The organism is Streptomyces sp. S.PNR 29 (assembly GCF_030386795.1).
In the GTDB taxonomy this organism is placed as follows: Bacteria; Actinomycetota; Actinomycetes; order Streptomycetales; family Streptomycetaceae; genus Streptomyces.
In genome coordinates this window covers 56116-113274 of sequence record NZ_JANUQM010000018.1, presented here as the reverse complement: position 1 = coordinate 113274, position 57159 = coordinate 56116, and the positions used below count along the sequence as shown (strand labels likewise).

48 protein-coding genes, 3 pseudogenes and 1 riboswitch (2 of these 52 cut by a window edge) are annotated in these 57159 nt (G+C 71.6%); of the genes and pseudogenes, 24 read left to right on the top strand and 27 right to left on the bottom strand.

What is annotated here, in order from left to right; all coding sequences use genetic code 11:
* Positions 1 to 409: pseudogene (locus NW895_RS36690) on the bottom strand (hypothetical protein); its annotated part reaches 87 nt to the left of the window's first position; the annotation flags it as partial.
* 130 nt (positions 410 to 539) lie between these two features.
* On the opposite strand from NW895_RS36690, the gene NW895_RS36685 reads away from it, so the two are divergent.
* A complete protein-coding gene (locus NW895_RS36685; RefSeq protein ID WP_289941217.1) occupies positions 540 to 914 on the top strand; it encodes a DUF6479 family protein in 375 nt (124 codons plus the stop codon).
* A 28-nt stretch (positions 915 to 942) separates the two neighbouring features.
* A complete protein-coding gene (locus NW895_RS36680; protein WP_289941216.1) occupies positions 943 to 1452 on the top strand; it encodes a hypothetical protein in 510 nt (169 codons plus the stop codon).
* Here the strand turns inward: NW895_RS36680 and NW895_RS36675 are convergent.
* The 4 genes from NW895_RS36675 to NW895_RS36660 are packed head-to-tail and all read right to left on the bottom strand — an operon-like array spanning position 1446 to position 5020.
* Positions 1446 to 2246: an Ig-like domain-containing protein gene (locus NW895_RS36675; RefSeq protein WP_289941215.1), complete on the bottom strand. Its 801-nt coding sequence runs from the start codon at positions 2244 to 2246 to the stop codon at positions 1446 to 1448. The two genes, NW895_RS36680 and NW895_RS36675, sit on opposite strands and share 7 nt — an antisense overlap.
* Positions 2247 to 2276: 30 nt before the next feature.
* Complete coding sequence (gene grpE, locus NW895_RS36670) at positions 2277 to 2816, bottom strand: nucleotide exchange factor GrpE (RefSeq protein ID WP_289941214.1); 540 nt, start codon at positions 2814 to 2816, stop codon at positions 2277 to 2279.
* 2 nt (positions 2817 to 2818) lie between these two features.
* Positions 2819 to 4684 (bottom strand): molecular chaperone DnaK, encoded by a 1866-nt coding sequence (gene dnaK / locus NW895_RS36665; RefSeq protein ID WP_289941213.1) that lies wholly within the window; start codon positions 4682 to 4684, stop codon positions 2819 to 2821.
* A 27-nt stretch (positions 4685 to 4711) separates the two neighbouring features.
* Entirely contained in the window at positions 4712 to 5020 is a 309-nt protein-coding gene (locus NW895_RS36660) for a J domain-containing protein (RefSeq protein ID WP_289941212.1), read from the bottom strand.
* A gap of 189 nt (positions 5021 to 5209) precedes the next feature.
* Here NW895_RS36660 and NW895_RS36655 point away from each other — a divergent pair, with 189 nt between their 5' ends.
* Positions 5210 to 5590, top strand: coding sequence for a hypothetical protein (locus tag NW895_RS36655; RefSeq protein WP_289941211.1), 381 nt, complete (start codon positions 5210 to 5212; stop codon positions 5588 to 5590).
* Positions 5591 to 5686: 96 nt separating this feature from the next.
* Here NW895_RS36655 and NW895_RS36650 read toward each other — a convergent pair whose 3' ends face one another.
* On the bottom strand, positions 5687 to 7375 hold the full coding sequence (locus NW895_RS36650; RefSeq protein WP_289941210.1) for a glycoside hydrolase family 13 protein: 1689 nt from the start codon (positions 7373 to 7375) through the stop codon (positions 5687 to 5689).
* 364 nt (positions 7376 to 7739) lie between these two features.
* Between NW895_RS36650 and NW895_RS36645 the strand changes: the two genes are divergently transcribed.
* Positions 7740 to 8681, top strand: coding sequence for an LAETG motif-containing sortase-dependent surface protein (locus NW895_RS36645; RefSeq protein ID WP_289941209.1), 942 nt, complete (start codon positions 7740 to 7742; stop codon positions 8679 to 8681).
* A 424-nt stretch (positions 8682 to 9105) separates the two neighbouring features.
* On the opposite strand, the gene NW895_RS36640 is transcribed toward NW895_RS36645, so the two are convergent.
* On the bottom strand, positions 9106 to 9984 hold the full coding sequence (locus NW895_RS36640; RefSeq protein ID WP_289941208.1) for an AraC family transcriptional regulator: 879 nt from the start codon (positions 9982 to 9984) through the stop codon (positions 9106 to 9108).
* Positions 9985 to 10092: 108 nt separating this feature from the next.
* Here NW895_RS36640 and NW895_RS36635 point away from each other — a divergent pair, with 108 nt between their 5' ends.
* Positions 10093 to 10758 carry a formylglycine-generating enzyme family protein gene (locus tag NW895_RS36635; protein ID WP_289941207.1) on the top strand — a complete coding sequence of 222 codons (666 nt, stop codon included), beginning with the start codon at positions 10093 to 10095 and terminating at the stop codon, positions 10756 to 10758.
* Positions 10759 to 10828: 70 nt separating this feature from the next.
* A riboswitch (cobalamin riboswitch) is annotated at positions 10829 to 11020 on the top strand.
* A 27-nt stretch (positions 11021 to 11047) separates the two neighbouring features.
* The gene (locus tag NW895_RS36630) at positions 11048 to 12148 is read left to right on the top strand and encodes a HoxN/HupN/NixA family nickel/cobalt transporter (protein ID WP_289941206.1); all 1101 of its coding nucleotides are present in this window, start codon (positions 11048 to 11050) and stop codon (positions 12146 to 12148) included.
* Here NW895_RS36630 and NW895_RS36625 read toward each other — a convergent pair.
* Complete coding sequence (locus NW895_RS36625; protein ID WP_289941205.1) at positions 12145 to 13104, bottom strand: nucleoside hydrolase; 960 nt, start codon at positions 13102 to 13104, stop codon at positions 12145 to 12147. The two genes, NW895_RS36630 and NW895_RS36625, sit on opposite strands and share 4 nt — an antisense overlap.
* A gap of 57 nt (positions 13105 to 13161) precedes the next feature.
* The gene (gene thrS / locus NW895_RS36620; RefSeq protein WP_289941204.1) at positions 13162 to 14376 is read right to left on the bottom strand and encodes a threonine--tRNA ligase; all 1215 of its coding nucleotides are present in this window, start codon (positions 14374 to 14376) and stop codon (positions 13162 to 13164) included.
* 307 nt (positions 14377 to 14683) lie between these two features.
* Between thrS and NW895_RS36615 the strand changes: the two genes are divergently transcribed.
* Positions 14684 to 15457, top strand: a complete 774-nt coding sequence (locus NW895_RS36615; RefSeq protein WP_289941203.1) for a hypothetical protein — start codon at positions 14684 to 14686, stop codon at positions 15455 to 15457.
* A gap of 56 nt (positions 15458 to 15513) precedes the next feature.
* Here NW895_RS36615 and NW895_RS36610 read toward each other — a convergent pair whose 3' ends face one another.
* From NW895_RS36610 to NW895_RS36595, 4 genes are all read right to left on the bottom strand, one after another.
* Positions 15514 to 16263, bottom strand: coding sequence for a GAF and ANTAR domain-containing protein (locus NW895_RS36610; RefSeq protein ID WP_289941317.1), 750 nt, complete (start codon positions 16261 to 16263; stop codon positions 15514 to 15516).
* 364 nt (positions 16264 to 16627) lie between these two features.
* A complete protein-coding gene (locus NW895_RS36605; protein WP_289941202.1) occupies positions 16628 to 17368 on the bottom strand; it encodes a TIGR03943 family protein in 741 nt (246 codons plus the stop codon).
* Complete coding sequence (locus NW895_RS36600) at positions 17365 to 18354, bottom strand: permease (protein ID WP_289941200.1); 990 nt, start codon at positions 18352 to 18354, stop codon at positions 17365 to 17367. The genes NW895_RS36605 and NW895_RS36600 overlap by 4 nt, the downstream gene beginning before the upstream one ends.
* 107 nt (positions 18355 to 18461) lie before the next feature.
* Entirely contained in the window at positions 18462 to 19802 is a 1341-nt protein-coding gene (locus NW895_RS36595) for a transcriptional regulator (protein WP_289941199.1), read from the bottom strand.
* Between the two features lie 108 nt (positions 19803 to 19910).
* Here NW895_RS36595 and NW895_RS36590 point away from each other — a divergent pair, with 108 nt between their 5' ends.
* Positions 19911 to 20099 (top strand): hypothetical protein, encoded by a 189-nt coding sequence (locus NW895_RS36590; protein ID WP_289941198.1) that lies wholly within the window; start codon positions 19911 to 19913, stop codon positions 20097 to 20099.
* A gap of 9 nt (positions 20100 to 20108) precedes the next feature.
* Here the strand turns inward: NW895_RS36590 and NW895_RS36585 are convergent, their stop codons facing one another.
* The 4 genes from NW895_RS36585 to NW895_RS36570 all read right to left on the bottom strand — a co-directional run bounded on the left by NW895_RS36585 (position 20109) and on the right by NW895_RS36570 (position 26171).
* The gene (locus NW895_RS36585) at positions 20109 to 21512 is read right to left on the bottom strand and encodes an extracellular solute-binding protein (protein ID WP_289941197.1); all 1404 of its coding nucleotides are present in this window, start codon (positions 21510 to 21512) and stop codon (positions 20109 to 20111) included.
* Positions 21512 to 24553 carry a substrate-binding domain-containing protein gene (locus NW895_RS36580; protein WP_289941196.1) on the bottom strand — a complete coding sequence of 1014 codons (3042 nt, stop codon included), beginning with the start codon at positions 24551 to 24553 and terminating at the stop codon, positions 21512 to 21514. The genes NW895_RS36585 and NW895_RS36580 overlap by 1 nt, the downstream gene beginning before the upstream one ends.
* 3 nt (positions 24554 to 24556) lie before the next feature.
* Complete coding sequence (locus NW895_RS36575; RefSeq protein WP_289941195.1) at positions 24557 to 25009, bottom strand: hypothetical protein; 453 nt, start codon at positions 25007 to 25009, stop codon at positions 24557 to 24559.
* 106 nt (positions 25010 to 25115) lie between these two features.
* On the bottom strand, positions 25116 to 26171 hold the full coding sequence (locus tag NW895_RS36570) for a hypothetical protein (protein ID WP_289941194.1): 1056 nt from the start codon (positions 26169 to 26171) through the stop codon (positions 25116 to 25118).
* 173 nt (positions 26172 to 26344) lie between these two features.
* Here NW895_RS36570 and NW895_RS36565 point away from each other — a divergent pair, with 173 nt between their 5' ends.
* From NW895_RS36565 to NW895_RS36555, 3 genes and pseudogenes are all read left to right on the top strand, one after another.
* Positions 26345 to 26794, top strand: coding sequence for a hypothetical protein (locus NW895_RS36565; RefSeq protein WP_289941193.1), 450 nt, complete (start codon positions 26345 to 26347; stop codon positions 26792 to 26794).
* Between the two features lie 38 nt (positions 26795 to 26832).
* Positions 26833 to 27240: pseudogene (locus NW895_RS36560) on the top strand (hypothetical protein); the annotation flags it as partial.
* A 44-nt stretch (positions 27241 to 27284) separates the two neighbouring features.
* Positions 27285 to 28283 (top strand): endonuclease/exonuclease/phosphatase family protein, encoded by a 999-nt coding sequence (locus tag NW895_RS36555; protein ID WP_289941192.1) that lies wholly within the window; start codon positions 27285 to 27287, stop codon positions 28281 to 28283.
* 66 nt (positions 28284 to 28349) lie between these two features.
* Here the strand turns inward: NW895_RS36555 and NW895_RS36550 are convergent, their stop codons facing one another.
* Positions 28350 to 30410: a PhoX family protein gene (locus NW895_RS36550; RefSeq protein ID WP_289941191.1), complete on the bottom strand. Its 2061-nt coding sequence runs from the start codon at positions 30408 to 30410 to the stop codon at positions 28350 to 28352.
* A gap of 277 nt (positions 30411 to 30687) precedes the next feature.
* Between NW895_RS36550 and NW895_RS36545 the strand changes: the two genes are divergently transcribed.
* The 5 genes from NW895_RS36545 (at position 30688) to NW895_RS36525 (ending at position 38356) form a co-directional block, all read left to right on the top strand.
* On the top strand, positions 30688 to 32328 hold the full coding sequence (locus NW895_RS36545; RefSeq protein ID WP_289941190.1) for a VWA domain-containing protein: 1641 nt from the start codon (positions 30688 to 30690) through the stop codon (positions 32326 to 32328).
* Positions 32329 to 32482: 154 nt separating this feature from the next.
* Entirely contained in the window at positions 32483 to 34198 is a 1716-nt protein-coding gene (gene metG / locus NW895_RS36540; protein WP_289941189.1) for a methionine--tRNA ligase, read from the top strand.
* 103 nt (positions 34199 to 34301) lie between these two features.
* Entirely contained in the window at positions 34302 to 36809 is a 2508-nt protein-coding gene (locus tag NW895_RS36535; RefSeq protein ID WP_289941188.1) for a VCBS repeat-containing protein, read from the top strand.
* Between the two features lie 23 nt (positions 36810 to 36832).
* On the top strand, positions 36833 to 37198 hold the full coding sequence (locus NW895_RS36530) for a PH domain-containing protein (protein WP_289941187.1): 366 nt from the start codon (positions 36833 to 36835) through the stop codon (positions 37196 to 37198).
* A gap of 135 nt (positions 37199 to 37333) precedes the next feature.
* Complete coding sequence (locus tag NW895_RS36525) at positions 37334 to 38356, top strand: hypothetical protein (RefSeq protein ID WP_289941186.1); 1023 nt, start codon at positions 37334 to 37336, stop codon at positions 38354 to 38356.
* Between the two features lie 20 nt (positions 38357 to 38376).
* Here the strand turns inward: NW895_RS36525 and NW895_RS36520 are convergent.
* A pseudogene (locus tag NW895_RS36520) lies at positions 38377 to 38757 on the bottom strand (pectate lyase); the annotation flags it as partial.
* 219 nt (positions 38758 to 38976) lie between these two features.
* Between NW895_RS36520 and NW895_RS36515 the strand changes: the two are divergent.
* Entirely contained in the window at positions 38977 to 39654 is a 678-nt protein-coding gene (locus NW895_RS36515) for a hypothetical protein (protein WP_289941185.1), read from the top strand.
* A 95-nt stretch (positions 39655 to 39749) separates the two neighbouring features.
* Here the strand turns inward: NW895_RS36515 and NW895_RS36510 are convergent, their stop codons facing one another.
* From NW895_RS36510 to aspS, 4 genes are all read right to left on the bottom strand, one after another.
* Complete coding sequence (locus tag NW895_RS36510; RefSeq protein WP_354670154.1) at positions 39750 to 40340, bottom strand: MFS transporter; 591 nt, start codon at positions 40338 to 40340, stop codon at positions 39750 to 39752.
* A complete protein-coding gene (locus NW895_RS36505; RefSeq protein ID WP_289941183.1) occupies positions 40319 to 40990 on the bottom strand; it encodes an MFS transporter in 672 nt (223 codons plus the stop codon). Before NW895_RS36505 ends, NW895_RS36510 begins: the two co-directional genes overlap by 22 nt.
* Positions 40991 to 41100: 110 nt before the next feature.
* Positions 41101 to 42063 (bottom strand): intradiol ring-cleavage dioxygenase, encoded by a 963-nt coding sequence (locus NW895_RS36500; protein ID WP_289941182.1) that lies wholly within the window; start codon positions 42061 to 42063, stop codon positions 41101 to 41103.
* 131 nt (positions 42064 to 42194) lie between these two features.
* On the bottom strand, positions 42195 to 43958 hold the full coding sequence (aspS, locus tag NW895_RS36495; protein ID WP_289941181.1) for an aspartate--tRNA ligase: 1764 nt from the start codon (positions 43956 to 43958) through the stop codon (positions 42195 to 42197).
* A 179-nt stretch (positions 43959 to 44137) separates the two neighbouring features.
* Here aspS and NW895_RS36490 point away from each other — a divergent pair, with 179 nt between their 5' ends.
* A complete protein-coding gene (locus NW895_RS36490) occupies positions 44138 to 46291 on the top strand; it encodes a SpoIIE family protein phosphatase (RefSeq protein ID WP_289941180.1) in 2154 nt (717 codons plus the stop codon).
* Here NW895_RS36490 and NW895_RS36485 read toward each other — a convergent pair.
* Positions 46258 to 47256 (bottom strand): AI-2E family transporter, encoded by a 999-nt coding sequence (locus tag NW895_RS36485; RefSeq protein WP_289941315.1) that lies wholly within the window; start codon positions 47254 to 47256, stop codon positions 46258 to 46260. The two genes, NW895_RS36490 and NW895_RS36485, sit on opposite strands and share 34 nt — an antisense overlap.
* A 265-nt stretch (positions 47257 to 47521) precedes the next feature.
* On the opposite strand from NW895_RS36485, the gene NW895_RS36480 reads away from it, so the two are divergent.
* Positions 47522 to 48409 (top strand): hypothetical protein, encoded by an 888-nt coding sequence (locus tag NW895_RS36480; RefSeq protein WP_289941179.1) that lies wholly within the window; start codon positions 47522 to 47524, stop codon positions 48407 to 48409.
* A 46-nt stretch (positions 48410 to 48455) separates the two neighbouring features.
* Here the strand turns inward: NW895_RS36480 and NW895_RS36475 are convergent, their stop codons facing one another.
* Both NW895_RS36475 and NW895_RS36470 read right to left on the bottom strand, forming a co-directional pair.
* Complete coding sequence (locus NW895_RS36475; RefSeq protein WP_289941178.1) at positions 48456 to 49433, bottom strand: pirin family protein; 978 nt, start codon at positions 49431 to 49433, stop codon at positions 48456 to 48458.
* 181 nt (positions 49434 to 49614) lie between these two features.
* Complete coding sequence (locus NW895_RS36470; protein WP_289941177.1) at positions 49615 to 51126, bottom strand: MFS transporter; 1512 nt, start codon at positions 51124 to 51126, stop codon at positions 49615 to 49617.
* 159 nt (positions 51127 to 51285) lie between these two features.
* Between NW895_RS36470 and NW895_RS36465 the strand changes: the two genes are divergently transcribed.
* Positions 51286 to 52029 carry a TetR/AcrR family transcriptional regulator C-terminal domain-containing protein gene (locus tag NW895_RS36465; RefSeq protein ID WP_289941176.1) on the top strand — a complete coding sequence of 248 codons (744 nt, stop codon included), beginning with the start codon at positions 51286 to 51288 and terminating at the stop codon, positions 52027 to 52029.
* A gap of 18 nt (positions 52030 to 52047) precedes the next feature.
* Here NW895_RS36465 and NW895_RS36460 read toward each other — a convergent pair whose 3' ends face one another.
* Positions 52048 to 52512 carry an SseB family protein gene (locus NW895_RS36460; RefSeq protein WP_289941175.1) on the bottom strand — a complete coding sequence of 155 codons (465 nt, stop codon included), beginning with the start codon at positions 52510 to 52512 and terminating at the stop codon, positions 52048 to 52050.
* A 121-nt stretch (positions 52513 to 52633) separates the two neighbouring features.
* Between NW895_RS36460 and NW895_RS36455 the strand changes: the two genes are divergently transcribed.
* The 4 genes from NW895_RS36455 to NW895_RS36440 all read left to right on the top strand — a co-directional run.
* The gene (locus NW895_RS36455) at positions 52634 to 53461 is read left to right on the top strand and encodes an intradiol ring-cleavage dioxygenase (RefSeq protein WP_289941174.1); all 828 of its coding nucleotides are present in this window, start codon (positions 52634 to 52636) and stop codon (positions 53459 to 53461) included.
* 150 nt (positions 53462 to 53611) lie between these two features.
* On the top strand, positions 53612 to 55438 hold the full coding sequence (locus tag NW895_RS36450) for an acyl-CoA dehydrogenase (protein WP_289941173.1): 1827 nt from the start codon (positions 53612 to 53614) through the stop codon (positions 55436 to 55438).
* Positions 55439 to 55515: 77 nt separating this feature from the next.
* Complete coding sequence (locus NW895_RS36445; RefSeq protein ID WP_289941172.1) at positions 55516 to 56838, top strand: M18 family aminopeptidase; 1323 nt, start codon at positions 55516 to 55518, stop codon at positions 56836 to 56838.
* Between the two features lie 102 nt (positions 56839 to 56940).
* Positions 56941 to 57159, top strand: partial view of a DUF6458 family protein gene (locus NW895_RS36440; protein WP_289941171.1) — the 5' portion only. Its footprint extends 36 nt past the window's final position; the window shows 219 of its 255 coding nt (coding positions 1-219); the start codon lies at positions 56941 to 56943; its stop codon lies off the right edge, out of view.

The following is a 57159-nucleotide window of genomic DNA, read 5'->3' as shown; positions in this document are numbered from 1 at the left end:
CTGGTCGTAGTGGCGGGCCGCGCCGCCGGGGCACCTGGAGTAGTTGCCGTCCTGGTGGAAGAAGCGGCCGCAGTCGGGGGCGCACTGCGGCGAGCCGCCGCCGTCGAGGATGCCGGTGTGGATGTCGACGGAGTTGTCGGTCCACTGCAGGGTCGAGCGGTTCTTCACGGCCCAGCCGACGATATTGACGGGGACGCAGGGCGGCGGTGACCGGGGTGTCGGACTCCCAGCGCACGCAGTAGTTGATGCTTCCCTTGTTGGCCATGACCTGGTCCCAGCCGTAGTTGCGGAAGCCGTAGGGGTCGGGATAGGTCGACTCGACGTGCCGCCGGACCTCGTTCAGTGGCTGGACCAGGTTCGCCGGCGGGTTCCAGTTGTCGGCGGCCTCAGCCGGCTGTGCCGTGGCGGACCCGGGCCCCCCACCGACCGAGGAGGGAGCCGGCGCGCACCGTCACACAGGGAGCGGAAGGCCGCCCTGGATGCCTTTATTTCCTCCCCTTCCGGGCGCTTCTTCGCATTCTGTCGGCGATAATCGGAACATGAGTACGGCGACGTATGAACTTCTGGCCGCGTCGGGGCAGCACGCGCTCAACATGACGGCGGCCTTCATCGGCGGGCTGGTCGTGGCCGGCGCGCTGATCTGGGCCGTACGCGTGGGCATGCGGGTCATGGAGCAGGACACCGGCCACCCCGGTCCCGAGGAGCAGCCGAAGCTTCCCGACACCGGCCCGGTCCACGAGATCCGGGAGATGCGGGAGCCGGACGAAGTGCCGGTCTCGGCGGACGGGCGGGAGCGGCTCATGCCGTACCAGCTCCACAACACGAACACCCGCACCGGAAAGGACCAGCACCGACGACGCTGGCTGCCCGGCTCCAGCGGCGGCTTCGGCAGCGGAGGCCTGGGGCACGTCTGAGTGTCCTGACCCACCTACTGGAGGCGAGATGGCCGTTCACCGGGCGCGCCGGACGACAGGTGCGGCGCTGACAGCGGTCGCGGCGGTGCTGGCGACCGCGCTGGCCGGCTGTTCCGACGACGACAACCCGGTGGGGGACGTGGCCCGGTCGGCGGCCTCGGAGGCCTCGGAGGCCGCCACCTCGCTGGCCTCCCAGGCCGCGGAGGCGCTGGCGTCGGCGACGGCGGAGGCGGGGCGTCAGCTGAACGAGATCAAGAACGGCGTCGACGCCAAGGACGACGTGCGGCTCGGCACCCCGGCGACCGCTTCCGACGGGCGGACCACGGTCGAGGTCACCGCGCGCAACACCGCCGACTCGGCGAAGTCCTTCGCCGTCCAGGTCGACTTCACCGACGCCGGCGACCAGCTGATCGACGTCGTCGTCGTCACCCTGAAGGACGTACCGGCCGGGGAGTCCGGCCGGGCCACCGCCCGCAGCACGCACGATCTGCCGGGTGACGAGGTGAACACGGTGGTCGCCCGGGCGGTGCGCTACTGACGCCGTCGGTCCGGGGCCCCGACCGTGCGGGGCCGCACCGTGATGCGGATCTGCTCGCTCGTCGCGCTCACCCCGTTCAGCCCGGCCGTCGCCTGGAGACGGTTGGCGCCGGCCGGGAAGGCCGGTCGGGGGGTGCACGTCCAGGTGCCGTCGGCGGCGGCGGTCGTGGTGCACACCGTGCGGTCGTCCTTGTCACGGACGGTGATCCGGGCGCCCGGGTAGGCCGTGCCGGAGATCTCCGGACGGGCGTGCAGCGGCACTCCGGACTCGGGCCGGGTCAGGGTGGGTCCGGGCATGCCCACGGTCACGCTGCACGTGCCCCTCGCCTGCCGTCGGCCCTCCGCGTCGCTGAGGCGCAGCGCACAGCCGGGCAGCCGCGTGCCGGGTACGGCGTCCGCGGGCACCGCCAGGACGAAGGGGAAGCCACGGCCCTGCCACGGCCGCCCGGCCGAGGGGCCGGTGAAGGTGTACGTACCGCTGCCGCCGTCGGCCGCGACGGCGCCCCGGTACTCGCGTGCGCCGAGCGGTGTGCCCGTCACCGTGCTCCCGCCGGGCGCCGTCAGCGTCAGCACGGACCCGGCACCGAGGCGCGGTCCCGTGTAGCCCGCCACCGCGAGGATCCCCTCCCCTCCGGGGACGATGGTGACGGCAGGTGCCCGCAGGGCGCGGGAATCCCGTGCGTCCCGGGAGTCCGCCACCGCCGCAGGTCCGGGCGACGCGAGCGTGAAGCCCGCGACGGCCGTCCAGCCCATGGCCGCCCGCACCGCTGTCGCTGTCTTCCTGGACCTGCTCATCGTCGGCGGGGCTCCCTGTGCGGACGTCGGTCACACCTGGGAGCGATTCTTCCGGTCCGCCCGCACGGGGAGCATGTGCTGGTGGGCCGTACGGGGCCCGGCGTTCCGCGTGCGCGGCGGTGGAGGCGGGCCGGTGACCTCCACCGTGGCCGGGCGCAGCAGCTGGTCGCCGAGGCGGTAGCCGGGGCGGAGGATCGCCGTGCAGACGAGCCGGTCGGAGTCCTCGCTGACGTGGTGGGTGAGGGCCTCGTGGCGGTTCGGGTCGAAGGGCTCGCCCACCTCCCCGAAGGCCACCAGCCCCAGTGCGCCCGCCTGGCTCTCCAGCGTGTCGGTGATGTCCTTCAGCCCCGGTGTGAGCGGCTCGTGGGCGCGGGCGCGGTCGACGGCGTCGACCACCGGCAGAAGGGCGGTGAGCACGTTGGCCACCGCGATCTGCCGCACGGCGAGCCGGTCGCGCCGCACCCGCTTGCGGTAGTTGTCGTACTCGGCCTTCACCCGCTGCAGGTCGGCAGTGCGCTCCTGCAGCAGGCGACGCAGTTCCTCGGTGCTCTGCTGCGGACGGCGGTCCATGGTCAGCCCGCCTTGTCGGCCTTGTCGTCGTCGACGATCTCGGCGTCCACCACGTCCTCGTCCGCCCCGGACCCGGCCGACTCGGCCGACTCGCCCGGCGTACGCGGGGGTTCCTCGGTCCTCGCCTGCTCGTACATCGCCGTACCGATCTTCTGCGCGGCCTGGGCGACACGTTCCGTGGCCTGCCGGATCGCCGTCGTGTCCTGACCCTTGAGCTGTTCCTTCAGGTCGGCGAGCGCCCCTTCGACCTCGCTCTTCACCTCGCCCGGCACCTTGTCCGGGTTGTCCCTGAGGAGCTTCTCGGTCTGGTACACGAGCTGTTCGGCCTGGTTCCTGGTCTCGGCGGCCTCGCGCCTCCTGCGGTCCTCCTCGGCATGCTGCTCGGCCTCGCGGACCATGCGGTCGATGTCGTTCTTGGGGAGGGCGGAGCCGCCGGTCACCGTCATCCGCTGTTCCCGGCCGGTGCCGAGGTCCTTGGCGGAGACGTGCATGATGCCGTTGGCGTCGATGTCGAAGGAGACCTCGATCTGCGGAATGCCGCGCGGCGCCGGCGGCAGACCGGTCAGCTCGAACATGCCGAGCTTCTTGTTGTAGGCGGCGATCTCCCGTTCGCCCTGGTAGACCTGGATCTGCACCGACGGCTGGTTGTCCTCGGCCGTGGTGAAGATCTCCGAGCGCTTGGTCGGGATCGTGGTGTTGCGCTCGATCAGCTTGGTCATGATGCCGCCCTTGGTCTCGATGCCGAGGGACAGCGGGGTGACGTCGAGCAGCAGGACGTCCTTGACCTCGCCCTTGAGGACACCGGCCTGCAGGGAGGCGCCGACGGCGACGACCTCGTCCGGGTTGACGCCCTTGTGCGGGTCCTTGCCGGTCAGCTCCTTCACCAGCTCGGTCACGGCCGGCATGCGCGTCGAGCCGCCGACGAGGACGACGTGGTCGATGTCGGACAGCTTGATCCCGGCGTCCTTGATCGCCTGGTGGAACGGCCCCTTGCAGCGCTCCAGCAGCTCGCTCGTCAGCTGCTGGAACTGGGCGCGGGTGAGCTTCTCCTCCAGGTGCAGCGGGCCCTCGGCGGAGGCCGTGATGTACGGCAGGTTGATGGTCGTCTCCGACGAGCTGGACAGCTCGATCTTGGCCTTCTCGGCGGCCTCCCGCAGCCGCTGCACGGCCATCTTGTCCTTGCTCAGGTCCACGCCGTAGTTGTTCTTGAACTGCGTGATGAGGTGGTCGGCGATCTTCTGGTCCCAGTCGTCGCCGCCGAGGTGCGTGTCGCCGTTGGTGGCCTTCACCTCGATGACGCCCTCGCCCATCTCCAGCAGCGAGACGTCGAAGGTGCCGCCGCCGAGGTCGAAGACCAGCACCGTCTGGTCGTTCTCCTTGTCGAGCCCGTACGCCAGCGCCGCCGCCGTCGGCTCGTTGATGATCCTGAGGACGTTGAGGCCGGCGATCTCGCCCGCCTCCTTGGTCGCCTGCCGCTGGGCGTCGTCGAAGTAGGCGGGCACGGTGATCACGGCGTCGGTGACGTCCTCGCCGAGATAGGCCTCCGCGTCCCGCTTCAGCTTCTGCAGCACCCGCGCGGAGATCTCCTGGGCGGTGTACCGCTTGCCGTCGATCTCGCCCTTGTCGGGGAAGCGCCAGGCGTGCTCGCCCATGTGCCGCTTGACGGAGCGCGCGGTGCGCTCGACGTTCGTCACGGCCTGCCTTTTCGCGACCTCGCCGACCAGCACCTCGCCGTTCTTCGCGAAGGCCACGACCGACGGGGTGGTCCGGGCGCCCTCCGTGTTGGTGATGACGGTGGGCTCGCCACCCTCAAGGACCGAGACCACCGAGTTCGTCGTCCCGAGATCGATACCGACCGAGCGCGCCATCTGGGTTCTCCCTCCTCGTACTGGTGCCTACGGGACCCAACGGACCGGGCCGGCCCGCAGCGGCGGGCCGGGCGCCGTCGGGGTCCCGGACACCCGGCCGCGGCGTACCGGGCGCACCGAGGTGCGGGCGCGCTCACGGTCGTACGCCGCCCGCGGCCCGGGCTCGCGGAGGGTCCGGTACGCCGCCAGCACCCTCCCGAACCGCTCCGCGGTGACGGCGTCGACCCTGGTGTCGGGACGCAGCTCCCGCACCCGGCGGCGGAACGCCGAGGTGATCGCCTCGGCCGGTGCCGAGGGCTCCACCCCCAGTACCGCATACAGGTCCGGTGCCTGCATCTCCGGCCACCTCCTCGGCGCCCCTCAGGCCGCCGTGAGCTGCGGTTTCCACTTCAACTTGCCTATCAGTCTGAATAAAACTTGAGCGGCCTCTTGTCAAGGTCGAAATCGCGAGGTATAGCCAGAAAGAAGAGTGAACAAGGCAAAGCGCCGACCCGTCCCCGCCCGCCCGAACGGAGGTGTGCCGCAGTGATCACCGAACTGGCCGTCGAACGAGTCGAGTTCACCTGTGGTGCGTGCTGGCACCGCTGGAGCGTCGACTACGACGTCCAGCGCTACCTGGACGGCCGCGGGGACGAGTGGGAGTACTTCTACCGGGACAACACCGCCGTCCCGTCCCCCTACACCCCGCAGGGAGCACCGCCCTGCGGACAGTGCGGGCGGCGCTGGGTCGGCCGCCTCGTGGCGCGCCGCCCCGTCCCCCTGCCCGGCGCCCCCGAGGCACCCCGCAGCCGCGTGCCGGCGGAGGGCCTGCACCGTCCCGAACGCCACACGGCCCCGCTGCTGGAGGCCGGCGGGCACCCGCAGCCGCAGCCGGGGGCGCCGCGTGAGGCGGGCCAGGTCTCCTGAGGCCGCTTGGCCGGCGTAACGGAGCGCACGATCGCCGTAGCCCGAACGGCCCAGGACGCCATAGGCCCGCCGGCCCTGCCCACCGGGTGACGGGCCCTACAGCGCCAGCCACACCGTCGTGTCCGGTCCGAGCCGCCCGTCCTCCAGCGGGGCGCTGCTCACCAGCACCTCGCCCGCCGGCAGGGAGACGACCGTGTCCGACAGGTTGGCGACACACCGCCAGCCGTCGGAGCGGTCGAACTGCAGCACCCCGGCCGGGGCATCGTCGGCCCAGGTCAGCGACTCCCCGTCGAGCAGCTTGCGGCGCAGCCTGAGGGCCGTGCGGTACAGCTCCAGGGTGGAGCCCTCCACGCCGTCCTGGGCCTGAACGGCGTACCCGGCGAAGCTCTCCGGCTGCGGCAGCCAGGCGGCACCCGCCCCGAAGCCGTACGACGGTCCGGTCGTCGTCCACGGCAACGGCACCCGGCATCCGTCGCGGCCCTTGCGGACCCGCCCGGTCTGCTCCCAGATCGGGTCCTGGAGGACCTCGACGGGCAGGTCGGCCACCTCGGGCAGCCCGAGCTCCTCGCCCTGGTAGACGTACGCCGATCCGGGCAGCGCCAGCATCAGCAGCGTGGCGGCGCGGGCCCGGCGCAGCCCGGCCGCCTCGTCGATCGCCGGCGCGCGGCCGCCGGACAGCAGCCAGGCGTTCTCGTCCGTGCCCGGCGGGAGCATCAGGCGGGAGGCGTGGCGGACGACGTCGTGGTTGGACAGCACCCAGGTCGCCGACGCCCCGGCCGCCCGCGCGTCCGCCAGCGAGCCGGTGATGATCCGCCGCAGCTCCTCGGCGTCCCAGCCCGCCAGCAGGTACTCGAAGTTGAAGGCCTGGCCCAGCTCGTCCGGACGTGCGTAGAGCACGCGCCGGGCGCCCGGCACCCAGGCCTCGGCGACCGCCATGCGGGGCGGGCTGTAGGCGTCGAGGACCTTGCGCCAGTCGCGGTAGATCTCGTGCACCTCGTCGCGGTCGTAGAAGGGGTGCGTGCCGGGCGGGAACAGGGGGAGCGCGTCCTCGCGGCTGAGCTCGGGGGCGCCCAGGTCGCGCAGCGGCTCGCTCAGGTCCTTGGCGAGGGCGTGCGCGACGTCGACGCGGAAGCCGTCGACCCCGCGGTCGGACCAGAACCTGAGCGTGGTCCGGAAGTCGGCGCGGACCTCCTCGTTCTCCCAGTTCAGGTCGGGCTGTTCGGGCGTGAACAGGTGCAGGTACCACTGCCCGTCGGGCACGCGCCGCCAGGCGCTGCCGCCGAAGACGGACTGCCAGTCGGTGGGCGGCAGCTCCCCGTGCGGGCCGCGGCCGTCGCGGAACACGTAACGGTCGCGGGCGGCGGACCCGGGCCCGGCCCGCAGGGCCTCCCGGAACCACGCGTGCCGGTGCGAGGTGTGGTTGGGCACGAGGTCGACGAGCACCTTCAGGCCCAGCCGGTGGGCCTCGGCGACGAGGGCGTCGAAGTCGTCGAGCGTGCCCAGGCGCGGGTCGACGTCCCGGTAGTCCTCGACGTCGTAGCCGCCGTCGGCCAGTTCGGACGGGTAGAAGGGGCTCAGCCACAGGGCGTCGACGCCCAGGGCGGCGAGATGGGTCAGGCGCTGGACGGCGCCCCGCAGATCGCCGAGCCCGTCTCCGTCGGCGTCGGCGAAGCTGCGCGGATAGATCTGGTAGATGACGGCCTGCCGCCACCAGTTCGGATCGCGGGACGACAGGTCGGGGGCGGAGTGAGGCGTGGGACGGGGCGTGGCGGTGCGTACGGTCACGCGGCCTCCTCTGAGCGCTGCGGCGGTGCGGTGCGTGCATACGGACGTCAGCAGGACATTCTGTCCACATCACCGTGAAAATCACCGTGAAAATCACCGGGAATATCACCGGGAACGCGCACACGGGCAAGCGCGCGGAGCGCAGCATTCCTTGTGTGACGGAATCGTGATGACTCTTGAACTGCCCCTGCGTTCTCGCAGGTTGACAGGGTTACGCGCCAGTACGACCATGGGATCACGCTGTGGCTCATGTGACCAATGAGCGCAGTGTTTCTCAGACCACTCACCCCCGGTGCGGCCGGCGCGCGTTCCGTGCCGACCTGACGCCGCATTGGGGTCATGCACACGCCAAGATGGGATCCGCATGTCCATAGCGAGACGTGTCACCCTGCGCCACCTGCTGGGGACGGGCGCCGCGACCCTCACGCTCAGTGCCCTGACCGTCACCTCCGCCTGGGCCGGTACGCCGGGCGGCGACGGCTGGGAGTCCGGCGGCCGCTACCAGCCGGGCACCGGCGCCGGCACGGTCACCGAGACCGACCGCTGCCAGTTCTCGCTCGACGGCACGAACTTCTACGACTCCGTCAAGGTCGACGACCAGAACCTGAAGCCGACCGAGGACGGCAAGGTCCACATCAAGGTCCGCACGGCCGGCGACGCGACGACGTGCACCGCCTCCCTCGCCTCCTACCTCGCCCACGGCGCCAGCTTCGACACCTCCGGCGAGCAGGTCTTCGTCGACTTCGACACGGTCACGGTCAAGCCCGGCCAGACCGAGTCCCTGGACATCGCGGTGCCCGACGCCGGCTGCTTCGCGCAGATCGACCTGTACCGCGGCGCGATGAAGTTCGACGGCAAGCTCGACGCGAACGACGGCTTCCAGCACGGTGAGCTGCCCAAGGGCCCGGACCGCCCGGTCATCAAGGACAAGCTGATCGCGCCCTGGAACGGCGGCACGAAGGACTGCACGACCACCGAGTCCCAGCCCCCGACGACCCCGCCGGCGACCCCGACGTCCCCGGAGCCGTCCACCCCGGACGAGGAGACGACGCCCCCGGCGACGACCGAGCCGCCCGCCTCCGAGACCCCGTCGACCGACGCCCCGACCCCGACCCCCTCGGAGTCGGAGTCCACCACCGCCCCGGCCCCCACCCCGAACGGTGGCGGCGGCGACCTCGCGGAGACCGGCGCCAACAGCGCCACCGGCCCGATCGCGATCGGCGCGGCGGTGCTCCTGGCGGGCGGCGCGGCGATGATGCTCGTGACCCGCCGCCGCGCGGCGAAGCGGAACGCGACGGGCGCCTGACCCCGATCCGACGACAGAACCCCGCCCTGCCGAAGTCCTCCCGGACTCGGCAGGGCGGGTGCGGACGCTTTGGGGTAGCCGAATGCCGAGGTGCCGTATGAGGGCCTTGCCCGCAGGACTGATCGCCTGCTGTCTTGCTTCAGCGCTCCTGAGCGGTTGTACGTCCGGGAAGGACTCCCCCGACGCCCCCGCCACGGAAAAGGCAACGCCGACGCCCGGCGTTTTGGACGAGCCCCATGAGCAGGAGCTGGGAGATCAAGCGACTGCGGCCCTCGACGCCGCGGGCACCTTGGACCGCCGACGCATCACGGGAACGTCCGGCCCTCTCACGATTGATGTCGACGCGGCGAAGGACTCCTCCGGGATGGTCGCCTGGCGTATCACGTCGTGACCCTCCAGTCGCCACCCCGTTCCCGGGCGACTCTCATTCCCCGCTGATCACGGCGGTCCGCTCCACCGGGATCCACAGTTCCGCGTCCGCCTGTGCGGCGTCCTGGGACAGCCGGGTCCGCAGGATCTCGGGGCCCGGCCGGCTCCGGTACGGATTGGACGGGAACCACTGGGTGAACACGTCCCGCCACAGGTACTGGAGCGCCTGCGGAAACGGCCCGGAGTTCTCGAAGACGGCCCACGTCCCGGCCGGCACGGTGAGCGCGTCCAGGTCCTCGGGCACGGCGGCCCGGGTCACCACCCCGTGGTAGTAGTCCAGTTCGGTTCCCTCCGCCCGACTCGGGTCGAGGTTCTCACTCACCCCCACGATCCCTTGCGGCTCCTGGTCGGACAGGCTCTCCATGCGCTGCAGCGTCTCCCGGCCGATGCCCCGGATGAAGTCGGCGATGGCCGGGTTCACCCCCTCGTGCACGAGGGGGACGCGCACCTTCCTGCCGACCACACGGAACTCGTCCTTCTCCACGACCCGGTATCGCATACTGCTGCTCCCTTCGACGGTGAGGCGGAAGGACAGCCGTGGCTGGGACTGCAGACGCGCACCGGACCGCCTGGCCTCGCCGGGACCGACGCCGTGCATGGCACGGAACGCACGCGCGAACGCCTCCCCCGACGTGTAGCCGTACCGCACCGCGATCTCCAGCAGCGTCCGCTCCCCGGCCAGCACCTCGGCACCGGCGATCGTGAGCCGCCTGCGCCGGACGTACTCCGACAGCGGCATCCCCGCCAGCGCCGAGAACAGCCTCCGGAAGTGGTACTCCGAAGTCACCACGATCCGCGCCAGGTCGGCCGCCTCGATCCGCCGATCAAGGTGGCGCTCGATGTGCTCCATGGCCTGGTTCAGCCGCTCCAGCACCCCGGCCTCCTTCCCTTTCGCTCCCTCACGGTAGGAAGGCCCCACCCTTGCGGACCCGACATCCTGTGCCCGGTCCGGTCGGGTACGAGATCCCCGTAGGGTTCCGTCATGGGCACAGGCTTACGCAACGAGATGGTCGCGGTTCCCCCGGGGCGGGTGACGCTGTCGGACCGGCGGACGCAGCGCAGCTGGCCGGTCGAGGTCGCGCCGTTCCGGATGTCGGCGTGCCAGGTCACCCAGTCGCTGTACGCGGAGGTCACCGGTCGGCGGCCGAGTACCGCCCAGGGCGACCTGCTGCCCGTCGAGGGGGTCTCGTGGTGGGACGCGGTCCGGTTCTGCAACGCGTTGTCCGAACGCGAGGCACTGACACCCGCCTACCGTCTCCACGCCGATGACGAGACGGCCGAATGGGACGCCTCCGCCGACGGATACCGGCTCCCGGCCGAGGCCGAGTGGGAGCACGCCTGCCGTGCCGGCACCACCGGCCCCCGGTACGGAACGCTCGACGAGATCGCCTGGTACCAGGGCAACTCGGGCGGACGCATCCACCCCGTCGGCGGCAAGCAGCCCAACGCCTGGGGCCTGTACGACATGCTGGGCAACGCCTGGGACTGGTGCTGGGACATCTACGACGCCGAGGTGTACGGCACCTACCGGGTACTCCGCGGCGGCGGCTGGTCCGACGCGCACTGGAGCTGCCGGGCCTCGGTGCGGCGCCGCAGCCACCCGGCCTTCCGGATCGACGACGTGGGCTTCCGGATCATTCGCCGGTGAACGGTGCCGCCCGTATGTGATCTTTCCTACCTGCGCGGATGCGCAGCTATGCAGGAGCACGGCCGCAGGCCTACCGTGGGCGGGCCGTGGTGCTCGGGAAGTCGATGCAAGGTCGACGCGGCCCTCGCCACTGTGATCGGGGAGTTCCCGGCCCACCGTCCCGTGCGGGACAGCCACTGGCCGTCGCACGACGGCCGGGAAGGCGGGCCGGGCACGCAGGAACCCGTAAGCCAGGAGACCGGCCACGGCATCTCACGAAGTGATCCACGAGGTGCTGGAGCGTGACCGGATGAACCTGCCCGAGCCTGAGTCTGCCCCTGCGTCCTTCCGCTGGCGGCGCGAGGACACCGTCAGGACCGCGGGACTGATGGCGGTCATCGCCGCCCTGCACGTCGTGGCCTTCGGGGTGCTGTTCCTGCTCGTCGTCCCCGGACACTACGAGGTCGGCGACAAGGCCTTCGGCATCGGGCTCGGCATCACCGCCTACACCCTCGGCATGCGGCACGCCTTCGACGCCGACCACATCGCCGCGATCGACAACACCACCCGCAAGCTGATGGCGGACGGCAAGCGGCCGGTGTCGGTGGGGTTCTGGTTCGCGCTGGGGCACTCAAGTGTGGTCGTGGTGATGGCCGCGCTGGTGACCGGAGGCACACAGCTCGCCGGCACGCTCATGGACGACGAGTCCCGTACGCACCAGACGCTCGGCCTCATCGGCACGACCGTCTCCGGCACGTTCCTCTACCTCATCGCCGCCCTCAACCTCGTCGCGCTCGTCGGCATCCTGCGTGTCTTCCGGGCCATGCGGGCGGGCACGTACGACGAGCGGCAGCTCGAACGGCACCTGGACTCCCGCGGCTTGATGAACCGCATCCTCGGGCGGCTGACCAAGTCCATCTCCCGGCCCGGCCAGATGTTCCCGCTCGGCTTCGTCTTCGGCCTCGGCTTCGACACCGCCACCGAGGTCACACTGATGGTGATGGCCGGATCCGGAGCGGCGGCCGGCCTGCCCTGGTACGCGATCCTGTGCCTGCCGCTGCTCTTCGCCGCCGGCATGAGCCTGTTCGACACCCTCGACGGCACCTTCATGAACTTCGCCTACCACTGGGCGTTCTCGCACCCCGTCCGCAAGGTCTTCTACAACCTCACCATCACCGGCCTGTCCATCGCCGTCGCCTTCTTCATCGGCACCATCGAACTCGTCGGCGTCCTGCACGAGAAGCTCGCCCTGAACGACTCCGTCACCGGCTGGATCGCCTCCATCGACCTCGACAGCGTCGGTTACCTCATCGTCGGCCTGTTCGTGGTGGTGTGGGCGGCGGCCGTCGCGTACTGGCGGCTGGCGAAGGTGGAGCAGCGGTGGGCGGTGCGCGCCGCCGAGGCCGACTAGACGCCCTCCACCGCCGTCAGCCACAGCTTCACGTACCGCTCCACGTCCACGTCCAACGCCACGTCCACCAGCGGCTGTTCACGCGTCCCGTCGTGGATCTCCGACTCGCCGGGGCGGGCGCGGCGGTCGACGATCGTCTGGCCTCGGGTGGGGCCGGGGGCCAGGCTGACCTCGACGGGCAGGCGGTGGGTGGTCAGGCCCTCCGGGTCGGCGACCGAGCAGACCGCGCCCGCGTCGCCGAGGCCGCCGCCGGGGTCGGTCTCGTCGGTGACCGGACCGCGGTGGGCGAGCAGTTCACCGGCGAGGCGGGTGCCCGGCTCGGCGCTCGCGCGCAGCCGGCGTACGTCCGCCCCGGGGACCACGACCCGCTGGAACACGTCCAGCCCGTACATCGTGATCGGCACCCCGGCGGTGAGCAGGATCGCCGCCGCCTCCGGGTCGTGCCACACGTTGAACTCGGCGACCGGCGTGGCGTTCCCGGTGGCCACCGCGCCGCCCATGAACACGATCCGCTCGATGTTGCCCACCACCTCCGGGTGCGTGCGGAGGAGAAGCGCGATGTTGGTCAGGGGCGCGGTGGGGATCAGGGTCACCGGACGCGGCGACGCGAGGATCTCGCGGCGCAGCAGCGTCACCGCGTCCACGTCGACCGGCGTGCGGGTCGGCGCGGGCAGGCCGAGGTCACCCATGCCGTCGTGGCCGTGCACGGGGGCCCTGCGGACGGACTCGATCAGCGGGCGCTCGGCGCCCCGCGCGACGGGAATGCCCGGGGCGCCGGCCTGCTCCAGCACGGTCAGGGTGTTCCGTACGACCCCGTCCACGCCGGTGTTCCCGGCCACACAGGTGATCGCGCGCACGTCGAGGCCCGGGTGACGGACCGCGAACAGCAGGGCCAGAGCGTCGTCGATGCCCGTGTCACAGTCGATGATCACCGGGATGGGCTGGTCGGTCGTCACGGCGAGGACTCCTTCCACCGGGCACACACGGCAGCTGCGACGGCTATGACAGCGACCTTACGCGGATCGCCAGAGCTCGGTGCCGCGTTCCCCGACCCGCTCCCCGATCCTCCGCAACAGCTCCGCGCCGGACACGGCCCCGACCCGCCGGCCGTCCCGCAGACGTACGGCCACCAGGTCGCCGCGGGCCTCCCGCTCGCCGATCACCGCCTGGTACGGCACCAGCCGCGCCGCCCGGATCCGCGCCCCGAGGGTGCCCTCCCGGGGCCCGGCGACCTCGGCCCGCAGTCCGCGCCCGACGGCCTGCCGTACCAGGTCCTGCGCCCGCTCCTCCTGTGCCTCCCCGACCGGCAGCACCACCAGCTGCACGGGCGCCAGCCACGCCGGGAACGCCCCGCCGTGCTCCTCGATGAGGTGCGCCACCGCCCGTTCCACGCTGCCGATGATGCTGCGGTGCACCATGACCGGGCGGTGTTTCGCGCCGTCGGCGCCGATGTAGTGCAGGTCGAAGCGTTCGGGCTGGTGCAGGTCGATCTGGACGGTCGACAGGGTCGCCTCACGTCCGGCGGCGTCCACGACCTGTACGTCGATCTTGGGGCCGTAGAAGGCGGCCTCCCCCTCGGCGGCCTCGTACGGCACCCCTTCCAGGACCTCCCGGAGCAGGGCGGTGGCCCGCTGCCACAGGGCCGGGTCGGCGACGTACTTGCCGCCTCCGCCCGGCAGGGAGAGGCGGTAGCGGGCGGCGCGGATGCCGAGGTCGGCGTAGGCGCGGCGGATCAGGCCGAGGGCCGCGCGGGCCTCGTCCACCGCCTGCTCCGGGGTGCAGAAGATGTGCGCGTCGTTGAGGCGGATGGCCCGTACGCGGGTCAGGCCGCCGAGGACGCCGGACAGCTCGGAGCGGTACATGTCGCCCAACTCGGCCAGGCGAAGCGGCAGTTCACGGTAGCTGTGGGAGCGGGAGCGGTAGATCAGGGCGTGGTGGGGGCAGAGGCTGGGCCGCAGCACGACCTGCTCCGCGCCCAGTCGCATCGGCGGGAACATGTCGTCGCGGTAGTGGTTCCAGTGCCCGGAGATCTCGTACAGCTCGCGTTTGCCAAGGACGGGCGAGTACACGTGCCGGTACCCGGCCCGGCGTTCCGCCTCGCGGACGTACTCCTCCAGGGTGTGGCGCACGATCGCGCCGTCGGGCAGCCAGTACGGCAGTCCCGCACCCATCAGCGGGTCGGTGTCGAACAGGCCGAGGTCACGGCCGAGACGTCGGTGGTCGTGCACGGTGGGCTCCTCTGGGCGGGGAGGGCGAGCACCACACGCGAAAGCCCCGGGCGCTCGCCCCGGGGCTTCGGACTCGGACAGTCAGCTGTCAGCGCGCCGGGACACTCTCCGGCGTCGTCGTGAGGGAGGGGCGGGCGCGCTTCATGAGGGGACCGTAACAAGGGGGCGGCGGCGCGAGCGACGGATTATTCACGCCGCTGCCGCCCCGCCCCTCACCCGTACGGCCCGGAACGCTGGTGGCCGACCCCGCGCGGTGCTCCCTTGGAGACACGTACCCGATCTTGAAAGGCCCACAGGAGGCACCCCCATGCACCACCCCCCGGCCGCCCGCGTCCTCGTCGCCTCCGCTTTCGCCACGGCCGCCCTGCTGACCGCCACGGCCTGTTCCGTCGCGTTCCCGGACGCGGCACCGTCGGCGCCCGGCTCGACGCGGTCCCGGGCCACGGCCCCGTCGTCCGCCGAACCGCGCGCCCTGACCGAGGAGCAGGTGCGGGCCGCCCTGATCTCGGAGGCCGATCTGGGGGAGCCCTGGATGCCGACGCAGGGGGCCGCGACCTGGCGCGACCGGCTGCTCAAGGCGGACACGGACGACCCCGACTGCCACCGGCTGCTCGACGTCCTGTACACCGAGGAGGTCTTCGGCGCCGCCACCGGACCGCACGCGGTGGTCGGCCTCGACGACGGCTACCACGAGACCCAGCTGCGCTACCGCGTCGCCGCCCACCGCCCGGCGGACGCGGACCGCACGCTGGCCTGGCTGAGGGCGCTGCCGGGCCGGTGCGAACGGTTCACGGCCGTGACCCGGAGCGGGGACGAGCAGCGCGTCCACGTCACCGGCCTTCCGCTGCCGAACGCCGGGGACGCCCGGCAGGGCCTGCGGGTCACGCTGAGCGGCGAGACGGCGGACGGCGAGCCCACCTTCCTCACCGTGGAGGTCGCCGCCGTCCGCGTCGGCGAGCACACGATCAGCCTCACCAACGGCGGCCAGGGCGACGTACCGGCCGACGCCACATGGAAGGCCGTGGAACTCGGGACACAGCGGCTGACGGAGATCAGGAAGCAGGGGCGGGTGGAGATCTAGCGGCCTCCACAGGCCGGCCGTGGACCGCTCCAGGGCCTGTCCCACCAGGGCCTGTCCTAGAGGTCCTCGTCCTGGTCGAACCGCTTGCGGTGCGCGACCACGTCCCGGGCCACGTCCAGGGCCGTGCGGCCGTACGCGAAGGCGTGGGCGCGCAGCCGGGACAGGGCCTCTTCACCGCTCACCGAGAGCTGGGCCATGATCATGCCGACGGCCTGGTAGACCTCGTCGTGGTCGGTGGCCAGGCCGCTGAGCCAGGAATCCTCGTCCAGCGGGTCGTGCTCCTCGTCGTGCTGCAGCGCCGTCAGGGCCACCGTCATCACGCCGGCCACGAGCTGTGCGGTGCGCAGCTGGCGGTCGGTGAGCCGGCCGGGGGTGTCGCGGTAGAGGTCGAGGGTGCCCACGCACACCGTGTCGTTGCCGAGCGGCAGCGCGTACACGGCCCGCACTCCGGCGGCCGTCGCCTGCTGGGCGTAGACGGGCCAGCGGCGGGCGTCGTAGCCGGCGGTCAGGTCGCAGGCGAGCACGGGTGCGCAGGTCTCGGCGGCGTGCACACAGGGGCCGTCGCCCAGGGTGGCCTGGAGCTCCGCCACGTACGAGGCCTGCCGGCTGCTGGCGCACAGCCGTACGGGGACGCCGTCGCTGCGCAGCGACGCGCTCGCCCCGGTCACCGGCAGCAGCTCCACCGCGACGTCGCACAGGCGTCCCGGCACCTCACCGGGCCGGGCGCCGCGCACCCCCTCGGCGATCACATCGGCGGCGTGTGCCTGGCCCGGCCGCCGGAACCGTTCGGCGCCGAATCCGGACAACCGGGGCTCGTCGCCGCTCGGTCCGCCGCCGGAGCGGTCGTCCCTGGGGCGCACGGCCACCGCCTCCTTCGAACACCGAGGCCAGCAACATCGACGGGTCCCCGGACCAGGGCAGGCCGAGAGCGCCGCCTGCCCGGGAGACGAGCCCCGAATACCCCTGCCCCAGGGGGCGAAACCCCCCACCCGCGCGTGTGGGGCACTTCAGCCACCGACTCGGTCGGCGGCGGCCTCCGCGACCGGCCGCCGCCGGGCCGGGCGCGGAGGGGATCGCGCGCCCTCGCCACGCGGCCACCTGCGGTGGGGCCGCGCACGCACGGCATGCCGCCCCGGCCGTGCATGACGTGCGGGCGGCTCACGGGCCGCGTCAGCGCTTCTCGTACGGGTTCGCCGGCTGCGCGACGCGCCGTACGTCCGTGGCGTCCAGGACCGGCGGCCAGGCGGCGTCCGAGCCCAGCTCGCCCCTGGGGTGCCAGGTGCCGGTGACGGTGACCCAGGTGTCGGCGGGGGGAGGACCGTCGGATCCGGCGGTGCGGACCTCGACCTTGCCGGTCGTGGCGTCGGCGGCGCAGCAGGAGACGAGGAGGCGGGTGACGTACCAGGTGCCGTCGTCGCCGTGGGTGACGAAGCCGGTCAGGCGGACGGTACGGCCCGTCAGGGAGCGCTCGCTGTCGTAGATCGCGCGGGAGCCGAACTCGGCGAGCGTCAGCTCCACGGGGTCACCGGACGGCAGCGCCGGAAAGGTACCGACGCCCTGGGCCGCGCGCTGCGCCGCCTCGCGTTCGGCGCTGTAGGAGCCGAGCGCCGGGGGCGGGAACAGCAGCAGGGCCAGCGCGGGGAGGGTCAGCAGCCAGGCGGCGCGGGGACCGGCGGGGCCGTGGCCGTGCCCGTCTTCCTCGTGCCCGTCATCGTCATGGTCACCGTCGGCGGACCGCCCGGTGGTGACCGCCGTGGCCGCCGCGAGCAGCACCAGCGTCACCCCGGACACGACCAGATACGGCCGCAGCGCCGCCTGGACGTACCGCAGGTACAGGTCGCTGAAGAGCGAGACACGCAGCACCGCCGCCCCGGTGAGGGCGAGGAGGGCCGCCGGACCGTACCGCCTCACAGCAGCCACCACCCCACCAGCACGCTGCTCGTCACGGCCACGACCCACGTCGTGGCGGAGAACCGGACGGCGAAGGACCGGCCGAAGGTGCCCGTCTGCAGCGCGACGAGCTTCAGGTCCACCATCGGCCCGACCACCATGAACGCCAGCCGCGCGGTGGGCGGGAAGCCGCTCAGCGAGGCTGCGACGAACGCGTCCGCCTCGCTGCACACGCACAGCACGACGGCGAGGACGGCGAGAAGCAGCACCGCGAGCCATGCCGACCCGGTGAAGACGTCCAGCACCGAACGCGGCACGGCGATGTTGAACGTGGCCGCCGCCGCGGCGCCCACCACCAGGAAGCCGCCGGCGTGCAGGAAGTCGTGCCGCAGACCGGCGAGGAAGCCGTTCCAGCCGGACGGCGGCCCGGACTTCCGGCGCCCCTTCGGCAGCCGCAGCCACTCGTCCTTGCCGAACCGGATCCACAGCCAGCCCATCACCACGGCCGCCGTGAGCGAGGCGGCCAGCCGCGCCAGCACCATCGCCGGCTGACCGGGGAACGCGATCGACGTGGCCACCAGCACCACCGGGTTGACCGCGGGCGCCGACAGCAGGAAGGCGAGGGCCGCCGCCGGGGCGACACCCCGCCGCATCAGGCTCCCGGCCACCGGCACGGACGCGCACTCGCAGCCGGGCAGTACGACCCCGGCCGCGCCCGCGACCGGCACGGCGAGCGCCTGGTTGCGCGGGAGCAGCCGCTGGAACACCCGCTCCGGCACGAACGCCCCGATCCCCGCCGACACGACCGTGCCCAGCAGCAGGAACGGCACGCCCTGGACGACGACGGCCGTGAAGACGGTCCACCAGGCGGCCACGGCAGGCGTGTACAGGTCGAGCGCGAGCATCGGCCCCAGCACGGACACGACCGTGACGATGGCGATCAGCGCGGTCCCGCCGAGGACGGCGTACACCAGCGCGCGCACGGCGAGGCGGAGGCCGTCGGCCACAGTTCGTCGGTTCTCCACGCGCCTCGTCCCACTCGTCCCGGCTCCCCGCGCAGGCTAGCCGGTGCCGCTGTGCGTCACGGGGCCTTCACCGGGGAACCGGCTGTGGATCACAGCGGCGGCTGGGCGGGCGCCGGACCGAGGGTGGTCGTGCCGGGGGCCCTGCGGTGGCCCAGTCCCGTCCGGTACGCGTCGAGCGCCGCTTCCACCCGGCCCGTCCGGCGCAGCAGGTCCCCCAGCAGCCGGCACAGGTCGGCCAGGTCACCGGCCGCGCCCGCCCGCTCCAGCAGGCTCAGCGCCCGGACGTAGTGCTCCTCGGCGGCGTCGGTGTCCCCGGCGTCCTCGGCGATGATGCCGAGCAGCCGGTGCGCGGCGGCGGAGTGCACGGCGCCGCGCTCGGAGGACAGGTCGTGGACGCCCCGCAGCAGCGCGGCGGCCTCCTCGGACCTGCCGCGCCGGTGCAGCACGTCGGCCAGCTCGACCGTGACCTGGCTGCTGTAGAGGGCGGCGCGCTGGGCCGACAGCATGTCCAGGGCCTGACGCAACTCGTCCTCGGCCTGCTGGAGCCGGCCGTCCTGGGCGTACACGTACCCGCGCATCCAGTGGCAGTTGGCGAGCTCGGTGCGCAGGTGCAGCGTGCGGTACAGCTCGGCCGCCTTGGCCAGCGCGGCGTCGGCCTCGGCGAGGCGGCCCTCGGCGAGGAGGGTGCGGGCGACGGACCGGTGCATGCGCGCCACCAGCGCCGGGTCGCCGCACTGGGGGGCGAGCGCGAGGGCGTACTCGGCGGCCTGGGCGGCGCGGGCCTGCGCGCCCATGTCCATGTAGGGCCCGATGGCGCTGGCGTAGAGCAGCAGCAGCGCGTCGGGGTCGTGCAGCCCGCTGCGGTTCAGCTCGTCGAGGGTGGATTCGATGAGGTAGACGGCGTACCGCAGTTCACCGGCGAGGTAGTGGGCGACGGCCCGCCCGCGCAACGCCGGGACGCGCCCCGGCAACGGCACGTCGGCCAGGCACTCCTCGGCCCGCTCGAAGTACTGCCGCCCGGCCAGCAGCTCCCCGCCCTCCAGCGCGCACTCCCCGAGGCCGAGCAGTGCGGTGGCCCGCAGCTCGGGAAGTTCGTGGGTCTCGGCCTCGGTGAGCAGCTGCCGGTACTGCTCGGCGGCCTTCTCCGCCTCACCGGTGGCGAGCGTGCGCTGGGCCTCGGTCAGCCGCAGCCGCAGGTCGGTGGCGAGGCGGGCCGGGCGGCCGGTGACCAGCTCCTCATAGGCGACGCCGAGCCGTCCGGCGATGTGCCGCAGGGCCCCGTCGGAGGCGCGGACGCGGCCCGCCTCCACCGTGGAGATGTACGCGGGTGTGTACACCGGTTCCGCCAACTGCCTCTGCGTCAGCCCGCGTTCGACGCGTAACCGCTGCACCCGGTGACCTATGGTCGCCGGATCGTCACGATTCCCCACTGCCAACTCCCCCTGCGGCCCTTGCCGTTCGGCTCCGACAGCCCTAGGTTAAACCGGGCGTTAAACATGCTTAATACACCGCTGACACTGGTCGTTTGCGAGGTCGCCGTGCTCGAACGCACACGCACCGCCGAGCGTTACGCCAGAGGCTTCGCCGCCTCCGTAGTCGCCGTGACCGCCCTGGTCCTGGCCGCGAACGCCGGCCCGGCAAGGGCAACGGACAGACCGACGGACCAGTCCCGGCAGCTCACGGCCCCGACGTCATCGGCGCCTCACGCACCCAGACCGGCGCCCTAGTCCGGTGCCCTAGTCCGGGAGGGCTTTGCGGAGGGCCTCGTCCAGGGACTGCGCCAGGGCCGTGTCCGTCGGCGGGCTCTGGGCGAACAGGGGACCCAGCTTCGCGGTGAACGTCTGGGTGAAGGCCCCGTACAGAGGGGTGCGGGGGCGCTGGACGGCGTCCTCCAGGGCCGGGAGCAGGATCTTCTCGGCGTAGGCGGGGCGGCCGGCCTTTCGCGGCATGTCGTCGGTGCTCTCGCCGGTGGGGGAGGCCGAAGGGGTCGTGGCGGCCACCGTGCAGCGCACGTCGTCGTTCTGGTAGGCCGACCGGCGGGTGGCGGCGAACCCGGCGTCCAGCAGGCAGCGCTCGCTCTCCCGGCCGGTGAGGAACCGGATCAGCTCGGCCGCCTTGTCCGCCCGCTGCGAGGTCGCGGTCACCGCGAGGTTCTGGCCGCCGAGCACCGCCCGGCCGGGCAGCGGGGCCACGCCGAGCTGCTTCTTGTCGAAGGACTGGTGCAGGGTGCGGTAGGCGTACGGCCAGTGCCTCAGGAAGGCCGTACGGCCGTCGGTGAAGGCGTTGAGGGAGGCGGCCTCGTCGAATCCGAAGCCGCCGCCGTCGGCGTCGTCGTCGCGAAGGGTGTACGGGTCGTCGGTGCGGCGGCGCAGCTCCGCGATGCCCTGCGTGAGCTCGTCGACGGTCGCGTCGTAGTGGCCGTCCTCGTCGGTGAGCGTCACGCCGGCCGACGCGAACGCCTCGACGGCGTTGACCGTGCGGCCCTCGTAGGCGGCGAGCTGGGTCGTCCAGCCCTTCTCGTAGTCCTCGGGCCGCCGGTCGTTGAGGGTGTTCATCAGGCCCTCCAGCTGGTCCTGGGTGAGGCCGCCGCTCAGGTCGGTCTGCCGGATATCGGCCTGCTCCAGGTGGTCACGCCGGTAGTAGAGGAGCCCGACGTCGCTGTTGAACGGCACCGCGTACACCTCGTCGTCCCATGAGGCCGTGCTGGCCACGGACTCGATGACATCGCCGTCGATCATGTCCTTCGGCAGCGGCTGGATCAGGGCCGCGGCGGCGAACTCCGGCACCCACGTCACGTCCAGGTTGACCACGTCGTAGGCGGCGCTGCCGGACTGCAGGGCGCCGAGCAGCTGGCTGCGCTGTTCGTCGGCGCTGCCGGGGAGCTCGACCAGGCGGGCGTGGTAGCCCGTGTCCGCCCTGCTCTCCCGTTCGTTCCAGGCGTCGATGAGCTGTTGGCGGATGCCGTTCTTGCCGGTGACGTCCCGGCCGCTGGCGATCACGATGGGTCCGGGCCCGGCGGCGGACGGCGAGGGTGCCGCACCGCCGCTTCCGCCGCCGGTGCAGGCGGCCACCAGGACCAGGGTGAGCGGGGCCAGCAGGACGGCGAACCGCCGCCGGAACAGTCGGGACAGTCGGGCCATCAGTGCTCCCCCGTTCCGGTGCGGGCGACCTCGTCGTGCAGGGCCGCGCCGAGGTCCTCGTCGGCGTCGATGCAGCGGCCGCCGCTCGCCGCGGAGATCTCGGCGTCCGGCTTGCCCTTGTCGCAGCCGCCGCCCACCAGGGACACCATCGCCACCGGCACCTTCGCCGAACGGACCTCGGCCAGCACCTCGTCGAGCCGGTCGCCGGTCACCCGGCCGACGTCCTCGTCGTCCGTCACGTAGACGATCAGCCGGGGACGGTCGCCGCCGCGCTGCCTCATGTCGTCCAGCGCGGCGAGCAGCGCCGCGTGCGGGTCGGCCTCGGCGTCCCGCACCCGGGCCCGGTCGCCGACGGCGGTTTCGGCGCTCTTGCGGGTGTGCCGTCCGAAGGGCAGCAGGGTCTCGTACGACCTCTCTCCGAGACCCGACACCGCCCACACGCCGTACTCGTCCCGACCGCCGAGCCCGCCCAGCGACTGTTTCAGCAGGCCGGGGCCGCCACTGGGCCCCTCCCACAGGTCGGCCATCGAACCGGAGCTGTCGAGCAGGAACTGCACCCGGCCGGGCCCGTTGGCGCCCTGGTACTTCGTCAGCGTCCTCTCCATCTCGTCGCCCCCGGCGGACCGGTCGAGCGGCGTGGGATCGAGCGTCAGCCCGTAGGTGTCGGCCTCCGGGTCCAGCAGCGGACGGCCGGCCGTGGCCGAGCGGAAGCCGTCGCGGGCCAGCACCGCACGCCCCGGTTCGCCGGTGAGCCAGGCGCGGAAGCCGTCGGCCGCCTCGTCCCGGTCGGTCTCGTCGCGGTGGGCGCCCTGCCAGCGGACACGGACGAAGAGGGGTTCGAAGCCGGGTACGTCGCCGGGGTACTGGGCGATCCGCGGCATGCGCCGGTCGCTGTCGCAGTCGACGCCGCTCTTCAGCAGGAACTCGGGGACCAGAGCCGCGGTGCGCTCGTCCACGGGCTTGTCGTCGGGCAGCGTGCACAGCAGGTCGGCGGCGGTGGGCGAGGGCGCGCCCGGGGCGATCCGGCGTTCCGCGACGGCGGGATCGGGGGCACCGGGGCCGTACAGGCCGATCGTGGCGAGCAGGCCCGTGTCGGTGAACTCCGGGTCGGGGCGGCGCACCTCGGTGTCCTCGGCACGGCCGCGCAGCTCGTCGATCATCGTGGTGAGCGAGGGGCCGACGCGCTCGAACAGGGGCTCGGCGGCCTTGTCCTGCGGCACGGCGAGCACGATCGGGGAGTAGGCGAAGGGCTCCTCGTCCGGCTCCAGGCGCGCGACGGCGTCCGTGTCCTGCCCCGTCCTGACCCGGGCCACGTCCGCGGGGGAGGCGGGGATCCAGATGTCCGGCTGCGGGCCGACGTCACGCTGCGGGTTGCTCTTCTCGTCGGGCGGTACCTGCCAGAGGGTGGACTGCTTGCGGAACGCGTCGACCGCGTCGTCGGCGCCCGCGCTGTAGACGGTGATGCCGCTGCGGCGGCAGCCGTCGCCGATGGTGTTCTCCTCCGACGTCAGATACGCGTCCGCGGCGGCCCGAACGGTCCGCTGGAGGTCGGGGTCGGCCAGGACCCGCAGCTCCACGGGCGGAGCGCAGGAGGCGCCGCCGTCGACGGCGAAGCGGATCAGGGCGTACACACCCGCGCCCAGGACGGCTGCGCCGAGCAGGAGGGCGACGCCGGTGACGGTCCGGCGGCGGGGGCGGCTGCCGGGACGGACCAGGCCGGGCGGGCGGGAGATCCGTAACCAGGCGGTGACGGCCTTGGCCCGGGTGAGGAGGGCGGCGAGGAGGGCCGGCCGGGGTCCGGGTGGCGGGGTGAGGTCGCGTGACTCGTCCCGCTCGGGCTGCCGGGTGGGATCCGGGCCGGGATTCGGGGTGGGGTCCGGACCGGGGTTCGGCGAGGTCTGGGGACCTGGCTCCGGGGCGGGTCGGGGCTCGGGCTTCGGCTCGGAGTGCCCCTCGGGTTGCGGCGCGGGCTGGGGACCGGGTTGCGGCGCGGGCTGCGGATCGGGTTGCGGCGCGGGCTGCGGATCGGTTCGCGGCACAGGGCGCGGCTCGGGTTCCGGATCGCTTCGCGGCACAGGGCGCGGCTCGGGCTGCGGTTCGGGCTTCCGCATCGGCTCCGGCACGGGCTGCGGCTCGGGCTGCGGCTGCGGCTGCGGTCTGTCGTCCCCGCCCCGCTGTTCCGGCGTGTCCTGCTCCTGCCCGTCGCCCGACCGGCCCGGCTGCCCGGGCGTCGCTCGTTCCCCACCGTCCGCGGCTCCTCCCCCCGGCGGAGCCAGTCCCGGTCTGCCGGACGTCCGCCGCACCGCGCGCGCCGACAACAGCACGTCCTCACCGTGCTCGGCCCGCGACTGCGGCTCCCAGAGCTCGCGGCGGAGGGTCCGATATCCGCCCCGGGCCATCCGCTCCCGCAGGTGGTCCGCGAGGTCACGAAACCACAACTCCCCGCCACCACCGAGGAGTTCGACGAGCTCGCCGGTGAACGGCGTCGGCGTACGAGGATCCCCCGCGTCGATGCGGTTGTTGGTCTGCACGCTCATCAGCAGCAGCACACGCCGCTTGCCGCGGAACTGCTCCCAGATCCAGGCGGCGTTTCCCGCGTTGCAGCAGTCGAGGATCACCACGATCCGCTGGGCCGGGCTGGTGTCCAGCACCGCGAGCACGTCGGTGAACCGCTCCGCCCCCAGGAACACCGCGTGCCCGCCCCGGATCACCCGCGCGTCGCGCATCTGGAGGAACAGCTCGTCGGCCCCGCTGGGAATGGCCCCGTGGCCGGCGAAGTAGAACAGCAGCACGCCCTCGGCCTCCGCGGCGGCCGCGCTCAGCGCCCGGTTGAAGCCGCCCTGGTACGGCGACCGTTTCACCCTGATCTCGTCCTCGCCGAACACGCGCCCGTGCCCCAGCACCTCGAAGAGCTGGTTCAGGTTGTGCTTGACGGCCGGGAGATCGCCGGGCACGCCGTGCGGAGGCTCGGTGAAGTCGTACTCGGACACACCGACCAGCAGCGCCCGGTTCACGCGACGACGCGGGTCGAAACGGGTCACCGGTTACCCCTCGGCACGGGCCACGGGCGGATCACCGTCGTCCGTGTCACGGCGGTCGGCCTGTCCGGGCTCCGGGTCCTCCCGGCCCTCCGGGGCCGCCCGGTCCTCCGGGACCACCGGCTCCGCCGGGCCCTCCCGGTCGACGCTGACCTGCGGCGGAGCACCGTCCTCCACCTGGCTGCGGTTGCGCTTCCAGGCATCCACGGCCCGTCTCACCAGGTCCACCACTTCGACCAGGAGGACGGTGGTCTCCAGCACCGTGACGACGATCTCCAGGTCGACGCCCATCGGCGTCCCGGTCTCGTCGGCGTCCGTCCGGGGCCGCTCATGGATCTGCAACTTGCCGGCACGGACCAGTTCGTCGAGCGGCTTCTCCCGCTCCAGCCACTTGTGCAGGGCCCCGACATCGCTTTCGGTGGCGCCGTCCAGCCGCACGCGGACGCTACGGGCTGCCACTCCATCCCCCTCAGCCATAACTCACCATCATGGCATCGCACTTGCGCACTGGGGAGGGTTCGGGAGCTCCTGCGGTAGCGCTTTCTCGTTCGCGCGCCGGGTCGGGTCACACGCCGAGGCCGGCCAGGCGCCGCTGGACGTCGTCCAGGGCTCCCGCCCGCCGGCCCGGCACCCTCCCCCGCAACTCGGCGAGCGAAGCCCCGAGTTCACGGACCCGTGCCGTGTCGTGGATCTGGCTCCACTGGTGGTGGGCCCGGTCGGCCGCCGCCTCCACGGCGGGCGTGTCCGGGGCCTGCCCGGCGTTCAGCCGGGTGGTGGCCACCGCCAGCCACGTACGGCAGCTGCGCACCGGGTCCCCCGCGAACATCGCCAGGTCCGCCCGGACCTCCGTCCAGTGCAGCGCCTCCTCCGACGCGGGCCCGTGCGCCCGTACGGCGGCCTGCTCGTGCCGCGCGGCGAGCGCGTCGGCGTCGGCGTGCCGGCCGGACTGCACGGCCGCGGTGATCGCGGCGTGCGGGTCACCGGTGACGGGACCCGGCGCGGTCAGCACGAGGTCCGTTCCCCCGCTCTCCGGGGCGATCCGCCCGAGCGCCTGCTGATGCAGCTGCTCCAGCGGCGGCCGGTGCCCGCTGCGCAGGATCGTGGCGACGGCCTTCATGTACGACGGCGTCGCCACGGTCCGCCGGGCGGGCGGCGGCGCGACGCGACCGTAGACGGCGTTGTTCCGCCCCGAGTCCAGCGGGTGGGAGCGCAGCCACTCCCAGGTCTCCGCGTCCGCGTGCAGGTCGAGGAGGAGTGTCGTCGCACCCGTCGGCCGCAGCCGCAGCTCCTCCCGGACCCAGTGCCAGGGCAGGGCGGTGTAACGGACCGTCGCCGGTGTGGTGCGGGCCAGCGCCAGGTGCGGCAGCCGCTGGCGTCTGTCCAGCTGGAGCTGGCCGGTCACGTACACGGTGAGCGGACCGGGGGCCGCGGCCGCCGCCCGCAGCCGGGTCAGCACGGCCTGCGGCTCCAGCGGGTCGGCGAGCTCGACGACGTTCGCGGTGTCGGTACCGGCCAGGACGGCGGGCGGCACGGCCGCGAGCACGGGGAGCACGGATGCCGCGTCCACCAGACCCCCCTTGCCCACAGGCGCGGCCGCCAGCAGCAGCACGGTTCCGGGCATGGTGCCCTCCCCCCGACATACACGATCACTTACGGCAGCACGGTAACGGCTGCGGCTGCAAAGGGGGGCGCCGGGCTGCAACCACGGTGCCGCGAACCCGCCTCCGCCGACTTGCCACGGGCGGCCCCCAGGTGTGCCCTGGTAGGCAGGGGCGGAGAGAGAGGAGTGCTCTCATGGCTCATGCGGCACCCACACCGGCCGAGGTGAGCGCGAGGGCCGGGCGGGCCCCCGCGCCCGACGTCTTCAGCGAGCGGGTCCACACGGCCGCGAAGTGGGCGACGCCCGTCCTGCTGGGGCTCGTCTACGGCTACTGGGCCGCGGCGAACCGACGTGACGGCGGGCCCATCACCGGCTGGAACGTCCTGTTCGGCTTCCTGTGCGCGCTCGCGTTCGCGGTGCTGTACGTCGCCGTACGGGCGGTGGCCCCGCGTCTGAAGCGTGAGCTGCGCGCGCTGCTCTGGTTCGCCTTCACCGGCTGCGCGTTCGGCTTCCTGTTCAGCCAGGCAGGCCGGACCGTGGCGTGGTCCACCGTGGTGGCGCTGGTGGTCGCCGCGGGCTTCTTCGTGGTGCTGTTCTACCGCTACTACACGCACGAGGACGCGGAGGGCCACCGCATCGCATGACGCCGTCGACGGGCGGGGTCGCCCGTTCGGCTGGACGAGTGAGCCGGTTCCGGAAGGGGTGCCAGGTGCTCGATCTCGCCGCCCGCTGGCTGCCGCTCGCGGCCGTCGCCTTCGCCGTCGCGGTGATCACCGTCGCCGTCTGCCGTCGCCGCGCGGTCACGGCCACCGGTCTCGGCACGGCCCTGGGCGGCGCGCTGCTCGTCGCGGCCGTGGCGGTCGGCCGCCGGCTCATCGTCACCGGGGTGCCCGCCGGCCCCCACCGCCCCGCGGCGGTCGCCGTCTACGACGCCCACACCGCCACCCTCCGCACCGCTTCCTGGATCCTGGTCGCCCTCGGCCTGTCGGTCTGCCTGGCCTCCTGGCTCACCGGCCGGTACGGGCCCCTCCCACGACGCCGGCGAGCACCCGCTCCGGAACAACCTTCCGCCCCCGCCCCACGTCTTTGAGGGATGATTCGGGCATCCCATCCACGAGGGAAAGGGCCGGGGGTGTGGACACTGCGGCTGCCGGGGTGCCGGTGACCGGTGACGTGCCGGGACGTCGGGGCGGGCGACGGCTCGGGCCGGGGTGCGCCGGGCTGCTGTTCGCGGCGGTGAGCGTGGTCCTCGGATTCCGGGTCGCGGACAGTGACGGCATCACGCCCGTGCCGCAACTGCTCGCCTTCCTGCCGTGGCTGCTGCTGCCCACCGGCGTGGGGCTGCTGCTCACGCTGCTCGCCCGCTGGTGGGCCGGGGCGGTGTGGGGGATCGCCGTGCTCGGGCTGCTGGCATGGTTCATCGAGCCGTACGGGAAGGCGGGCGAGCCCTCGGGGAGCCCGGTCGCCGAGATGCGGGTGCTCACCTCGAACGTCGAGTTCGGGCAGGGCACCGGGGCGCTGATCGCCGCGGTGCGGCACGAGAAACCGGACATCGTGTTCGTACAGGAGTGCGAGTACAGCTGTGACGCGGCGCTGAAGCGCGCCCTCGCGGACACCTACCCCCATCGCCGGGCCGTCGAGGGCGGCGGCTCGGAGGGCTCCGTCATCCTCAGCCGCTTCCCGCTGCGGGGCACCGCCGGGGTGCCCGGCACCATGGGCATGCCCGGAGCCACCGCCGACGTCCGCGGACACACCGTACGGCTCCAGCTCGCCCACCCCATGCCGCCGCTCCCCGGCCAGACCGGGCTCTGGCGCGCGGAACTCGGCGCGCTGCGCGCCTACGCCGCCGGCGACACGACGACCCCCACCGTCCTCGCCGGCGACTTCAACGCCTCCCAGGACCACTCCGCCTTCCGCCGCATCCTCGACACCGGCCTGCGGGACGCCGCCCGCCTGACCGGCGCCGACCGCACCGCCACCTGGCCGTCCCGGACCGCGCCGTCCTTCGGCGCCCAGATCGACCACGTCCTGGTCTCGGAGGACTTCTCCGCCCGCAGCGCCCGCTTCCTCGACCTCGCCGACACCGACCACCGCGCCCTGGTCGTCGACCTCACGCTCCACCGGCGGGCATGACGGCGGGGGCGCCCGCAGCCGGGTAGGGCCACGGGCGCCCCCGAGCCGACCGGCGGCCGGCCGGCATCAGGCGCCGATGTCGCGCCCGTCCTCGCGCCACACCGCGACGACCGCCGGGCGGACGTAGGTGCCGGGACCGTCGGGCCAGGTGCTGGCCGGCTTCTCCACGGACGCGCCGTCGACCTCGCCCGGGTGCTGTACGGCGACGAGCACGCGCCGGTCCTGGATGATCGGTCCGCAGGTCTCCGCGCCCTTCGGCACGGTCAGGAACTGCTTCAGCTCACCGCGCCGCTCCCCGCGCGTGGCGACCCCGAAGAGGCCGTCGTGCGACCCGAGCTGGGCGCCGTCGGTGGAGATCCACAGGTTGCCGTACGGGTCGAAGGCCACGTTGTCCGGGCAGGAGATGGGGCTGACCCTGTCCTTCGGGAAGCCCGCGAAGTAGGTGGCCGGGTCGTCGGGGTCACCGGCGACCAGGAACAGCGACCAGGCGAACTTCGTGCTCTCCGGCCGGTTCCAGCGCTCGGTCAGCTCCAGGACGTGCCCGTGCTTGTTGGCATTGCGCGGGTTGGCCTCGTCCGCCTTGGCGTTCGTTCCGACACCGCGGTTGGTGTTGTTGGTGAGGGCGATGTACACCTTGCCGGTGACCGGGCTCGGCTCGATGTCCTCCGGCCGGTCCATCTTCGTGGCGCCCACCTTGTCACCGGCGAGCCGCGTGAAGACGAACACCTCCTCGGCGGTCATGCCCTCGACGTGCGAGACGGCACCCTCGGCCGTGGCGGTGGCCAGCGGGATCCACTCGCCGCTGCCGTCGAACTCCCCGTCGGACGGGAGCTTGCCGGTGCCGTCTATCTCGATGGCCGGGGAGTCGCCGGTGAGCTTGGCGACGTACAGGGTCCCCTCGTCGAGCAGCGACAGATTGTGCTCCCGCACGGCCCGCGAGGAACCCTTCCTCATCCGCTTGCTGCTGACGAACTTGTAGAAGTAGTCGAACCGCTCGTCGTCGCCGGAGTAGACGACGGGACGGCCGTCGGCGGTGAGCCGGATGTTGGCGGCCTCGTGCTTGAAGCGGCCCAGGGCGGTGTGCTTGCGGGGCGTCGAGGCCGGGTCGTACGGATCGAACTCGACGACGTACCCGAACCGGTGCGGCTCGTTCGGCTCCTGGGCGACGTCGAACCGCTTGTCGAACCGTTCCCACTTGCGCTCGGTGGCCCCGGTCCCGATCCCGTACCGCTTGTCGGTCGCCCGCCCGCTGTTGGCGAAGTACTGGTTGAAGTTCTCCTCGCCGTGCAGGGTCGTGCCCCAGGGGGTCGTGCCGCCGGAGCAGTTGTTGAGCGTGCCGAGCACCTTCGTACCGGTCGGGTCGGCGGAGGTCTTCAGGAGGTCCGACCCGGCGGCGGGCCCGGTGAGCCGGAACTCGGTGGTGGCGGTGACCCGCCGGTTGAGGTGGTGCCGGGGCACGGCGGTCAGCTTGCCGGTACGGCGGTCCTCCTCGACGACGACGGCGGACAGCCCGTGCGCGGCCCAGGCGATCTCCACCTGCTCGCGGGTCGGGTCGGCGGCGTCGTAGCCGCGGAACATGAGCACTTCGTCGGTGTACTCGTGGTTGGCGACGAGGAGCTGCCGGCCGCGCTCACCCGGCAGCGGCAGCAGCGCGAGGAAGTCGCAGTTGTACCCGAACTGCCCGGCCTGCGCCTTGGCGGTCTGCTTCTCCGGGTCGAAGGCGGGCGCGCCCCGCAGGATGGGCTCGCCCCAGCGGATGACGACGTTCTGCCGGTACCCCTCGGGCACCGTGACGGCGTCGGTGGTGTTGGGCGCGACGGGAGTGAACCGCAGCCCGCGCGCGCCGCGCTGTGGGCCGGAGGCCGTCGGGGTGGCGTGCGCCTGCGGGGCACCCGCGACGCCGGCGGCCCCGGCACCCGCGGCGGCAACCGTCACCGCGGCGGCGGCGCGCATCATCGAGCGGCGGCTGAGGGCGCCGGCGATGACGTCGCCGACGTACTCGTTGGAGCTGGTGTTGGGCACCTCGTGGAAGCAGGCGTCACCACACCGGAAGCGACAGGTCATGGCGGACCGGCCGCCGGGGTGGGATCCGGACGGCGTTCCGATCAACGGCAGCAGCTTGCGCACTTTGCTCTCCCCTGGGATGCCCTTGGTGTCAGCGTGACCGTAGGGGCGCATACGTGCGGGAGTCGGGCGGCCGGGTGAACAGCGGGTGAACCCCCGGCAGCCGGAAGGAAGTTGGAGGCGTCCGGGGCGAGGGCGCACAGAGAGACGGGATGCGGCCCTTGACGACGGCGGGCTTCCGTGGCAGACCCTGCACAAGATCACAAGCCGGGGCAGCTAACCTTACGTGTCCGTCCTGGCCAGGGATTGACGGGCTTCACCTCAGCGAAGGGTTGCGCACATGGGCATTCTCACTCTCCTGCGGAACGCGTTCGGCCGGTCACGCAAAGCACGGGCCGCCGAAGCGGAGGATGCGACGACTTCGCAGGAGACGCCGGCGGCACAGCCCCCGGCTCCTGCCCCCGAGCCGACCCTTCCGTCCCCGTCCCCGTCCCCGTCCGCCGACCCGAAGCCCCACGTCCCCGAACCCCGCAGCGAACACGAACTCGTCTCCGCCGCCTTCAACAACGTGACAGTCCCGAGGCCGGGACAGCCGGACGAGCGGGAGACGCAGGCCGAACAGCGGCCAGCGGCGGACGAGAAGCCGACGGAGGCGGAGACGCCTACGGCCACGGAAACCCCGGCGGCCGCTGAGGAGACGGTGGCGGCCGAGGAGACACCGACGGCCACGGAAGCGCCGGCGGGCGCTGAGGAGCCGACGGCCGCCGAGACCCCGGCGACCGCTGAGGAGCCGACGGCCACCGAGACCCCGGCGGCCGCTGAGGAGACGGTGGCGGAGCCTGAGCCGGAAACGGTGGCGGAGCCGGAGACGCAGCCGGCGCCGGAGCCCCAGGCCGAGACGGAAGCGGCCCCGGAGCCGAAGGCGGAGCCCGAAGCGCGGGCCGAGACCGAGCCGGACACCGAGCCGACGCCGGCGGCCGAGCCGGTTGCGGCGGCTGAGCCGGAGCAGTCCGAAGACACCGCCACGGCCGAGCCGGAACCGGAGGACAAGGCTGCCCCCGAGGCCGAAGCGGAGCCGACCACCACCCCCGAACCCGCAGCCGCCGACGGCGAGGCCGCCCCACAGGGGCCACCCGCACCCGACGACGAAAACGCCACGGGTGGTGCGGGCGGGAACGACACCCCGACCGCAACCACCCCCGAGCCCGCACCGGCCGACGACGCACAAGCCCCGCAGGCCCCCGCCCCCGACGACGAGAGCGCCACGGACGCCGCCGGTGGGACCACCCCGGCCGAAGGCGAAGCCGAGGCCGGCAAGCCCGCCGTCCCCGCCGCGCGCCTCCGCTCCCGCGCCCCCGGCCTCACCACCGCCTACAAGGCCGCGGCCACCACCCTCAAGAAGAAGAACCTCACCGGCGCCCGCGCCAAGGTCTACCTCGTCCTCGACCGCTCCGCCTCCATGCGCCCGTACTACAAGGACGGCTCAGCCCAGGCCCTCGGCGAGCAGACCCTCGCCCTCGCCGCCCACCTCGACCCCGAGGCCACGGTCCACGTCGTCTTCTTCTCCACGGAAGTGGACGGCACCGGCGAGCTCACCCTCACCGACCACGAGAACAAGATCGACACCCTCCACAACTCCTTCGGCCGCATGGGCCGTACCAGCTACCACGCGGCCGTGGAAGCCGTACTCACGCACCACGGCCAGTCCGCCGACCCCAAGTCCCCCGCCCTCGTCGTCTTCCAGACGGACGGCGCCCCCGACGCCAAGACCCCCGCCACCCAGTCCCTCACGGACGCGGCGAAGAAGCACCCCCAGGTCTTCTTCTCCTTCGTGGCGTTCGGCGACCCGGAGAACAAGGCCTTCGACTACCTCCGCAAGCTGAAGACCGACAACACGTCCTTCTTCCACGCGGGCCCCACCCCCCGCGAGCTCACGGACGCCGAGCTCTACGAGGGCGTGCTGGCCGACTGGCGCCCGTAGCACCCACACCCACCAGCGCCGCCCCTTCCCACCCGGAAAACGGGAAGCGGGCGGCGCACCCACGTCAGCTACGATTTCAAAGTTCGTAAACGACACAGACGACCCCGAAAATCGACTGTCGTCACCCCACGTAGCGACTTGGGAGCAGCCCGCGATGGCTCGACGCCTCATCACCAGCGCCCTTCCGTACATCAACGGGATCAAGCACCTGGGCAACATGGTGGGGTCCATGCTCCCGGCGGACGTGTACTCCCGGTACCTCCGACAGCGCGGTCACGAGGTCCTCTACATCTGCGCGACGGACGAACACGGCACCCCCGCGGAACTCGCCGCGAAGGAGCAGGGCATCCCGGTCGACGAGTTCTGCGCGCAGGCACACGACGCCCAGAAGGCCATCTACGACGGCTTCAACCTGGCCTTCGACTACTTCGGCCGCAGCTCATCCCCGCAGAACCACGAGATCACCCAGGAGATCGCCCGCGAGCTGAAGGCGAACGGCTTCATCGAGGAGCGATCGATCCGCCAGGTGTACTCCAACGCCGACGGCCGTTTCCTGCCCGACCGCTACATCATCGGCACCTGCCCGCACTGCGGCTACGACAAGGCCCGCGGCGACCAGTGCGAGAACTGCACCCGCGTCCTGGACCCGACGGACCTGATCGACGCCCGCTCGGCGATCAGCGGCAGCAGCGACCTGGAGATCCGCGAGACCAAGCACCTGTTCCTGCTCCAGTCGGCGCTGGCAGGCGAGGTCGAGGCCTGGGTGGACGAGCGCGCCGACAACTGGCCGGTCCTCGCCTCCTCCATCGCCCGCAAGTGGCTCACGGAAGGCCTGCACGACCGCGCCATCACCCGCGACCTTGACTGGGGCGTCCCGGTCCCGGCCGACACCTGGCCGGACCTGGCGGCCGAGGGCAAGGTCTTCTACGTCTGGTTCGACGCCCCGATCGAGTACATCGGCGCGACCAAGGAGTGGGCGGACCAGGACCCGCAGAACCGTGACTGGCGCTCGTGGTGGTGGGAGTCGGACGCGGACGTCCACTACACGCAGTTCATGGGCAAGGACAACGTCCCCTTCCACAGCGTGATGTTCCCGGCGACCCTGCTGGGCACCCGCGCGCCGTGGAAGAAGGTCGACGTCATCAAGGCCTTCAACTGGCTGAACTACTACGGCGGCAAGTTCTCCACCTCGCAGCGCCGCGGCGTCTTCACCCATGACGCGCTGGAGATCCTGCCCGCCGACTACTGGCGCTACTTCATGATGGCCAACGCCCCCGAGTCGGACGACGCGTCCTTCACCTGGGAGCACTTCACGGCCACGGTCAACAAGGACCTCGCGGACACCCTCGGCAACTTCGTCAACCGTGTCCTGTCCTTCTCCCGCAAGCGCTTCGGCGACGCCGTCCCCGAGGGCGGCGAACCGGGCGAGGCGGAGGCCAGGCTCGGCGAGGACATCGCGCGCCTGCTCGCGGAGTACGAAGGCCACATGGAGGCCATCCAGTTCCGCAAGGCGGCGGCAGCCCTGCGCGCCCTGTGGTCGGCGGGAAACTCCTACCTGGAGGAGAAGGCCCCCTGGCTGGAGATCAAGACCAGCAAGGACGGTGCCGCCCTCACCCTCCGCACGGCGATGAACCTGATCCACCTCTACGCGGTGGTCTCCGAGCCGTTCATCCCGACGACGGCGGCGGCGATGCGCGCGGCGTTCGACCTGACGGACGACAAGGCGACGTGGGTGACTCCCGAGGAGGCGCGCACCCTGGCCTCGGTCCCGGCGGGCACCCCCTTCACGGTCCCCCCGGTTCTCTTCGCGAAGCTCACCGACGAGGACCTGGCCGGTTACAAGGACCGCTTCGGCGGCGAGTCGGAGTAACCCGCTTCACCTGCGGCGCGGACGGCTGGACAGCCCGGAGTCCCCTCCCCTTATGGTTCCCCTGCGGAGGGCGGGGGCCCTCCGAGGGAGGGGACCACCACACATGGGCAGATCTGCCCTGCCACGCCGCCGTGCCGTGGCCGCCGCGTTCGTCACCACCTCGCTCGTCCTGACCGGCGCCGCCGCGCTCCCGGCCACACCGGCCGTCGCGGCGACCGCGCTGCCGCCGTGGACCAGCCCGGTGACGCTGACCAGCGAGAAGACCGACGTCCAAGAGGTCGTCGTCACCCCGGACGGCACCGCCGTGGCCGTCTGGAACCAGCTCACCGCCACCGACTACACGCGCTATCTCTACGCCGCGACGCGCCCGTCCGGCAGTGACACGTGGAGCGCCCCGGTGCTGCTGGCCACCACGCCCACCGAGGACAGCGAGGTACGGGTCGTGGCGCGGGCGGACGGGTCGGTCACCGCACTGTGGACCGAGCACCCGAACCAGCCCTCGCCCTTCTCCGGCACGAACGAGACGCGTGTCGTCGCCTCGGTTCTGCCCGCCGGGCAGGCGTCGGCCTGGTCGGAGCCCGTCGAGGTCGTCGGCGTGGCACAGAAGCTGGACATCACACAGCTCGACCTCGCCGAGGGACCCGGCGGCCTCCTCGGCGCCACCTGGCGGGCCCGCCCGCTGGCCTCCCGGACCGGTGAGGCGTACGCCACCACCCTTTCCGGGGACGGCGGTTGGGCCACCCCGGTCAAGGTCAGCAACGCCGCCGCGTACGGCGGGGACGCGCTCAGCCCGCAGATCGCGTTCGACGCGCACGGCGGCACCGTCGTGGCGTACCGGATGGTCGACGGCAACAGCACGGTGATGACCACCGCGAAGCCCGCCGGCGCGGACGCCTGGCAGACCCCGGCGAAGCTCACCCAGCCCACCCCGGGCACGGGCGCGCCGACCCTGGCCTCGGGCCCGTACGGCACCGTCCACCTGGTGTGGGAGGACCCGAGCGGCAACCTCCAGACCGTTCGCCGCAACGACGCGGCCTCCGACTGGAGCACCCCGCAGACCGCCGCGACCGGGGTCGACGACCCGTCCGAGCCGCCGGAGCCGCTGATCGGCCCGGACGGTGACATCACTCTGGTCTGGGTCGACTGGACCACCAACTCCAGCGTCCGCACCACCACCTTCGACGAGTCGACGGGGGCGTGGTCGGCGCCGCAGACCCTGTCCACGGCCTACGTCCCCGAGCAGTACGACGTGTCGATCGCTCGGGACGGCTCGGTCCACGCCCTGTGGACGCAGTCCACCGCCGACCAGCAGAGCCGCCGCCTCATGGAGGCCACGCTGACCGACGGCTCCTGGTCCGCCGCCCGCCAGGTCGGGAACGTCCAGGAGGCGGTGCACGGCGAGATCGCGGCGAGCTCGGCAGGCGCCGCCACGGCCGTGTGGAGCAGGACATGGTCCGACAACAGCACCCGGCTGGAAGCCTCCCGCACCGCCTGGCCCGCGCTCAAGGTCATCTCCCAGTCGGTACCGGCGTCCGCGAACCTGAAAGGCTCGACGAACACGAGCGCCGTGTGGCAGCCGACGTGGACGACGAACACCGCCGTCTCGTCGTGGACGCTCACCCTCACCGACCCGGCGGGCCGGACCCTGCGCACCCTCACCGGCGCCCCGGGCGGCACCAGCATCGCCCCCTCCTGGAACGGCCGTACGTCTTCGGGCGCCTTCGCCCCGAACGGCCGGCTGACCTGGACCCTGAAGGCCGTGCACGCCGGCACCGGTGCGACCTCCACGCTCGCGACCGGTCAGCTGACCGTGACCGGCGGAGCCGCCGTCGTCCGCGACTTCGGCAGCGCCGCAGGCTCCCCCGACGGCATCGGCGACCTGCTCACCCTCAACTCCTCGGGCACGCTCACCTTCCAGTACGGCGAGATACCGAACGGCGACTTCTACGGCAAGAAGTCCGGCTCCGGCTGGTCGACCAGCATCAAGGCGGTACCGTTCGGCGACCTGAGCGGCGACCGCTGCAACGACCTGCTCATCCGCGTGGGCGACGCCCTCCGCCGGTACACGCCGGGCTGCGGTGCCGCGCCGACCACCTCGACGGCGTACAAGACCATCTCGTCGACCGGCTGGAAGCAGTACGACGTGCTGACCTCGCCCGGCGACGTGACCAAGGACGGCCGACCGGACCTGATCGCCCGCAACGCGTCGACCGGCGCGGTCTACCTCTACAAGGGCACCAGCACGGGCACGCTGTCCGCCCGCGTGAAGCTGTACGACAACTGGAAGACGTACAAGAAGGTCGTCGGCGTCGGCGACCTGAACGGCGACGGCATCGGCGACCTGATCGCCCAGGACACCGCGAACAACCTGTACCGCTACCTCGGCACCGGCTCCGGCACCTTCAAGTCCCGGGTGAAGCTGTTCGGTTCGTGGGGCGGCTCGTACAACGCCGTAGTCGGTGTCGGCGACCTCACCGGGGACGGCAAGGCGGACATCGTGTCCCGCGACAGTGCCGGGTACCTGTACCGCAACAACGGTGACGGCAAGGGCTCCTTCGGCGCCCGCACCAGGATCAGCGCCGGTTACGGCGGCTACAAGGGTCTGTTCTGAAGCATTCCGGAGGGGATTCGTCCATGGCACTGTTCGGCAACGCCCACACCGTCGATCCGGCCCAGGCCCAGCAGGACTACGCACGCCTGCTCGGCCACGGCGAGCAGGTGCACGCCGCGTACCTGCTGATCCGCGACACCATCCTGTTCACCGACCGCCGTCTCATCCTGGTCGACAAGCAGGGCATCACCGGCAAGAAGGTGGAGTACCACTCCATCCCGTATCGCAGCATCACCCATTTCGCCGTCGAAACCGCGGGCACCTTCGACCTCGACGCCGAACTGAAGATCTGGCTCTCCGGCAACGCGACCCCGATCCAGAAGACCTTCACCAAGGGCGTCGACATCTACGAGGTCCAGGCGATCCTGACGCAGTTCGTGGCCAAGTAGACCAGCCGCCCAGGCCCGGGGCACCGTCAACGTGCCCCGGGCCTGCGACTTCCCTGAACGTTTCGCCGCCGCTCGAACGAGTGAACACCGCGGATCCACCGGGCAGACGGGCCCTTGATCGGCGACCGTTCCCCCATGGTCACATCAGCCCATGAAGGCATGCACCGGATCTTCCAGGAGCGGCCTGAAATCCTTTCCCCGCTCTTCGGGGTGCTGGGCATCGCGTTCCCCGAGAAGGCGGCCGTCTACGCCATCGGCACCGACGTGACGGAGACCAGGCCAATGGCCCGCCACGTCGACACCGTGCTGCGCATCGGCCCGTCCGACGGGGACGACTTCCTGCTCGCCGTGGAGGCGCAGGAGAGGAGAGACGCGAAGAAGGAGTCGAGCTGGCCGTATTACATCGCCTACCTCCAGGCGAAGTACGGCTTGCCTGTGCTGCTGCTCGTCGTCTGCCGCGACCGGGCCACGACCAAATGGGCGACCGGCCCCTTCGCCTGCGGCACGCGCGGCTGGACCGCCCAGAGGACGTACCCCCTGGTCGTCGGACCGGACAACCTCCCGGTGATCACCGACGTGAGAACCGCCGCGGAGAAACCCGCGATGGCCGCGTTCGCGGCCCTGGCGCACGCCAACGGCCCCGACATCGACGCCATACTGGACGCACTGGGCCGTGCCCTGTCGAGCATGGACTGGAACGCCGCCGCCTACTTCTCTCAATTCCTGGACTCGTCGCTGGGGAACACCCCCGCCGGAGACAAATGGAGGGACATCTTGACGTTCGTCAACTACTTCCCTGGCCGGGGCACGGTGCTGGAGAAGGCCTACCGCGAGGGCGAGACCAAGGGCGTGGCTATAGGGGAAGCCAAGGGACTTGCCAAGGGTGAAGCCATGGGACTTGCCAAGGGTGAAGCCATGGGACTTGCCAAGGGTGAAGCCATGGGACTTGCCAAGGGCGAAGCCAAGGGGATCCTGCGCGTCCTGGAAGTACGCGGTCTGCCCGTCTCCGACGAGGTCCGCGAGCGCATCACCACCTGCACCGACCTCGACCGCCTCAATGACTGGCTCGACCGCGCGGGTACGGTCACCCAGGCGGAGCACCTGTTCACGGAGGAGCCGGAGGCACCCAGGGCCGTGTCCGACGGGGGCCCTGCATGAGGCCGCATGTCCTGATCAGTCAGCGCGTAGCCGGTGCCCGCGGCGTAGTCCGCGCAGGTCAGCTTCTTGCCGGCGTCGTCGGTGTTGGCGTCGACCGTGCCCTTCACCTTGATGATCCTCGGAGTGGTGTCGGAGGCGGAGCCCAGCGCCTTCACCAGCTCCGCGCGGGTGCTGACGGTGAAGGTGTGCGCCGAGTCGGCGGCCGAGCCACCGGTCGTGCCCGAGCCGGAGGCCGCCCAGCCGTCCTTGGCGGGCAGCGCCTGGTGGTACAGGTCGGCAGCGGCGGTGACCGTACCGGCGTGCGTGTTCATCACCAGGGCGACGGTCCCGGCACCGGCCGCCACGACGACGACGAGGGTGCGGCGCCCCCGGAGGGAGCGGCGGTGGGAGGCAGAGGCCACGGAGAGTCCTTACGTGGCTCGGACGTGGGGGGTCGCTGGAACCCGGGTTCGTGCGGTTCGTGAACACGGGTCTGCGTGGAGCACCCGCTGAAGGCGCTTCCGCCTCACCAGTGGCCGCGCGGGTGCCAAAGGTTGCCGCCGCACCCGCGGCCGGAGGGCCTCCGCACGCCCCGCCCGTGATAATCGGCCCATGACCACCCTCCGCATCCGGGCGGCCACATGAACGACAGCGCCCTCCCCCGCCTCCTGCACGACGTCCTCACCGTCGGCGCCGCCTACCCCCTGGCCCTGACCGGCGACCTGGCCGTCCGGGCGCACGGCCTGGTCGACCGGCGGGCGCAGGACCTGGAGGTGGCGACCGAGGCCGCCGAGCCGATGGAGCGCATCGCGGCCACGGTCCGCTCCGGACTCACGGACCGCGGCTGGCTGGTACGTCCCCTGGAGACCGACCCGCTCTCCGCCCGCCTGATCGTCACCGACCCCGGCACGGGCGAGGAACAGACGCTGGACCTGCTGAAGGAGACCTTCTGGCACCCGCCGGTCACCACCGGCCTGGGCCTCGCCCTCTCCCTGGAGGACGTCGTCGGCATACGGGTCCGCGCCCTCGCCGACCGCGGCGCCGCCCGTGACCTCATCGACGTCCACGCCGCCGCCGACCGCTGGAGCCTGACCGAGCTGGAGGAACTCGGCCGCCGCCACGCCCACGACGCCCTCGACCTCGCCGACCTCCAGTCCCGCCTGGAGGGCACCGAATGGCTCGACGACCGTGCGTTCGCCGCGCACGGCCTCGACGAACGGGCCGTCACCTCCCTCCGGCAGTGGGCCCAGACCTGGGCGAACGACATCGCGGAGCGCCTGCTGGAGGACCAGGCTCTTGAGTCCCCGCCCGACGAGTGAGCCACCGCCCTTTGTCTTGCCGCTTTGTATTTCCGATCTGTCTTGCCGACCTGTCTTTGCCGACCTGTCTTGCCGCTCTGTCTTGCCGACCCGCTCTACGCCTCCCCGGTCGCCACCTTCCCCGTCACCGGGGCCGGTTCGCCGCCACCCGGCGATGTGCCTGAGTGCCGTCGGATGAAGGCGACTCCGGCCACGGCCAGGACGGACGCCGCGGAGAGCATGTACAGGCCGCCGTGCGTGCTGCCGGTGGTGTCCTTGAGGTAGCCGAAGACCGTGGGGGAGACGAAGCCGCCGAGGTTTCCGACGGAGTTGACGAGGGCCAGCCCGGCCGCCGCGATCTTCAGGTCGAGGCCGGACTGGGCCATCGGCCAGAACAGGGTGGCCGCGCACTTCGCGCCGACGCCCGCGAAGGTGATCGCCGCGAAACCGAACCAGGGGGAGCCCAGCGTGGCGAGGAAGGTGCCCACGGCCGACAGGACCAGGGCGACGGCCAGATAGGGCCGGCGGTCCGGGGCACGGTCGGTGAAGCGGCTCATCGAGTACATGGCGATGATGGAGCAGACCGGTGGAACGGCCGCCAGGAGACCGACCTGGAAGGACGACAGTCCGCCGATCTCCTCGATCAGGCTGGGCAGCCAGAAGGTGATCGCGTAACCGGTGAGGGTCATCGCGAAGAAGACGCCGATGAGCAGCGCGACCTGCGGGTGGACGAGAAGCCTGAGCCGCGAGGCCTGGGGGCCCGGCTGCGCTCCTCCTGGTCCTGGGAGACCGCGGCCCGCAGCGCCGTCTTCTCCTCGGCCGTGAGCCACTTCGCGTCCTCGATCCGGGAGACGAGGAAGAAGCCGGCGACGATGCCGACCACGACCGAGAACGTCCCTTCGAGTGCGAACATCCAGCGCCAGCCGGCGATCCCGCCGATGCCGTGCAGCTCCAGCAGGGCGCCGGTGATCGGTCCGGTCACGACGGCCGCGCCGTCCGAGCCGCCGAGGAAGATGGCGCCGGCCCGGCCGCGGGAGGAGTCGGGCAGCCACTGGGTGAAGTAGAGCATCACGCCGGGGAAGAAGCCCGCCTCCGCGACGCCGAGGAGGAAGCGCAGCACGTAGAACATCCACACGCTGTGGATGAAGCACATCGCCACGATCACCAGTCCCCAGGTGATCATGATGCGGGTCAGCCAGACACGGGCACCGAGGCGCTCCAGCACCATGTTGCTCGGGATCTCGAACAAGGCGTACCCGATGAAGAACAGGCCCGCTCCGAGCCCGTAGGCGGTGGCGCCGACGCCGACGCCGGCCCGCAGTTCGTCCTGGATGAAGCCGACGTTCGTGCGGTCCATCTGTTCCGGGTCAACGGGTTGTACAGAAGTCCATGTATATGAATAAGAGACGGACGCGTGGTCACACGTCCGCCCCTTTACGTCCCTACCCGAGCCGGTGTGGGCGGCCCCTACTCCGTGCCGGTGTGGGTCGCCTCCGGGTCCACACCGACGGTGATGGTGCCGACGACACCCTCGGCGATGTCGTTCTCCTTGTACTTCAGCTTGAGCAGCCCGCCCTGGACGCCGCTCCCGTCGTAGATGGTGTCCTCGTCGAGCTTGGTGCGCTCGGTCGTCGACGTCGAGTACGGCTCGACCTCGGCGGAGGCGAGCACGGACTCCTCGTCGAAGAAGAACTGGCCGGTGTGGCAGGTGTTGCCGCCCTCGTAACCGGCGTCCGTCCACTCACCGTTGACGTGCACCTTGGTGTGGACGTGGACGCAGCGGCCCCGGTACCAGCCCGGGAAGATGGTCTTGAAGGTGACGAAGCCCTGCTTGTCGGTCCTCCAGGTGCCGCGCAGGTAGCGCTTGTCGTCGGTGGGCTCCTCGTGCACGCCGCCACCTCCGCCCGCGGGCGGAGAGCCGGTCGGCGTACCGGACGGCACATCGGTGGGCGCACCGCTGGGCGGCGTACCGCCTCCGCCTCCGCCGCCGGTCGACAGGGACTCGTACCCCGAGTACAGGCCCAGCGCGTCGCAGTGCCAGATGTCGACGGCCGCGTTGCGGACCGGCTCGCAGGTCTCCGAGTCGATCACCTTGATGCGGAGGGTGAGCGGGATGCCCTCCCTGTCCTCGGTGATGTCCTGGCGGATCTTGTCGGCGTCGATGTAGTACGGGCCCTCGGTGGTCTCCGAGGTGAGCTTGTAGCAGGCATCCGCTCCGGTGGCCGTGCTGCTCGCCTTGGGCGTGGCGCCCTTGCCGCCGGTCTCCCCGGCGAAGGCGCCCGCCGTGAGCGTGCCGCCCACGCCCACCGCGGCGACCGTGCCCGCTCCCGCGACCACGACCTTACGGCGCGTCAGGTTCCGCCGGTGCTTGGGCCCTTGGGCCTGCTCGTTCTCCGTGTTCTCGTTTCCCGTGTTCTCGTTTCCCGTCATGGACGGGACGTTAGGTAAGAGGACTGTAAGGAAGCCCAGAAAGACCTGTGGGTTGCTGTGGACACACAAGTGGCCCGGAACCGACGCCGGTTCCGGGCCACTCACGCTGCTCGGGCCTGTCAGGCCCTGGCCTACTTGGGCTGCGGCTTGCGCACCGACAGGTGCAGCTCCTTCAGCCGGGCCTCGTCCAGCTCCGTCGGCGCGCCCATCATCAGGTCCTGGGCGTTGCCGTTGAGCGGGAAGGCGATGGTCTCGCGGATGTTCGGCTCGTCGGCCAGCAGCATGACGATGCGGTCGACACCCGGCGCGATACCGCCGTGCGGCGGGGCGCCGAAGCGGAAGGCGCGCAGCATGCCGGCGAACTCCCGCTCGGTGGTCTCCCGGTCGTAACCGGCGATCTCGAAGGCCTTGAGCATGATGTCCGGCTCGTGGTTCCGGATCGCGCCGGAGGACAGCTCGACGCCGTTGCAGACGATGTCGTACTGCCAGGCCAGGATGTCCAGCGGGTCCTGGGTCTCCAGGGCCTCCAGGCCGCCCTGCGGCATGGAGAACGGGTTGTGGGAGAAGTCGATCCGGCCGGTCTCCTCGTCCTTCTCGTACATCGGGAAGTCGACGATCCAGCAGAAGCGGAAGACGTCCTCCTCGAAGTGCCCGGCACGCTTGGCGGCCTCGACCCGCACCGCGCCCATGATCTTCGAGACCTCGTCGAACTCGCCCGCGCCGAAGAAGACGGCGTGGCCCGCCGACAGCGACAGGCGCTTGGTCAGCTCGGCGACGTTCTCCTCGGTGAGGAACTTGGCGATCGGGCCGGACAGCGAGCCGTCCTCGGCGACGCGCACCCAGGCCAGGCCCTTGGCGCCCTGGGAGACGGCGTAGTCACCCAGCTGGTCGAAGAACTTGCGCGGCTGGTCCTGCACCGCCGGCACCGGCAGCGCCCGCACGTGCTTGCCGGCGAACGCCTTGAACTCCGAGCCCTCGAAGATGTCGGTGATGTCGACGAGCTCCAGCTTGGCGCGCAGGTCCGGCTTGTCGGAGCCGTACTTCAGCATCGCCTCGCGGAACGGGATCCGGGGGAACGGCGAGGTGACGTGACGGCCGTTGCCGAACTCCTCGAACAGCTCGGTCATCAGCTTCTCGACCGGCTGGAAGACGTCCTCCTGCTCGACGAAGGACATCTCGACGTCGAGCTGGTAGAACTCGCCCGGCGAACGGTCCGCGCGGGCGTCCTCGTCGCGGAAGCAGGGCGCGATCTGGAAGTAGCGGTCGAAGCCGGAGATCATCAGCAGCTGCTTGAACTGCTGCGGGGCCTGCGGCAGGGCGTAGAACCGGCCCGGGTGCAGACGCGAGGGCACGACGAAGTCGCGGGCGCCCTCCGGGGAGGTCGCCGTCAGGATCGGGGTCGCCAGCTCGTTGAAGCCCAGCGCCGTCATCTTCTGGCGGATCGCCGAGATCACCGCCGTACGCAGCATGATGTTGCGGTGCATGCGCTCGCGGCGCAGGTCCAGGAAGCGGTACTCCAGGCGCCGTTCCTCGTTGACCCCGTCCTCGGTGTTGATGGTGAAGGGGAGCGGGGCGGCCGCGCCCAGCACCTCGACCTCGGAGACCTCGATCTCGATCTCGCCGGTCGGCAGCTCGGGGTTGATGTTCTCGGCGCCACGGGAGACGACCTGGCCGTCGACGCGGACGACGGTCTCCTTGGAGAGCTTGTCCAGCGCCTCGTACGCCGGCGTGCCCGGGCGGGCGACGAGCTGCGTGATGCCGTAGTGGTCGCGCAGATCGATGAAGAGGATGCCGCCCAGGTCACGCCGATTGTGCAGCCAGCCACTCAGCCGGACGTCGGTGCCGACGTCAGAGGCGCGGAGCTCGCCGCAGGTATGGGACCTGTACCGATGCATCGTCGTTCATCCAGTCTTCGCGGATCGGGGCCTGCTTCACATGACCTTGTTTCACGTGAAACACCCCCCAGCGTACCGGGCACCCCAAGATCGGCTCTTCACCATTACCGCCGCAGAAACATCGCACACAAATACGCGATCGGTGGCAGCGTTCGATCACCTCTTCTTAAAGTGGGGCAATGCGCACTGGTGAGCCCCTGCCCGCCGTGGGGGAAGTCCTCGCTGCCCTCGCAACGGGTCTGTGGCACTGGGACACCGCTACCGGGCTGGTCACGGTCGACGCCGAGGCAGCACGGCTGCTCGGGCTGCCCGCCGAACAGGTCAGCCTGACCGAGGCCCAGGCACGGGCCCGGCTCCACCCCGTCGACTGGAACGAGATCACCGGGGTGGTACAGCTCGCCGTCGCCGAGGGCACGCTCGCCGAGGTCCGGATCCGGGTCATGGACGAGCGGGGGCGGGTGACGCGGGTCGTCCGCAGCCGTGCGAAACCGTCCTTCGATCCCGTACGCAAGGAGTACGAGCTGATCGGCACCCTCCAGGAGGTCACCGAACCCGCGCCCGGCACACCCGCCGGGCGCAGGGCCGTCACGGGCGACTGGCGGCGTTCGCGCGAGGCGTTCCTGCTGGACGCGGGCCGGGCGCTGGCCGAGGCACGGTCGACGGAGGAGGTGCTGCGGGTCGCGGCGGGCCTGTCGATGCCGGGGTTCGAGCCGGACGGCCTCGCGGTGTTCGGGGTGCGGGGCGACCGGCTGACGCTGACCGGCCACCACGGGCAGCAGTTCGAGGACGAGAACCCGTTCCTGCACATGTCGCTGGACACGGACTACCCGGCCGCGGAGGTCGTACGGACGGGCCGTGCGGTCTATCTGGCCTCCCCCGAGCAGTACAAGGCCCGCTACCCACTGGCGTGGCCGCTCGCCCAGCGTTTCGGACGCCATTCCTGGGCGTTCCTGCCGCTGATCGTGGCCGGGCGCACGATCGGCGCGTGGATGGCGGCCTTCACCTATCCCGTGGCGTTCACGCCGGACGAGCGGTCGGTGCTGACCACGGTCGCGCGGATGCTGGCGCAGGCCCTGTCCCGGGCGGGCGCGGCGGAGACCGAGCGGGAGCTCACGGACGGGCTGCAGCGCTCGATGCTGCCGACCCTGGGCCCCCGGCACATCCCGGGCATGAGCGTCGCCGGCCGCTATGTCCCCACCGGCGGCGGGCTCCAGGTCGGCGGCGACTGGTACGACGTGATCCCGCTGCCCGGGGGCACCTCCCGGACGAAGCCCGGGGAAGGGCGGTTCGCGCTGGTCATCGGCGACGTGCAGGGGCACGACGTGCGGGCGGCCGGGCTGATGGGGCAGCTGCGGATCGCGCTCAGGGCGTACGCCTCCGAGGGGCACCGACCGGACGCGGTGCTCTCCCGCGCCTCCCGTTTCCTGCACGGGATCACCGACGACGACCACGCCGAGCCGCGCTTCGCGACCTGCCTGTACGTCGAGGTCGACCCCGCCTCCGGCGTGCTGGAGGTGGCCCGCGCCGGGCACCTGGACCCGGCGATCCGCATGCCGGACGGCACGGTGCTGTCGCGCAGTACGGCGGGCGGGCTGCCCCTCGGCATCGACCCGGACGCCGACTACCCCACCACCCGGATCGCCCTGGAGCCCGGGGAGATCCTGATGCTCTGCAGCGACGGCCTGATCGAGACCGGCGGCCACGACCTGGAGACCGGCTGGCAGCGCGTCCGCACGATCCTGGAGGAACACAAGGGCGACCTGGAGGAGCTGGCCGACGCCCTGGTGCAGGGCGTGCACGGGCCCTCCTCGCACCACACCACCGGCCCGCTGGCCGACCGGCGCGAGGACGACATCGCCGTCCTGCTGCTGTCCCGGGAAGGGCAGGGTCCCGGCGGTGGCGACCCGTTCGCCGTACGGCCTTCCGTGCGCCGCATGCTGCTGACGGTCGCGCAGGCCGAGCCGGAGCGCGTCGCCGCGGCCCGGCGGCAACTGCGGGAGCTGCTGCACGACTGGGACTCGCCGGACCAGGTGGACTCGGCGGTGCTGCTGCTGTCGGAGATGCTCACCAACGTCCTGGTGCACACCGACGCCGACGCGTTGCTGCTCGCCGAGGTGCGGGGCGAGCCGGGCGAGCGCCGGATGCGGATCGAGGTCACCGACTCCAGCGACGACCTGCCGCACAAGCGCAGACCCGGGGAGCTGGCCTCCTCCGGACGCGGCCTTCTGCTGATCGAGCTCCTGGCACACGCCTGGGGCGTCGACCCGCGCGGCGAGGGCAAGAGCATCTGGTTCGAGCTCTACGAGTCGGAGGCCGGAGCACCGCTCTTGTAGCGCGTACGGAGCTCGTGCAGGACACCGAAGCCCGCGGCGGTGAGCGGCACGGCCAGCAGCATCCCCAGGATCCCGGCGACGGACGCCCCCGCGGTGATCGCCACCATCACCACCGCCGGATGCATCTGCACCGTCCGGCTCTGGATCGCCGGCTGCAGCACATGCCCCTCCAGCACCTGCACCGCGAGCACCACCCCGAGCGCCCACAGCGCGATCACGAACCCCCGGTCGGCGAGCGCGACCAGCACGGACAGGGCGCCGGAGATGAAGGCGCCGAGGTAGGGGATGTAGGCGCCGACGAAGACCAGCGCACCCAGCCCCACCGCTCCCCGCACGTCGAGGACGAGCAGCCCGACCGTGATGCACAGGGCGTCGATGAGGGCGATGAGGGTGGTCCCGCGCATGAAGCCCTCGACGGCCTGGTACGCCCGCCGGGCCATGGCGACCAGGGCGTCGGCGGTCCCGCGCGGCGCGAGGGCGCGCAGGGTGCCGGCGGCCTTGTCCGCGTCCCGCAGGAAGAAGAAGACGAGCAGCAGGGCGAGGACGGCCATGGCGATGGTCTCGCCGACGACGCTCACCCCGCTGATGACTCCCGAGGCGGCCGTCCCGCCGAACTTGGTCAGCAGGTCCCGGGCGTTGGCGGCGACGTCGTCCAGCGAGGTCCCGGCCGCCCCGAAGTGGTCGGCGATCCCCTGCGCCGCGTCCCTGAGCGAGGCGACGATCTCGTCCCCGGTGTCGATCAGCGCGGCGACCACGATGTACACGGCCCCGCCGACCACGGCCACGACGGCGACGCAGGTGAGCCCGGCCGCGACCGACCGCTGCACCCCGGCCTTGACGAGCCGCCGGTGCAGCGGCCCGAGCAGCGCCGTGCCGAGCAGCGCGAGCAGCACCGGCACGACGGCGGTACGGAACTCCGCGCAGAGCCGGATCACCACCCACACCACCCCGGCGAACAGCAGCATCACGGCACACCAGGCGCCGAGGCGGCGGGCGGGGTCGGGGAGCAGCGGGCGGGAGTCCTGCACGGTTCCAGCGGATCACGCGGCGGGCGGGCTGTCCCTCGGGAGCGGGCCGGCCGGGTGACGAAACGTCAGAAACAGCCCGAACGTCAACCTCTCAGCCACTCCCACCCTTTCGAGTGACCCCTGGGTGAGTGACGGAGGCCGCTGCCTCCCGGGCTGCACGATGTGTGCCCTGGCCGTTTCCCGACGGCAGGCAAGGAGCGACATGGGCAAGTCCGCACCCAGGAAGGACGGGGCCGAGGGGGCCTCGTTCACGCCGCAGATGATGCGCGATTACAGCGCGGGCATGGCGGAGTCGGCGAAGATCCAGGCACAGGCCGAGGCCGACGCGATGACCATCCGGGCCAACGCCGAGGCAGAGGCCCGGCGCACCCGGGCCGCCGCGGACGCCGAGGCCACGCGCGTGATGCGGGAGGCCGGCTCTCCCTCGTCCAGCTTCTCGGTGGGCGGCCGGGGCTTCAAGCTCGCCTTCAAGGGCCCCACCCTCGCGTTCACGGCCGCCGCTCTGCTGGCCGTGGGCGGCGTGGTGACCTACCAGGTGCTGACGCAGCAAGGCAGCACGCAGTCAGGGAACACGCCACCAGGGAGCACGCCCTCAGGCGGCACGGCCGGCCCGGACCGGGCGACCGGCGCGCCCGGCTCCACCGCCTCGCCGACCGCCACCGGCGCGCCCTCCCCGCCCGGCCCCGCCGGCATTCCGGCGTCCGGCGGCGGAACCGGGGCGGCCGCGGTCCGCGAGGAGCGCAAAGTCGTGCTGCGTACCGGTTGGAGCCTGGACGTGGACTTCACCGACGCCCAGCCCGACATCACGCTCTCCCTGCCGTCGAACGGCGACGGCTACACCCTCATGGGAGACCACGGCGACCTCGCCTCCGTCAGCGGGGACGCGGACGCCAAGAGCTGTGCCGCGGCCACCGACTTCGGTTTCACCATCAAGGAGAAGACCATCCGCAAGGGGCTCACCGCCTGCGTGCTCACCGACGAGAACCGGGTCGCGGCGATCCGGGTCCTCGGCTGGCAGACGGACAGCTACGGCCTGTCCTCACTCACGCTCAACGTGACCACGTGGGAGAAGACCGAGGACGCCGCCTGACCCGCCGCCACGGCACGCGACGGCGGGTCGGCCCGCTCGTGCGGGCTCAGCTCTGCGGACCTTCCGCGGTCATCCCGTGCACCGCCGGGATCGTCCCCAGCCGCCCCTTCTGGAAGTCCTCGAACGCCTGCATGAGCTCGTCCTTGGTGTTCATGACGAACGGCCCGTAGTGCGCCATCGGCTCACGGATCGGCTGCCCGCCGAGCAGCACGACCTCCAGGTCCGGCGAGCGGGACTCCTGCGTCTCGTCCGCACGGACGGTCAGCGAGGAACCGGCGCCGAAGACGGCGGTCTGGCCCAGGTGGACCGGACGCCGCTCAGCACCGACCGAGCCCTTGCCCGCCAGGACGTACGCCAGACCGTTGAAGTCCTCCCGCCAGGGGAGCGTGATCTCCGCGCCCGGCGCCAGCGTCGCGTGGATCATCGTGATCGGCGTGTGGGTGATGCCGGGGCCGGCGTGGCCGTCCAGTTCGCCCGCGATGACACGGAGCAGCGCGCCGCCGTCGGGGGTGGTGAGCAACTGGACGTTGCCGCCGCGGATGTCCTGGTAGCGCGGGGGCATCATCTTGTCCTTGGCCGGGAGGTTCACCCACAGCTGGAGGCCGTGGAAGAGCCCGCCGGACATGACGAGGTGTTCCGGCGGGGCCTCGATGTGGAGGAGACCCGAGCCCGCGGTCATCCACTGGGTGTCGCCATTGGTGATGGTGCCACCACCGCCGTTGGAGTCCTGGTGGTCGAAGATCCCGTCGATGATGTAGGTGACGGTCTCGAAGCCCCGGTGGGGGTGCCAGGGGGTGCCCTTGGGCTCGCCCGGCGCGTACTCCACCTCGCCCATCTGGTCCATCATGATGAACGGGTCGAGATGGCGGTAGTTGATCCCGGCGAACGCCCGGCGCACCGGGAAGCCCTCGCCCTCGAATCCGCTGGGCGCGGTCGTGACGGCGAGCACGGGACGTGCCACGGCGTCGGCGGGTGCGGTCACGCGGGGCAGCGTCAGCGGGTTCTCGACGGTCACAGCAGGCATGTCGGTACCTCCTCGGTGTACGCCCAGTTTAGTTGAGCGTTGAACTTCCTGCCACCCCTAACAGAGAAGGAGGGGAGAGCATTCCCTCCCTACCGCCGGAACCGGCCACGACGCGCCGACACGGGCAAGGCCGGTGCCCTCGGCGGGGCACCGGCCGTCGAACCGGGTCGGATCAGCCAGGTCAGGCGACCAGCTCGTGCCGCTCCTCCACCTCCTCGGCCGCCTCCGGCTTGCGGTCCCGCATCACCAGCGTGGCCAGGACGGCCGCGGCCAGGACACCGATCGCGCTGACCGTGAAGGTCGTCGACATCGAGGCCGTGAAGGCCTCCCGGGCCGTCTGCGCCAGGCCCGCGTCACCGCCACCGACCGCCAGCGCCCCGGCGATCGACTCCTTGGCCCGCTCCGGCGTGCCGGCCGGCATCTCGTCCGCGAAACCGCTGGTGAGCAGCGAGCCGAGGATCGCGATGCCCAGGGCGGTGCCGGCCTGCTGGACGGTGTCGTTCAGGGCCGAGCCGACACCCGCCTTGTCCTCCGGGATGGTGCCCATCAGCGCGGCCACCGCGGCCGGCATCGCCAGGCCCGCACCCAGACCCAGCACACCCAGCGCCACGGCCGGGAGCGTGAAGCCGGTGTCGGCGGTCACCGTGGCCAGCAGGGCGAAGGACGCGGCCATCAGGAGCATGCCCGAGAGGATCACAAAGCGGTTGCCGATCTTCGCGGCGAGCTGGGCGCCCCCCGCGTTGCCGACCAGCGCGGTGACGGCCAGCGGCAGGAAGGCCAGGCCCGCTTTGAGCGGGGAGTAGCCGAGGACGAACTGCAGGTACTGGGTGATGACCAGCAGCAGGCCGCCGTTGCCCATCTGCACCAGAGCCAGGGAGAGCGAGCCGCCGCTGAAGTTGCGTTGCTTGAAGAGGACCAGCGGGACCATCGGGGACTTGGTGATGTTCTCCCAGACCACGAACGCGGCCAGGGCGGCGACCGCGACGGCCAGGGTGACGGTCGCGTCACCGCCGAACGCGCCGTGCTGCGGGATCTCGATGATCCACCACACCAGCGCCGCCATGCCCACCGCCGACAGCACCGCGCCCAGCGGGTCCGGCTTCTGCCACGGCGCCTTCGACTCCGGCATCAGCAGCACACCCGCCACCATGGCCAGCGCCACGATCGGCACGTTGATCAGGAAGATCGACTGCCAGGTGAAGTGGTCGATCAGCACACCGCCCAGAACCGGGCTTCCGACCAGCCCCAGCATCGACACCGAACCCCACGCCGCCATCGCCTTGCCGCGCTCCTCCTCGTCGAAGACGGTGATGAGGATGGAGAGCGTCGAGGGCATGATCAGTGCCCCGCCGACACCCATCGCGATCCGTACGGCGATCACCTCGCCCGGAGTGGCGCAGATGGCCGCCCCCAGGGACGCCGCCCCGAACAGCAGCAGCCCGATCAGCATCACTCTGCGCCGCCCGAACCGGTCCCCCAGGCTGCCGGAGGTCAGCAGGAGCCCGGCGAACACCAGGATGTAGGAGTCGAGGATCCACTGCGTGTCCTGGGCGCTCGCGCCGAGGTCCTCGGTCATCGAGGGCACCGCGACGGTCAGCGCCATGTTGTCGACCACCAGGACCAGCGTGCTCAGGCACAGCACGACGAGGATCCACCAGCGGCGTGGATTGCGGGTTTCCGTGCGGCCTTCCATGGGGCTTCCTTTCGCGACGCGGCGCCTGCTGCGCACACTGTTCCTTCGATGCGAACGCTGTACGCACAGCGGAACAGTGTTCGCAAGCTTTGAACTCTGTACGCTGGATGCGAACGATGTACGCGGCCAGTAGGCGCACACGGAAAGCAGGAGGCTCACATGGCTGCCGAGAAGACCAGGCCCCACCCGATCCCCTCCGTGTGGGCACGCCGGACACGCGAGGCCGAGCAGCCCGCCCTCAGCCGGAACGCGATCGTCCGCGAGGCGGTCACGATGCTGGACGCCGACGGCATCGAGGCGCTCAGCATGCGCAAGCTCGGCGCCCGCCTGAACGCCGGCGCGACCTCCCTGTACCGGCACGTCGCCACCAAGGACGAGCTGATGGAACTCGCCCTGGACGAGGTGGCCGCCGAGATCCACGTCCCGCCCGCCGACAGCCCCGACTGGCGTACCGCCGTCACCGAGGCCGCGCAGTCCTTCCGCGCGACCGTGCTACGGCACCCCTGGCTGTCCTCGGTGCTCGGCCAGGCCGGACTCGCCTACCTCGGCCCCAACCTGATGTCCTTCTCCGAGCGCCTGGCCGCCCTGTTCACCACCGCGGGATTCCCGGAGCCGAGCCGCGCGATCGAGCCCCTCCTGGCGTACGTGATCGGCATGAGCACCTCGGAGGCGGCCTGGCTCACCACCATCGCCCGCTCCGGCGAGAGCGAGGCGGACTTCATCTCCCGCCTGCTGCCCGCCGCCCGGCAAACCGCCGCAGGCTACGCCCACCTCGCCGCCGACTACACCGCGGCCGAAGCGGCCACCGTCGACCCCGTCGCCCTGCGCGACGAGAAGTTCGCCTACGGCCTGGAGGTCGTCCTCGACGGCCTGGCCCTACGGCTGCCGCGACAGGCCCACTGACCGGGCGAACGACAGGGCCTAGCCGTACATCCGGCGCATCGCGAACTCGACCATCTGCTCCACGGCCTTCGCGTCGAAGACGATCCGGTGCTCGCCCTCCATATCGAGCACGAAGCCGTAGCCGGTCGGCAGCAGGTCGAGCACCTCGGCGCCGGTGATCACGAAGTACTTCGACTCCTTGCCCGCGTACCGGCGCAGCTCCTTCAGCGTGGTGAACATCGGGATCACCGGCTGCTGGGTGTTGTGCAGGGCGAGGAAGCCGGGGTTGTCACCGCGTGGGCAGTAGACCTTCGAGGTCGCGAAGACCTGCTGGAAGTCCTCCGCGGCCATCTGCCCGGTGGTGAAGGCACGCACGGCGTCCGCGAGCGAGGGCGGGGACGGCTCGGGGTACAGCGGCGCCTGCTGCTGTCCGTACCCGCCGGGCATCTGCTGCGGCGGGACGTAGCCCTGCTGGGCACCGACGTTCTGGTCGTAGCCGTACATGGGCGCAAGCGTACCGAGAGCGGACGGGAGGACGGGCCGGTACGGGGACCCCGGCAGACCGACAGCGAGTCGACAGCTGCCGCCCTGGATCGCCACAGCCGGCCCTCATAGCGTCGGTGCCATGAACGCACGCCATGACGAGGACCCGCACGAGCACGACAGAGGCCTCTCCCACGACCTTCCCGTCCTCGCCCGCCGCCGGATGATCCGGCTGATGGCCGGCGCGAGCCTTGTCCCGCTGGTGGGCTGCACGTCCGAGGAGGAGACCTCGGCGTCTCCTGCTTCGTCATCCACCTCCTCCTCTTCCTCCTCCGCGGAGTGCGCCGAGATCCCGAACGAGACCGCCGGCCCCTACCCCGGCGACGGCTCCAACGGCGTGAACGTGCTGAAGGAGAGCGGTGTCGTCCGCAGCGACATCACGAAGAGCTTCGGCGACTCCGCGGGCGGCACCGCACAGGGCGTGCCCCTGACCATCACGCTCACGGTCGTGGACGCCGCGTCCGGCTGCGGCACCCCGAAGAAGGGCGCCGCCGTCTACCTCTGGCACTGCGACCGGGACGGCAACTACTCCCTGTACTCGGAGGGCGTCACGGAGGAGAACTACCTGCGCGGCGTGCAGGAGACCGACGACAAGGGCCAGGTCACCTTCAAGAGCATCTTCCCCGCCTGCTACTCCGGCCGCTGGCCGCACATCCACTTCGAGGTGTACGGCAGCCTGGACGACGCCACGGCGGCCACCTCCCTCACGAACACCTCCCAGCTCGCGCTGCCGAAGGACGTCTGCGACACGGTGTACGCGACGGACGGCTACAGCCGGAGTGTGGAGAACCTGAGCCGGCTCTCCCTGGAGACGGACAACATCTTCAGCGACGGCCACGAGCAGCAGCTGGCGGCGGTGACGGGCAACTCGAAGCAGGGCTACACGGCGACGCTCACGGTGCCGGTCTGAGGCGTCCCCGTCTGACGCGTCACACCTGACCGATCGGGGCTTGCTTCTTATTACCGACGGGTAGCATCATCGTAGCTACTTGTTGGTACGTGAACTAGCGCGAGGATCCAGTGCCTCGCCGATCTCTCTACGGAGCCGGGAGCCGTCGCCATGGGGCACTACAAGTCGAATCTCCGCGACATCGAGTTCAACCTCTTCGAAGTACTCGGGCGGGACAAGCTGTACGGCACCGGCCCGTTCGCGGAGATGGACGTCGACACCGCGAAGAGCGTCCTTGAGGAGCTGACGCGGCTCGCGGAGAACGAGCTGGCCGAGTCCTTCACGGACGCCGACCGCAACCCGCCGGTCTTCGACCCGGAGACCAACACCGCTCCGGTCCCGGAGTCCTTCAAGAAGAGCTACCAGGCCTTCATGGACTCCGAGTACTGGCGCCTCGGCCTGCCCGAGGCCATCGGCGGTACGACGGCTCCCCCGTCGCTGATCTGGTCGTACGCGGAGCTGATCCTGGGCGCCAACCCGGCCGTGTGGATGTACTCCTCCGGTCCGGCCTTCGCCGGGATCCTGCACGACGAGGGCAACGAGGTCCAGAAGAAGATCGCGCAGATCGCCGTCGAGAAGCAGTGGGGCTCGACGATGGTGCTCACCGAGCCCGACGCGGGCTCCGACGTGGGCGCCGGCCGCACCAAGGCGATCCAGCAGGAGGACGGCTCCTGGCACATCGAGGGCGTCAAGCGCTTCATCACGTCCGGTGAGCACGACATGTCGGAGAACATCCTCCACTACGTGCTCGCCCGTCCCGAGGGCGCCGGCCCCGGCACCAAGGGCCTGTCCCTGTTCCTCGTCCCGAAGTACCTCTTCGACTTCGAGACCGGCGAGCTGGGCGAGCGCAACGGCGTCTACGCCACGAACGTCGAGCACAAGATGGGCCTGAAGGCCTCCAACACCTGCGAGATGACCTTCGGCGACCGGCACCCCGCCAAGGGCTGGCTGATCGGCGACAAGCACGACGGCATCCGCCAGATGTTCCGCATCATCGAGTTCGCCCGCATGATGGTCGGCACGAAGGCGATCTCCACGCTGTCGACGGGCTACCTCAACGCCCTGGAGTACGCCAAGGAGCGCGTCCAGGGTCCCGACCTGGCGAACTTCATGGACAAGACCGCGCCCAAGGTCACCATCACCCACCACCCGGATGTGCGCCGCTCGCTGATGACGCAGAAGGCGTACGCGGAGGGCATGCGGGCCCTGGTGCTGTACACGGCCTCGGTGCAGGACGCGATCGCCGTCAAGGAGGCGGCGGGCGAGGACGCCTCGGCCGAGCACGCGCTGAACGACCTGCTCCTGCCCATCGTCAAGGGCTACGGCTCCGAGAAGGGCTACGAGCAGCTCGCCCAGTCCCTGCAGACCTTCGGCGGCTCCGGCTTCCTGCAGGAGTACCCGATCGAGCAGTACATCCGGGACTCCAAGATCGACACCCTGTACGAGGGCACCACGGCGATCCAGGGCCAGGACTTCTTCTTCCGGAAGATCGTCCGCAACCAGGGCGCCGCGCTGAACTCCCTCGCCGAGGACATCAAGAAGTTCCTGGCCCTCGGCACCGGCGGCGAGGAGCTGGCCGGCGCCCGCGAGCACCTCGCCAAGGCGGCCGTCGAGCTGGAGGCCATCGTCGGCCTGATGCTCACCGACCTCGCGGCCACCGAGCAGGACGTCAAGAACATCTACAAGGTCGGGCTCAACACCACCCGCCTGCTGATGGCCTCCGGTGATGTGATCGTCGGCTACCTGCTGCTCAAGGGCGCCGCGGTCGCCGCGGAGAAGCTGGAGACGGCCTCCAGCAAGGACAAGGCCTTCTACCAGGGCAAGATCGCGGCGGCGAAGTTCTTCGCGGCGAGCGTCCTGCCGGGCGTCACCCTGGCCCGCAAGGTGGCCGAGGGCGTCGACCTGGACCTGATGGAGCTGGACGAGACGGCCTTCTAGTCCCACCCCTGTCCTCTGGCGAGGGCCCGCTTCCCTTCCGACGGGAGCGGGCCCTCGTCCGTCGTTAAGGTGAACCCATGACCACAGGCACCCGCTTCGACCGCGGCCACACCGACGATCTCATCTCCTTCCTGGCGGCGAGCCCGTCGCCGTACCACGCCGTGGCGAACGCTGCCGAGCGGCTGGAGAAGGCCGGCTTCCGGCAGGTCGCGGAGACGGACGCCTGGGACGAGGGGACCTCGGCGGTTTCCGCGGCGGGCACCGGCGGCAGGTACGTGCTGCGCGGCGGCGCGATCGTGGCCTGGTACGTTCCCGAGGGCGCCGCGCCGCACACGCCGTTCCGCATCATCGGCGCCCACACCGACTCCCCCAACCTGCGCGTCAAGCCGCGGCCCGACAGCGGGGCGCACGGCTGGCGGCAGGTGGCCGTGGAGATCTACGGCGGACCGCTGATGAACTCCTGGCTGGACCGCGACCTCGGCATCGCGGGCCGGCTGACCCTGCGCGACGGCTCGACCCGCCTGGTCAACGTCGACCGCCCGCTGCTCCGGGTCCCGCAGCTCGCCATCCACCTGGACCGCTCGGTGTCGGCGGAGGGACTGAAGCTCGACAAGCAGCGGCATCTGCAGCCCATCTGGGGGCTGGGCGACGACGTCCGCGACGGCGACCTGATCGCCTTCCTGGAGGAGACGGCCCAGATCGCGGCGGGCCAGGTGACCGGCTGGGACCTGATGACCCACTCCGTGGAGCCGCCGGCCTACCTGGGCCGCGACAAGGAGCTGGTGGCCGGGCCCCGCATGGACAACCTGCTGTCGGTGCACGCCGGGGTGGCCGCGCTCGCCTCGGTCGCGAGCTCCGGCGCGGAGCTGCCGTACATCCCCGTGCTGGCCGCGTTCGACCACGAGGAGAACGGCTCCCAGTCGGACACCGGCGCGGACGGCCCGCTGCTCGGCAGCGTGCTGGAGCGCTCGGTGTTCGCGCGCCAAGGCTCCTACGAGGACCGGGCGAGGGCCTTCGCGGGGACGGTGTGCCTGTCGTCGGACACCGGCCACGCGGTGCACCCCAACTACGCCGAGCGGCACGACCCGACCCATCACCCGCGCGTCAACGCCGGCCCGATCCTCAAGGTCAACGTCAACAACCGCTACGCCACGGACGGTTCGGGCCGCGCGGTGTTCGCCGCTGCCTGCGAGAAGGCGAACGTCCCCTTCCAGTCCTTCGTCTCCAACAACTCCATGCCGTGCGGCACGACGATCGGCCCGATCACCGCGGCCCGGCACGGCATCAAAACCGTGGACATCGGCGTGGCCATCCTGTCGATGCACAGCGCGCGGGAGCTGTGCGGCGCCGACGACCCGCATCTGCTGGCCAACGCGCTGGTGGCGTTCCTGGAGGGCTAGAACGCCCGGCCGCCGCATGTCTGTTGGACCCGGGGGTACCCGAACGGAACCGGAACGACCGGAAAGCCCGGATACGACCGGACCGACAGGGAGGCGACACTCATGGGCCTCGGCGGATGCATCATCCTCATCGCCGTGGGAGCCATCCTCACGTTCGCGACCGACTGGGACATGCAGGGGGTCAACCTCGACCTGGTCGGCATCATCCTGATGATCGTCGGCCTGATCGGTGTCTCGACGTTCAGCAGCATCGCCAGGCGCAGGCGCGTGGTGGTGCCGCCCACGACGCCGGTCGTCGACGACCCGGCGGTCACCCACCAC

What these genes read in the sequence shown, in the direction of transcription:
- NW895_RS36685 (WP_289941217.1), top strand. Translation starts at nt 540, where the DNA reads ATGAGTACGGCGACGTATGAACTTCTGGCCGCGTCGGGGCAGCACGCG.
- NW895_RS36680 (WP_289941216.1), top strand. Translation starts at nt 943, where the DNA reads ATGGCCGTTCACCGGGCGCGCCGGACGACAGGTGCGGCGCTGACAGCG.
- NW895_RS36675 (WP_289941215.1), bottom strand. Translation starts at nt 2,246, where the DNA reads ATGAGCAGGTCCAGGAAGACAGCGACAGCGGTGCGGGCGGCCATGGGC.
- grpE (WP_289941214.1), bottom strand. Translation starts at nt 2,816, where the DNA reads ATGGACCGCCGTCCGCAGCAGAGCACCGAGGAACTGCGTCGCCTGCTG.
- dnaK (WP_289941213.1), bottom strand. Translation starts at nt 4,684, where the DNA reads ATGGCGCGCTCGGTCGGTATCGATCTCGGGACGACGAACTCGGTGGTC.
- NW895_RS36660 (WP_289941212.1), bottom strand. Translation starts at nt 5,020, where the DNA reads ATGCAGGCACCGGACCTGTATGCGGTACTGGGGGTGGAGCCCTCGGCA.
- NW895_RS36645 (WP_289941209.1), top strand. Translation starts at nt 7,740, where the DNA reads ATGTCCATAGCGAGACGTGTCACCCTGCGCCACCTGCTGGGGACGGGC.
- NW895_RS36635 (WP_289941207.1), top strand. Translation starts at nt 10,093, where the DNA reads ATGGGCACAGGCTTACGCAACGAGATGGTCGCGGTTCCCCCGGGGCGG.
- NW895_RS36630 (WP_289941206.1), top strand. Translation starts at nt 11,048, where the DNA reads ATGAACCTGCCCGAGCCTGAGTCTGCCCCTGCGTCCTTCCGCTGGCGG.
- NW895_RS36615 (WP_289941203.1), top strand. Translation starts at nt 14,684, where the DNA reads ATGCACCACCCCCCGGCCGCCCGCGTCCTCGTCGCCTCCGCTTTCGCC.
- NW895_RS36585 (WP_289941197.1), bottom strand. Translation starts at nt 21,512, where the DNA reads ATGGCCCGACTGTCCCGACTGTTCCGGCGGCGGTTCGCCGTCCTGCTG.
- NW895_RS36570 (WP_289941194.1), bottom strand. Translation starts at nt 26,171, where the DNA reads ATGCCCGGAACCGTGCTGCTGCTGGCGGCCGCGCCTGTGGGCAAGGGG.
- NW895_RS36565 (WP_289941193.1), top strand. Translation starts at nt 26,345, where the DNA reads ATGGCTCATGCGGCACCCACACCGGCCGAGGTGAGCGCGAGGGCCGGG.
- NW895_RS36545 (WP_289941190.1), top strand. Translation starts at nt 30,688, where the DNA reads ATGGGCATTCTCACTCTCCTGCGGAACGCGTTCGGCCGGTCACGCAAA.
- metG (WP_289941189.1), top strand. Translation starts at nt 32,483, where the DNA reads ATGGCTCGACGCCTCATCACCAGCGCCCTTCCGTACATCAACGGGATC.
- NW895_RS36535 (WP_289941188.1), top strand. Translation starts at nt 34,302, where the DNA reads ATGGGCAGATCTGCCCTGCCACGCCGCCGTGCCGTGGCCGCCGCGTTC.
- NW895_RS36530 (WP_289941187.1), top strand. Translation starts at nt 36,833, where the DNA reads ATGGCACTGTTCGGCAACGCCCACACCGTCGATCCGGCCCAGGCCCAG.
- NW895_RS36525 (WP_289941186.1), top strand. Translation starts at nt 37,334, where the DNA reads ATGGTCACATCAGCCCATGAAGGCATGCACCGGATCTTCCAGGAGCGG.
- NW895_RS36515 (WP_289941185.1), top strand. Translation starts at nt 38,977, where the DNA reads ATGAACGACAGCGCCCTCCCCCGCCTCCTGCACGACGTCCTCACCGTC.
- NW895_RS36505 (WP_289941183.1), bottom strand. Translation starts at nt 40,990, where the DNA reads ATGGACCGCACGAACGTCGGCTTCATCCAGGACGAACTGCGGGCCGGC.
- NW895_RS36500 (WP_289941182.1), bottom strand. Translation starts at nt 42,063, where the DNA reads ATGACGGGAAACGAGAACACGGGAAACGAGAACACGGAGAACGAGCAG.
- aspS (WP_289941181.1), bottom strand. Translation starts at nt 43,958, where the DNA reads ATGCATCGGTACAGGTCCCATACCTGCGGCGAGCTCCGCGCCTCTGAC.
- NW895_RS36490 (WP_289941180.1), top strand. Translation starts at nt 44,138, where the DNA reads ATGCGCACTGGTGAGCCCCTGCCCGCCGTGGGGGAAGTCCTCGCTGCC.
- NW895_RS36485 (WP_289941315.1), bottom strand. Translation starts at nt 47,256, where the DNA reads ATGCTGCTGTTCGCCGGGGTGGTGTGGGTGGTGATCCGGCTCTGCGCG.
- NW895_RS36480 (WP_289941179.1), top strand. Translation starts at nt 47,522, where the DNA reads ATGGGCAAGTCCGCACCCAGGAAGGACGGGGCCGAGGGGGCCTCGTTC.
- NW895_RS36475 (WP_289941178.1), bottom strand. Translation starts at nt 49,433, where the DNA reads ATGCCTGCTGTGACCGTCGAGAACCCGCTGACGCTGCCCCGCGTGACC.
- NW895_RS36470 (WP_289941177.1), bottom strand. Translation starts at nt 51,126, where the DNA reads ATGGAAGGCCGCACGGAAACCCGCAATCCACGCCGCTGGTGGATCCTC.
- NW895_RS36465 (WP_289941176.1), top strand. Translation starts at nt 51,286, where the DNA reads ATGGCTGCCGAGAAGACCAGGCCCCACCCGATCCCCTCCGTGTGGGCA.
- NW895_RS36460 (WP_289941175.1), bottom strand. Translation starts at nt 52,512, where the DNA reads ATGTACGGCTACGACCAGAACGTCGGTGCCCAGCAGGGCTACGTCCCG.
- NW895_RS36455 (WP_289941174.1), top strand. Translation starts at nt 52,634, where the DNA reads ATGAACGCACGCCATGACGAGGACCCGCACGAGCACGACAGAGGCCTC.
- NW895_RS36450 (WP_289941173.1), top strand. Translation starts at nt 53,612, where the DNA reads ATGGGGCACTACAAGTCGAATCTCCGCGACATCGAGTTCAACCTCTTC.
- NW895_RS36445 (WP_289941172.1), top strand. Translation starts at nt 55,516, where the DNA reads ATGACCACAGGCACCCGCTTCGACCGCGGCCACACCGACGATCTCATC.